The organism is Thalassobius sp. Cn5-15, from assembly GCF_022347685.1.
In the GTDB taxonomy this organism is placed as follows: Bacteria; Pseudomonadota; Alphaproteobacteria; order Rhodobacterales; family Rhodobacteraceae; genus Thalassobius.
On the sequence record NZ_JAKRGF010000001.1, the window covers coordinates 856,842 to 914,512 of the forward strand.

General features: G+C 57.8%; 48 protein-coding genes and 1 tRNA gene (2 of these 49 cut by a window edge). 22 read left to right on the forward strand and 27 right to left on the reverse strand.

What is annotated here, in order from left to right:
• From scpB to MHM86_RS04155, 7 genes are all read right to left on the reverse strand, one after another.
• On the reverse strand, positions 1-497 hold the 5' portion of the coding sequence (gene scpB, locus MHM86_RS04125; protein ID WP_239196139.1) for an SMC-Scp complex subunit ScpB. 187 nt of this gene lie to the left of the window's left edge; 497 of the gene's 684 nt are visible here — the first part of the coding sequence; the start codon lies at positions 495-497; its stop codon lies beyond the left edge, outside the window.
• Positions 494-1,375 (reverse strand): ScpA family protein, encoded by an 882-nt coding sequence (locus MHM86_RS04130; RefSeq protein WP_239196141.1) that lies wholly within the window; start codon positions 1,373-1,375, stop codon positions 494-496. The genes scpB and MHM86_RS04130 overlap by 4 nt, the downstream gene beginning before the upstream one ends.
• A 2-nt stretch (positions 1,376-1,377) precedes the next feature.
• Positions 1,378-2,373 (reverse strand): glycoside hydrolase family 3 N-terminal domain-containing protein, encoded by a 996-nt coding sequence (locus MHM86_RS04135; protein ID WP_239196143.1) that lies wholly within the window; start codon positions 2,371-2,373, stop codon positions 1,378-1,380.
• Positions 2,370-3,440, reverse strand: coding sequence for an SPOR domain-containing protein (locus tag MHM86_RS04140; protein WP_239196145.1), 1,071 nt, complete (start codon positions 3,438-3,440; stop codon positions 2,370-2,372). Before MHM86_RS04140 ends, MHM86_RS04135 begins: the two co-directional genes overlap by 4 nt.
• Positions 3,441-3,510: 70 nt before the next feature.
• A complete protein-coding gene (argS, locus tag MHM86_RS04145; RefSeq protein ID WP_239196147.1) occupies positions 3,511-5,256 on the reverse strand; it encodes an arginine--tRNA ligase in 1,746 nt (581 codons plus the stop codon).
• Between the two features lie 102 nt (positions 5,257-5,358).
• Positions 5,359-7,170, reverse strand: coding sequence for a sodium:proton antiporter (locus MHM86_RS04150; RefSeq protein WP_239196149.1), 1,812 nt, complete (start codon positions 7,168-7,170; stop codon positions 5,359-5,361).
• A gap of 22 nt (positions 7,171-7,192) precedes the next feature.
• The gene (locus MHM86_RS04155) at positions 7,193-8,380 is read right to left on the reverse strand and encodes a deoxyguanosinetriphosphate triphosphohydrolase (RefSeq protein WP_239196151.1); all 1,188 of its coding nucleotides are present in this window, start codon (positions 8,378-8,380) and stop codon (positions 7,193-7,195) included.
• 263 nt (positions 8,381-8,643) lie between these two features.
• On the opposite strand from MHM86_RS04155, the gene MHM86_RS04160 reads away from it, so the two are divergent.
• Positions 8,644-8,979 (forward strand): iron-sulfur cluster assembly accessory protein, encoded by a 336-nt coding sequence (locus tag MHM86_RS04160; RefSeq protein ID WP_239196153.1) that lies wholly within the window; start codon positions 8,644-8,646, stop codon positions 8,977-8,979.
• Between the two features lie 184 nt (positions 8,980-9,163).
• On the opposite strand, the gene MHM86_RS04165 is transcribed toward MHM86_RS04160, so the two are convergent.
• Positions 9,164-9,454 (reverse strand): hypothetical protein, encoded by a 291-nt coding sequence (locus MHM86_RS04165; RefSeq protein ID WP_239196155.1) that lies wholly within the window; start codon positions 9,452-9,454, stop codon positions 9,164-9,166.
• Between the two features lie 528 nt (positions 9,455-9,982).
• On the opposite strand from MHM86_RS04165, the gene xth reads away from it, so the two are divergent.
• A complete protein-coding gene (xth, locus tag MHM86_RS04170; protein ID WP_239196157.1) occupies positions 9,983-10,801 on the forward strand; it encodes an exodeoxyribonuclease III in 819 nt (272 codons plus the stop codon).
• 27 nt (positions 10,802-10,828) lie between these two features.
• Here xth and MHM86_RS04175 read toward each other — a convergent pair whose 3' ends face one another.
• Together MHM86_RS04175 and MHM86_RS04180 are read right to left on the reverse strand one after the other, a co-directional pair.
• Positions 10,829-11,500 carry a response regulator transcription factor gene (locus tag MHM86_RS04175; RefSeq protein WP_239196159.1) on the reverse strand — a complete coding sequence of 224 codons (672 nt, stop codon included), beginning with the start codon at positions 11,498-11,500 and terminating at the stop codon, positions 10,829-10,831.
• On the reverse strand, positions 11,497-12,960 hold the full coding sequence (locus tag MHM86_RS04180; RefSeq protein WP_239196170.1) for a cache domain-containing protein: 1,464 nt from the start codon (positions 12,958-12,960) through the stop codon (positions 11,497-11,499). Before MHM86_RS04180 ends, MHM86_RS04175 begins: the two co-directional genes overlap by 4 nt.
• Before the next feature lie 319 nt (positions 12,961-13,279).
• On the opposite strand from MHM86_RS04180, the gene MHM86_RS04185 reads away from it, so the two are divergent.
• The 3 genes from MHM86_RS04185 (at position 13,280) to MHM86_RS04195 (ending at position 17,779) form a co-directional block, all read left to right on the forward strand.
• Positions 13,280-14,365: a TRAP transporter substrate-binding protein gene (locus tag MHM86_RS04185; protein WP_239196172.1), complete on the forward strand. Its 1,086-nt coding sequence runs from the start codon at positions 13,280-13,282 to the stop codon at positions 14,363-14,365.
• A gap of 107 nt (positions 14,366-14,472) precedes the next feature.
• Positions 14,473-15,408, forward strand: coding sequence for a TRAP transporter small permease subunit (locus tag MHM86_RS04190; protein WP_239196174.1), 936 nt, complete (start codon positions 14,473-14,475; stop codon positions 15,406-15,408).
• Between the two features lie 16 nt (positions 15,409-15,424).
• The gene (locus MHM86_RS04195; protein ID WP_239196176.1) at positions 15,425-17,779 is read left to right on the forward strand and encodes a TRAP transporter large permease subunit; all 2,355 of its coding nucleotides are present in this window, start codon (positions 15,425-15,427) and stop codon (positions 17,777-17,779) included.
• A gap of 91 nt (positions 17,780-17,870) precedes the next feature.
• Here MHM86_RS04195 and gap read toward each other — a convergent pair whose 3' ends face one another.
• The 6 genes from gap to MHM86_RS04225 form a co-directional block, all read right to left on the reverse strand.
• Positions 17,871-18,884, reverse strand: a complete 1,014-nt coding sequence (gene gap, locus MHM86_RS04200) for a type I glyceraldehyde-3-phosphate dehydrogenase (protein ID WP_239196178.1) — start codon at positions 18,882-18,884, stop codon at positions 17,871-17,873.
• Positions 18,885-18,974: 90 nt separating this feature from the next.
• Entirely contained in the window at positions 18,975-19,895 is a 921-nt protein-coding gene (locus MHM86_RS04205) for a glucokinase (protein WP_239196180.1), read from the reverse strand.
• Between the two features lie 3 nt (positions 19,896-19,898).
• Entirely contained in the window at positions 19,899-20,996 is a 1,098-nt protein-coding gene (locus tag MHM86_RS04210; RefSeq protein WP_239196182.1) for an ABC transporter ATP-binding protein, read from the reverse strand.
• A gap of 4 nt (positions 20,997-21,000) precedes the next feature.
• Positions 21,001-21,894 carry a carbohydrate ABC transporter permease gene (locus MHM86_RS04215; protein WP_239196184.1) on the reverse strand — a complete coding sequence of 298 codons (894 nt, stop codon included), beginning with the start codon at positions 21,892-21,894 and terminating at the stop codon, positions 21,001-21,003.
• Positions 21,887-22,759: a carbohydrate ABC transporter permease gene (locus MHM86_RS04220; RefSeq protein ID WP_239196186.1), complete on the reverse strand. Its 873-nt coding sequence runs from the start codon at positions 22,757-22,759 to the stop codon at positions 21,887-21,889. The genes MHM86_RS04215 and MHM86_RS04220 overlap by 8 nt, the downstream gene beginning before the upstream one ends.
• A gap of 101 nt (positions 22,760-22,860) precedes the next feature.
• A complete protein-coding gene (locus MHM86_RS04225; RefSeq protein WP_239196188.1) occupies positions 22,861-24,105 on the reverse strand; it encodes an ABC transporter substrate-binding protein in 1,245 nt (414 codons plus the stop codon).
• Between the two features lie 237 nt (positions 24,106-24,342).
• Between MHM86_RS04225 and MHM86_RS04230 the strand changes: the two genes are divergently transcribed.
• Entirely contained in the window at positions 24,343-25,080 is a 738-nt protein-coding gene (locus MHM86_RS04230; protein WP_239196190.1) for a response regulator transcription factor, read from the forward strand.
• Positions 25,080-26,528, forward strand: a complete 1,449-nt coding sequence (locus tag MHM86_RS04235; protein ID WP_239196192.1) for a sensor histidine kinase KdpD — start codon at positions 25,080-25,082, stop codon at positions 26,526-26,528. Before MHM86_RS04230 ends, MHM86_RS04235 begins: the two co-directional genes overlap by 1 nt.
• A gap of 353 nt (positions 26,529-26,881) precedes the next feature.
• Here the strand turns inward: MHM86_RS04235 and MHM86_RS04240 are convergent, their stop codons facing one another.
• Positions 26,882-27,799: a LysR family transcriptional regulator gene (locus MHM86_RS04240; protein ID WP_239196194.1), complete on the reverse strand. Its 918-nt coding sequence runs from the start codon at positions 27,797-27,799 to the stop codon at positions 26,882-26,884.
• 138 nt (positions 27,800-27,937) lie between these two features.
• On the opposite strand from MHM86_RS04240, the gene MHM86_RS04245 reads away from it, so the two are divergent.
• From MHM86_RS04245 to MHM86_RS04275, 7 genes are read left to right on the forward strand one after another with little or no spacing between them, the layout of a single operon-like run.
• Positions 27,938-29,521 (forward strand): ABC transporter substrate-binding protein, encoded by a 1,584-nt coding sequence (locus tag MHM86_RS04245; RefSeq protein ID WP_239196196.1) that lies wholly within the window; start codon positions 27,938-27,940, stop codon positions 29,519-29,521.
• Between the two features lie 55 nt (positions 29,522-29,576).
• The gene (locus tag MHM86_RS04250; RefSeq protein ID WP_239196198.1) at positions 29,577-30,554 is read left to right on the forward strand and encodes an ABC transporter permease; all 978 of its coding nucleotides are present in this window, start codon (positions 29,577-29,579) and stop codon (positions 30,552-30,554) included.
• Complete coding sequence (locus tag MHM86_RS04255) at positions 30,551-31,477, forward strand: ABC transporter permease (RefSeq protein WP_239196200.1); 927 nt, start codon at positions 30,551-30,553, stop codon at positions 31,475-31,477. Before MHM86_RS04250 ends, MHM86_RS04255 begins: the two co-directional genes overlap by 4 nt.
• A complete protein-coding gene (locus MHM86_RS04260) occupies positions 31,474-32,439 on the forward strand; it encodes an ABC transporter ATP-binding protein (RefSeq protein WP_239196202.1) in 966 nt (321 codons plus the stop codon). Before MHM86_RS04255 ends, MHM86_RS04260 begins: the two co-directional genes overlap by 4 nt.
• On the forward strand, positions 32,436-33,443 hold the full coding sequence (locus MHM86_RS04265; protein ID WP_239196204.1) for an ABC transporter ATP-binding protein: 1,008 nt from the start codon (positions 32,436-32,438) through the stop codon (positions 33,441-33,443). Before MHM86_RS04260 ends, MHM86_RS04265 begins: the two co-directional genes overlap by 4 nt.
• Positions 33,444-33,476: 33 nt before the next feature.
• Complete coding sequence (locus MHM86_RS04270; RefSeq protein WP_239196206.1) at positions 33,477-34,898, forward strand: M20 family metallopeptidase; 1,422 nt, start codon at positions 33,477-33,479, stop codon at positions 34,896-34,898.
• An 8-nt stretch (positions 34,899-34,906) separates the two neighbouring features.
• A complete protein-coding gene (locus MHM86_RS04275) occupies positions 34,907-36,451 on the forward strand; it encodes a M81 family metallopeptidase (RefSeq protein WP_239196208.1) in 1,545 nt (514 codons plus the stop codon).
• A gap of 36 nt (positions 36,452-36,487) precedes the next feature.
• On the opposite strand, the gene MHM86_RS04280 is transcribed toward MHM86_RS04275, so the two are convergent.
• The 3 genes from MHM86_RS04280 to MHM86_RS04290 all read right to left on the reverse strand — a co-directional run bounded on the left by MHM86_RS04280 (position 36,488) and on the right by MHM86_RS04290 (position 40,896).
• Positions 36,488-37,936 carry an amidohydrolase family protein gene (locus tag MHM86_RS04280; protein WP_239196210.1) on the reverse strand — a complete coding sequence of 483 codons (1,449 nt, stop codon included), beginning with the start codon at positions 37,934-37,936 and terminating at the stop codon, positions 36,488-36,490.
• A complete protein-coding gene (locus MHM86_RS04285; RefSeq protein WP_239196212.1) occupies positions 37,929-39,812 on the reverse strand; it encodes a TRAP transporter fused permease subunit in 1,884 nt (627 codons plus the stop codon). Before MHM86_RS04285 ends, MHM86_RS04280 begins: the two co-directional genes overlap by 8 nt.
• Before the next feature lie 97 nt (positions 39,813-39,909).
• On the reverse strand, positions 39,910-40,896 hold the full coding sequence (locus MHM86_RS04290) for a TAXI family TRAP transporter solute-binding subunit (protein ID WP_239196214.1): 987 nt from the start codon (positions 40,894-40,896) through the stop codon (positions 39,910-39,912).
• Positions 40,897-41,018: 122 nt separating this feature from the next.
• On the opposite strand from MHM86_RS04290, the gene MHM86_RS04295 reads away from it, so the two are divergent.
• Positions 41,019-41,909 carry a LysR family transcriptional regulator gene (locus tag MHM86_RS04295; protein ID WP_239196216.1) on the forward strand — a complete coding sequence of 297 codons (891 nt, stop codon included), beginning with the start codon at positions 41,019-41,021 and terminating at the stop codon, positions 41,907-41,909.
• 339 nt (positions 41,910-42,248) lie between these two features.
• Here MHM86_RS04295 and MHM86_RS04300 read toward each other — a convergent pair.
• Positions 42,249-42,323 (reverse strand) — tRNA-Asn (locus MHM86_RS04300).
• 120 nt (positions 42,324-42,443) lie between these two features.
• A complete protein-coding gene (locus tag MHM86_RS04305) occupies positions 42,444-43,355 on the reverse strand; it encodes an MBL fold metallo-hydrolase (protein ID WP_239196218.1) in 912 nt (303 codons plus the stop codon).
• A 52-nt stretch (positions 43,356-43,407) separates the two neighbouring features.
• Between MHM86_RS04305 and MHM86_RS04310 the strand changes: the two genes are divergently transcribed.
• Positions 43,408-44,706 (forward strand): ATP-binding protein, encoded by a 1,299-nt coding sequence (locus tag MHM86_RS04310; protein WP_239196220.1) that lies wholly within the window; start codon positions 43,408-43,410, stop codon positions 44,704-44,706.
• A gap of 435 nt (positions 44,707-45,141) precedes the next feature.
• Here MHM86_RS04310 and MHM86_RS04315 read toward each other — a convergent pair whose 3' ends face one another.
• Positions 45,142-47,925, reverse strand: coding sequence for a response regulator (locus MHM86_RS04315; RefSeq protein ID WP_239196222.1), 2,784 nt, complete (start codon positions 47,923-47,925; stop codon positions 45,142-45,144).
• A 495-nt stretch (positions 47,926-48,420) separates the two neighbouring features.
• On the opposite strand from MHM86_RS04315, the gene MHM86_RS04320 reads away from it, so the two are divergent.
• Positions 48,421-49,053 carry a response regulator transcription factor gene (locus MHM86_RS04320; protein WP_239196224.1) on the forward strand — a complete coding sequence of 211 codons (633 nt, stop codon included), beginning with the start codon at positions 48,421-48,423 and terminating at the stop codon, positions 49,051-49,053.
• A 170-nt stretch (positions 49,054-49,223) separates the two neighbouring features.
• Here MHM86_RS04320 and MHM86_RS04325 read toward each other — a convergent pair whose 3' ends face one another.
• The 3 genes from MHM86_RS04325 to flhA are packed head-to-tail and all read right to left on the reverse strand — an operon-like array spanning position 49,224 to position 53,670.
• Positions 49,224-49,937 carry a sigma-70 family RNA polymerase sigma factor gene (locus MHM86_RS04325; RefSeq protein WP_239196226.1) on the reverse strand — a complete coding sequence of 238 codons (714 nt, stop codon included), beginning with the start codon at positions 49,935-49,937 and terminating at the stop codon, positions 49,224-49,226.
• Between the two features lie 20 nt (positions 49,938-49,957).
• The gene (locus MHM86_RS04330; protein WP_239196228.1) at positions 49,958-51,523 is read right to left on the reverse strand and encodes a hypothetical protein; all 1,566 of its coding nucleotides are present in this window, start codon (positions 51,521-51,523) and stop codon (positions 49,958-49,960) included.
• 11 nt (positions 51,524-51,534) lie between these two features.
• Positions 51,535-53,670, reverse strand: coding sequence for a flagellar biosynthesis protein FlhA (flhA, locus tag MHM86_RS04335; RefSeq protein WP_239196230.1), 2,136 nt, complete (start codon positions 53,668-53,670; stop codon positions 51,535-51,537).
• A gap of 253 nt (positions 53,671-53,923) precedes the next feature.
• Between flhA and MHM86_RS04340 the strand changes: the two genes are divergently transcribed.
• From MHM86_RS04340 to MHM86_RS04360, 5 genes are all read left to right on the forward strand, one after another.
• Positions 53,924-54,490, forward strand: a complete 567-nt coding sequence (locus MHM86_RS04340) for an LPP20 family lipoprotein (protein WP_239196232.1) — start codon at positions 53,924-53,926, stop codon at positions 54,488-54,490.
• Positions 54,491-54,535: 45 nt separating this feature from the next.
• Positions 54,536-55,690, forward strand: coding sequence for a hypothetical protein (locus MHM86_RS04345; RefSeq protein ID WP_239196234.1), 1,155 nt, complete (start codon positions 54,536-54,538; stop codon positions 55,688-55,690).
• A 107-nt stretch (positions 55,691-55,797) separates the two neighbouring features.
• A complete protein-coding gene (gene flgA, locus MHM86_RS04350) occupies positions 55,798-56,424 on the forward strand; it encodes a flagellar basal body P-ring formation chaperone FlgA (RefSeq protein WP_239196236.1) in 627 nt (208 codons plus the stop codon).
• 57 nt (positions 56,425-56,481) lie between these two features.
• On the forward strand, positions 56,482-56,787 hold the full coding sequence (flgM, locus tag MHM86_RS04355; RefSeq protein ID WP_239196238.1) for a flagellar biosynthesis anti-sigma factor FlgM: 306 nt from the start codon (positions 56,482-56,484) through the stop codon (positions 56,785-56,787).
• A 19-nt stretch (positions 56,788-56,806) separates the two neighbouring features.
• Positions 56,807-57,172: a hypothetical protein gene (locus MHM86_RS04360; protein WP_239196240.1), complete on the forward strand. Its 366-nt coding sequence runs from the start codon at positions 56,807-56,809 to the stop codon at positions 57,170-57,172.
• 165 nt (positions 57,173-57,337) lie between these two features.
• Here the strand turns inward: MHM86_RS04360 and MHM86_RS04365 are convergent, their stop codons facing one another.
• Positions 57,338-57,671, reverse strand: partial view of a nuclear transport factor 2 family protein gene (locus tag MHM86_RS04365; protein ID WP_239196242.1) — the 3' end only. Its footprint extends 443 nt past the window's final position; 334 of the gene's 777 nt are visible here — the last part of the coding sequence; its start codon lies off the right edge, out of view; its stop codon occupies positions 57,338-57,340.

A 57,671-nucleotide genomic window follows, 5' to 3' on the forward strand; every position in this document is an offset into this window, starting at 1 on the left:
ACGAAGGTCACAGGCCGTCCCGGCGTCATCCGGCGGCGACCGAAACGGATCCACTCCAGCTCTAGCAGCTGATCCACCGTACCACGACTGACCGAGACACCACGGATTTCCTCAATCTCTGCCCGCGTCACCGGCTGGTGGTAAGCGACAATCGCCAAGGTCTCGATCGCCGCACGGCTGAGCTTGCGTGTTTCCACGGTTTCCTTCTGCATCAGAAACCCAAGGTCCGGCGCGGTGCGAATGGCCCAGGCATCGCCCACCTTTTTCAGCTCAACCCCGCGCCCTTCATAGCGGCGCTGCAGGTTGATCAACGCCTGACTGACCGTTGATCCATGTGGCAGGCGGGCCGCCAGATCCTTCACCGTCACTGGTTCGGCCGAAGCAAAGAGGATCGCCTCCACCATACGTTCCTGTTCCGCAATGGGCGGGGCCTCAAACAGACTTTCTTCTTGCGGGCGCTGGCGCAGCTCTGTCGCCTCGATTTGCTCGTCGCTCATTCAGCGTCTCCTTGCGGATCTGTTGTGTCCTCACGCACCACCGTATCAGCAACCGTGTGCGGCCCACGGCTGCGCAGTTGGATCGGCTCAAACGTACCGCCTTGGCGCAGTTCCACCTTGCCCTCTTTGGCCAGTTGCAATGTCGCCGCAAAGGTCGCGGCGGTGGCGGATCGTTTGCGCATCACGTCACCATCCCAGCCGATGGGGAAATAGCTGATCAGATCCGTCCAGCTGCCGGAAAATCCGATCAGGCCGCGCATACGTTCCAATGCCTGTTCCATTGTAAAAACGGAATCGCGATCCATGACAAAGGGGCGGAACTCATCTTTGGTACGCATACGGGCATAGGCCTGCATCAGGTCCATCAGACTGGCGGTATAGGTCACACGGCGCACCCGCGTCATGGTTTCCGGCACACCACGCACAAAGAAATCACGCCCCCTCTGATCGCGTGCCATCAATTTGGCCGCGTGATCGCGCATCGCTGCCAACCGCTCCAACTGAAACGCCAGATGAGCAGCCAGCTCTTCGCCGGACGGGCCTTCTTCGGTGGGATCAGGCGGCAACAACAGGCGCGACTTCAGGAACGCCAGCCATGCCGCCATCACCAGATAATCTGCAGCCAACTCAATCCGAAGCTCCTTGGCGCGTTCGACAAATTCCAAGTATTGCTCAGACAGCTGCAGGATAGAGATCTTCCGCAAATCGACCTTCTGCGTACGCCCAAGGGTGAGCAACAGGTCAAGCGGCCCTTCAAAGCCGTCCACATCTACGATCAACGCCTCGGCCGCCAGCCGTTCGGCGACGCTCTGCCCATTGGGCTCAGCACTCCCGTCATCGCGGGGCGGATGATCTAGATCGAATTCCTGATCGGCCATTGTTACGCCCTGTTCAGTAGCGCGTTATGTTTGGCCTTCAACTCAGCTATGTCAACGTTTTCAGGCGTGATCCGCGCAGCAATCGCCATTTCGGCGCGGGCCTGTGCGGCTTCAGACATCTGACCTGCGGCCTCTGCCACCTTCACCTTATCCGCAAGTGCCCCATTGCAGTAAAGGACCGCATCCACACCGGCAGCAATGGCACGTTCCGCCACATCGGCCCGACTGCCGGGCAATGCCTGCATTGAACAGTCATCTGTCATAATCAGCCCGTCAAAGCCGATGTCGTTGCGAATATATTCCATCGCCGCCGCCGAAAGCGTCGCTGGCTGATCATCCAGCGCGTCCATCTGCACATGCGCCGTCATACCCATTGGCACATCATTGAGCGCCCGAAACGGAGCAAAGTCTTGCTGCAGTTCCGGCAGTGACGCCCGCACGCGCGGCGTTTCAAAATGGCTGTCGCTGATGGCGCGGCCGTGCCCGGGCATATGTTTCAACACGGGCACAACCCCGCCAGCCAGCAAACCATTCACCACCGCACGGGAAACATTCGTGACCGTCTGCTCCTCCATGCCGTAGCAGCGGTTTTGTAAAAACGGGTGGGTTTCAGGGCCCGCCACATCCGCACAAGGGGCGCAGTTGCTGTCGATTCCGTAGCTGCGCAGTTCATGCGCAATGATCCGGTAACGCAGCAGCATCGCGGAGGTCGCGTGTTCACCGGCCTGCACCACTTCCTCCAGCGGCGGCAGGAATTGCGTCGCCATCGGCGGTACCAGACGCTGCACGCGCCCGCCCTCTTGATCGATGGTGATCAGTGCCTCACGCCCCACCGCCTCACGCAGATCACCGCAGAGGCGGCGCAATTGTTCGCCGTGCTCAATGTGACGCGCAAACAGAATAAAGGCGAAAGGATCCGAATCGCGAAAAAACGCCTTTTCCTCGGCGCTTAGGACAGGTCCAACGGGGTCAAGAACGGTGGCGCCGTAACGGCTCATTTATGGCTGACCGATATGCATTCGGCCCCTTCTGCCTGCAACGCGGCACAGAAGCGTCGGGCGTCGCTCATATCCTCAAAACCATGCACACGCAGGCGGTAGAAAGTGCTGCCTGCGCTCTGCGCTTTCTGGATCACACGCTGTTTGCCATCCATGAAATCACTGAAACGACGGGCCATACGATCCCATTCCTTGCGCGCGATGGCTTGACTTTCATAGGCACCAAGCTGCGCCAGACGGGTGCCAACGGCCAGGTCTTCGGCACGCAGATCAAGTGGACCCGCTGCCGCAGGTGTCAGCGAGGCGACGCGCTGCCCTTTTGCGGGACGCAGCCGCGGACGCAGGGATTTGCCCATGCCCCCCTGCACCGCCTCTGCAATTGCGGCCGCGACGGCCTGATCTACATCCAAATCTGTCGCAGGGGCGGCGTCACGCGACGCGGCATCTTCCTGAGTAAGGGAGGCTGGTTGAATAACCTCTTCACTGCTGAGGGTGCCGATTGGTTCGGCCCCTGCCATCAGTTCGTTTACCAGCGCTTCGACCGATTTCCCATTGCCATCGCCCACAGGCGTTGCTGGATCGGCGGCCAGTGTCGGCATCTGGTCGCCCGCGTCCAGATCCAAGGGTTGCGGGGCAAGGATCACCTGATCCGCCGGACCTTCGGCGGTGCCGGAAGCGGCAACAGCGTTCACAGCCAGACCTTGGTTTCTTGCCAATTCCCCACCCGGATCATCAGGCAGGGCGCGCATTGGACCTTCGGCGGCACGCACAACAGGAACGCCACTAACGTCGCGCACCACCAGTTTGTAGCCCCAGACCCCAACGCCGATCAGCAACGCGACCGAGGTGACAGCGCCCGCGATACTCACAATCGCGCTCATCGGATTGCCCTTCACCGCAGAAAACGTATCTGCGCCATCACCGGCATAGGCCGTGGTGTGATCTGGCTGCATGCCACCAGACTGAATCGCGCCAGCCTGTGCATAATAGCCTTGGGATTGATATCCGCCCTGATATCCGTCAGAGCCGGGCGCGCCATAGCGCCCGTTGTCCTGCATCTCAGCCATTTTCGCCTCTTTCCGCGCCGACGGGTCGCCCCGTCGGTGTCTACTCACGGTCCGGCGTTTAATGGCCGCTTTAGCGCAGCTCTTCCGCCGGTTTCACGCCCAGAATACCAAGACCTGCAGAAATAACAACGGCCACGGCACGCGCCAGGGCGATTTTCGCCTGTGATGTGGCTGCATCCCCCTCTTGCAGGAAGCGCAGCGATATGTCGTCGTTGCCACGGTTCCAGAGCGAGTGGAAATCACTTGCCAGTTCGTAGAGATAGAAGGCCACGCGGTGCGGTTCATTGTTGCGACCCGCGATCTCAACCAGACGCGGCCATTCGGCCAGCTTCTTGGCCACTGCCATCTCTGCCTCATGACCCAGCGCAGTGAGGTCCGCGGCCGCCAACGTGGCGTCATCATGGGCAATACCCGCCTCTGCCGCCTTGCGCACGACAGAACACACACGCGCATGGGCATATTGCACGTAGAAGACAGGGTTGTCCTTGGACTGTTCCAGCACTTTGTCAAAGTCGAAGTCCAGAGGCGCGTCATTCTTGCGAGTCAGCATATGGAAGCGGGTCACATCAGCGCCCACCTGTTCCACCACATCGCGCAGGGTCACAAAGGTGCCCGCCCGTTTCGACATTTTGAACGGCTCGCCGTTTTTGAACAGCTTGACCAACTGGATCAACTTGATGTCCAGCGGCACCTTATTTTCGCTGAGCGCCGCCACGGCAGCCTTCATCCGTTTGACATAGCCACCGTGATCGGCGCCGAACACGTCAATCAGCATGTCAAAGCCACGCTCTACCTTGGTGAAGTGATAGGCGATATCGGGCGCGAAATAGGTCCATGCGCCATCGGATTTCTTCACCGGACGATCCACGTCATCGCCGTATTCAGTCGATTTGAACAGGGTCTGCTCGCGCTCTTCCCAATCCTCGGGCAATTTGCCTTTCGGCGGTTCCAGCACGCCTTCGTAGATCAGGCCGAGGGTTTCCAGACGCTCCAGCGCCGCCTCAATCTGGCCGGTGCCATAGAGGGATTTTTCCGAATAAAAATTGTCCATGACAACGCCCAGCGCCGCCAGATCGCCACGGATCATTTCCATCATCGCCTCAGTTGCGAATTCACGGATATCCAGCAGCCATTCAGTTTCAGGCTTATCCAGCAGGCTGTCGCCATACTTTTCCTTCAGCGCCTCACCGACGGGGATCAGATAGTCACCGGGGTACAGACCTTCGGCAATCTCCGGTTCTTGGCCATTGGCTTCGCGGTAACGCTCATAGGCGGAACGAGCCAGCACATCGACCTGCGCGCCGCCGTCGTTGATGTAGTATTCACGGGTCACATCATAACCGACGTAATCCAGCAGAGAGGCCAGCGCATCGCCGAACACCGCACCACGGGTATGACCGACGTGCATCGGGCCAGTGGGGTTGGCGGAGACGTATTCCACGTTCACCTTCTTGCCCGCCCCAAGGGTGGACCGGCCATAGGCGGTCCCCTCGTTCAGTGCAGCCTTGACGATCCCCTGCCACAGGACCGCATCCAAACGCATGTTGAGGAAGCCGGGGCCTGCCACCTCTGCCGAGGTGATGCGCGCATCATCGGCCAGCTTAGCAGCCAGCTTGTCGGCAATGTCGCGCGGTTTCATCTTGGCCGGTTTGGCCAGTACCATCGCGGCGTTGGTCGCCATGTCGCCATGCAGCGCATCACGGGGCGGCTCTACCGCCACATTATCAAATGTCAGCCCCTCGGGCAGGTCACCAGCAGCAACCATCTGCTCCAGCAGTTCCAGCACCAGCCCACGCACTTCGGCAAAAAGGTTCATCGCAGCATATCCTTTGTCTCTTGATCGCGGGTTTATCACGCCGCCCATAAAGGTCAACGTGTGGCACGGGGTTTTCGGAATAGAGAGGCGTCGCCGAAGACCTTAACTGACCGACGTTTCCGGCGGCTCCATCCAGATCAGCTGCCAGTCGGCGCGGGCAGTAATGTCTTGATCCGCTGCCGCCACATGCGGCGTGCCTTTGAGATCCAGCGCCAGCAACACTTGCGCATCCTGTGCCTCTGCCTGCCAATCGGCAAGAGTGAACGCCTCGCTTAGGCGGGTCAGACGCAGGCGATGACCACGCCGCATCGCCCGCTCCAGTTCCGCATGGCTCTGCCCCGCGGCAAAGCTACGCCCGCCGAGTGTGCTGGGCAAATCATGGCGCGCCTGCCCTTCTCTGTCGCGCACCAACTGAAAGACGTTGCTACGGCCAAACTCTGGCGCCAAATCAGTGGTGACCAATGTGTTGTAGGCGTCATTGTCTGTGAGTGCATAGATCTGGTCGAACTGCTGCATCTCCAACGCCTCTTCCGCGCCTTGGGACAGGATGTCCCCATAGTAGGTGCTCACCCCTGCCTGCCGCGCCCCGCGCAACCGACTGCGGTTTGGATCGGCGATCAGCACCGGCACCTCTGCCTTACCCAGTGTTTCAGCCAAAGCCTGCGAAAACAGCGATCCACCGACCAACAACACGCCCGGACGACGCCCGCCCGAAAGGCCAAGTCGCCCCGCCACAGGACCAAGGGTGAAACCATGTAGCACAACCGTCGCCACAACCAGCACAAAAGCCAAAGGCGCCACCAACGCGCCATCTGGCACGCCAAGCGCCGCCAGACGTTCACCGAACAGCCCAGCGACCGCCACCAGCACCACGCCCCGCGGGCCGGTCAGCGCCACCAGCAGCCGTTCGCGCCACGACAGATCGGTACCGATGAGCGAGATAAGGACCGTCAAAGGACGGGCCAGCAGGATAACAAGCGCCACAAACAGCCCCGCCCGCCAGTTAAGCTGCGCCAGTGTGGACAGGTCCAGCGACGCTGCCAGCAGGATAAACACGCCTGAGACCAGCAGGACGGTTGCGTGTTCCTTAAACCGTCGCAACTCCGCGTAGGAGGGCAGATCAGCATTGGCAATCACCATCCCCATAATCGTCACCGCCAACAGCCCGCTTTCATGCAGGACCGTATCGCTGGCAGCAAAAACGGCAATCAAAACAACGAAGAGGACAGGAACCTTCATGTATTCCGGCACCAGACCACGGCGGAAGGCACGGGCAATCCCCTGCCCGCCGATCCAGCCCAGCACCGTCGCCACCGCCACGCCGATCAACAACGTCTGCGTGGCATGGGCAATGGTTTCAGCAGTGTTCAGAACAACCACCACTTCAAACGCCAGTACCGCTGCCAGCGCGCCTATAGGATCGTTGACGATCGCCTCCCACTGCAACAGGGCCGCGGGGCGACGCGCCAGTTTAGCCTGCCGCAACAAAGGCGCGATGACCGTGGGGCCGGTGACGATCATAATCCCGCCGAACACCGCCGCCACCTGCCAGCCGACGCCCGCACCATAATGCAGCGCCAACGTGGAGCTGAGCCAGCCGAGCGGCGCACCTATGACCACCAGACGCTTCACACCTTGGGTCGCGTCACTAAGGTGATGCAGATTGAGCGTCATGCCGCCCTCAAACAGGATAATCGCAACCGCAACAGATACCATCGGCCCCACCAATGGCCCAATGTCACGCGCCGGATCCAGAATGCCAAAAACCGGCCCGACCAGAACGCCCGCCAGCAACATCAAGACGATGCCCGGCAGTTGCAGGCGCCACGCGAGCCACTGCGCCCCAACGCCAAGGGCGCCCACCAGTGCGATGGCGTTTATGGGGCTAAGACCGAGTGTGTCGGGGCTGGCCATGGTAGCGGTCCTTCTTGCGGGATCAATCGTGATGCTGGATCGGCGTAGCGCGGCGACCCGCGGGGATCGGCTTGCGCCCTGTCAGGTGTTCCGCTTCTTGCAGGGCGAAACGGTCGGTCATGCCAGCGATATAGTCTGACACGATACGGGCCAATTCCACGTCACTGCTGACCTCTGCCACATCCTTGCGCCATTGTTTGGGCAACAATTCAGGGCGCTGCATGAAAATCGGGAACAGATCCTTCACCGCATCGGTCACATATTGACGAATCTCCACCACCTCTGGGGCGCGGTACATCCGGTGGAAGAGGAACTGTCGGATCTGTTTCAGATCCGACCACAGCCCCGGCGAGAACTGCACCATCATCCGCCCGGCATCACGCACATCCTGTGCGGTTTGCGGACCCACCTCTGCCAGATTGGCGCGGGTGACGGCGATCACATCCTCGACCAGCACACCAAAGAACCGGCGCAGCGCCTCATGGCGACGACGATAGTAGTTCAGGCCGGGATATTTGCGATCTACCTCGCCAAAACAATCCTGCAGGATCGGCATCTGCGCCAACTCGTCGGTCGAAAACAACTCTGCCCGCAGCCCGTCGTGCAGATCGTGGTTGTTATAGGCAATATCATCAGACAGGGCGGCCACCTGCGCCTCTGTGCTGGCGTGGGTGTGCAGCTCCAGATCATGCTGCGCATTATAGCCCTCCAGCGCCCACGGCACGTCGCCCACAACAGGCCCGTTGTGCTTGGCGATCCCTTCCAGCGTTTCCCACGTCAGGTTCAGCCCGTCCCATTCGGCATAATGCCGTTCCAGATCGGTGACGATGCGAATGGCCTGCGCGTTGTGGTCAAAGCCGCCGTAAGGCTCCATCAATTCCGCCAGCGCATCCTCACCAGTATGACCAAAGGGCGTATGGCCCAGATCATGGGCCAGTGCCACAGCCTCTGCCAATTCCTGGTTCAGGCCAAGCGTGCCCGAAATCGTCCGCGCCACCTGCGCCACCTCAATCGAGTGGGTCAGGCGAGTGCGGAAATAGTCGCCTTCGTGTTCGATAAACACCTGCGTCTTATGCTTCAGCCGCCGAAAGCTGCTGGCGTGGATGATCCGGTCACGGTCGCGCTGGAAACAAGAGCGAAAGGCACTCTCTTCTTCGGGGTGCAGTCGTCCACGGCTGTCACCGGGGCGGGATGCAAAAATCGCGTTCATATCAATTGGCCTTTGCCTGTTAATGCCTCATTCATGCTCTCTTGCGGGCATGTTCTTGTGCAGGAACTCTAGCGGTTCCTTTCATAATTTGGACCAAATACAGCGTGCGGTGGTGCTTTTCCACATCCTTAACCGCTGCACTGCCCCTTATCGTTACGCAGGCGCATTCTGACGGCACCTCTCTTGTCGTTGGTCGATGGCCCACATATATTCTATCTGATACTATTTGCGAAACATATTGCACCTGAGCCGGAGCGACGACCATGCAATTGCCCCCCAATGTGACCGACCGTGCCTTTGCCCGCCTTGCCGAAATTGGCGCAAACGCCCAAGGTCAAGCGTTGCGCGTCGCTGTTGAGGGCGGCGGTTGTTCAGGTTTTCAGTATGAAATCAAGCTGGACGAACCCACCGATGACGATCTGGTTCTAGAAGGCAGCGGCGAGGGTGCGGGCGAAAAGGTAATTGTGGACACCGTATCCCTGCCGTTCCTGACCGGAGCGACCATTGACTTCACTGAGGAGTTGATCGGGGCGCGATTTGTCATCGACAACCCCAATGCGTCGTCCTCCTGCGGCTGCGGCACTTCGTTTTCGATGTGACAGGTCGCGGCAACCAAAGGGCTGTGCCAACTGAGGCACAGTTTATAGATTAAGTGTTTGCCAAACGCATAGTCACAAAGCGATTGTAGATTTATAAAATGCCTTTGATCGTATTTGGGCGCGTCAATTATGCGCCACACGTCTATGCGCCACGCGTCGGATTTTTCATGTCCGGCTAAAATTTTCACCAGCGGGCTTCATCTGCACCCACGAAAAAACCTTCCAGTGCATGCATCCAGACATGCCCCCAAATAATACCCGTTCCCTGCGTCGAAAACACCAAGCGACTTTCAGGTTCATCAGTGATGTTCACGCTGTACTCATGCACCGGATATTCAGCATTGGGATCCGCTGCCGCAAATGTAAGCACACCGTGCTTCTTACCTTTCGCCAACAAATCCAGCTCAACATTGGCACCGCAGACATCTCTTGGAAAGCCATTCCCCTGAAAGGCCCGTGGAGTCGTCACTTTCATGACAAAATGCTCCGGACTGTCGCCATTCATAAAAAATACTCGGTACGTGCGGCTAACTGCCAGAAACGCAGCCTGCTCAGAAAAAGTTAGCTCTCGCCCAAGAGTACACGCCGTCGTTAGCGTTTCCGAAGCAGCAGTGCTTTCACGTGCAAGGCTTACTCCAATGACCAACGGCGCTACTATGACCATACCACATTTAAACATTGTTAAACTCTCAGAACTTCAGGCCAAAATGCAAGTCAAGCATAGTTTGGCTGTTCCGATTCGTGACTGGAAAATTGCAGACATTGGATTGAATTATCACGGTCATCGCCTTGACACTCTGAAGGGTAATTCACGAACGCCGTGATATACGGCCGGCACAAGCCCAATACTGTACATGCCAGAAGCATCACCGAATAACGTCTTGCCTTCTGTCGCCCTCCGCTGCTGCGTTTTTTCAGCGCTCCCCCCACCGTCCTGCGGAACCTGCTTGCGCGCCTCCCTCTGCCTCAGGCATAGACGGGAGGCAGCAGGAGGGCCAAGCGCATGAAAATCGCCACGTTCAACATCAACGGCATCAAGGCGCGGATCAATGCGCTCAGCGACTGGTTGGATGAAGCGCAGCCCGATGTCGCCCTGTTGCAGGAGATCAAATCCGTTGATGAGGCCTTCCCAACCGAAGCATTTGAGGAAAAGGGCTATAATGTCGTCACCCATGGCCAGAAAAGTTTCAACGGCGTTGCGATCCTGTCGAAACTGCCGCTGGAAGATGTGACGCGCGGTCTGCCCATTCTGGCCGATAGCGATGAGGCCGACGAACAGGCCCGATGGATTGAGGCCACGGTTGTGGGCAAACAGGCGGTGCGTCTGTGCAATCTCTACCTGCCGAACGGCAACCCTGTGGAACTGACCGAGGAGGGCCAGCCAGTGCCAGGCGGAAAATACGCCTACAAACTGCGCTGGATGGAGCGTATGCATGCCCGTGCCGAACAATTGCTGGCCGAGGAGGCCCCGTTCCTGATGGCGGGTGATTACAACATCATTCCACAGGCAGAAGATGCCAAGCGCCCCCAGGCATGGGAAGGTGACGCGGCTTATCGCCCTGAAAGCCACGCGATGTGGCGCAAACTGTTGAACCTCGGTTTTACCGAGGCCTTCCGCAGCCGCACCTTTGGCGCGGGGCACTACAGTTTCTGGGATTATCAGGCAGGCGCTTGGAACCGTGACGATGGCATCCGCATCGACCACTTCCTGCTGAGCCCACAATGCGCCGATCTGCTGCTGGACTGCCAGATCGACAAGGAAGTGCGCGGCCGTGAAAAACCCTCCGATCACGTGCCGGTCTGGGTGGAACTCGACCTCTAAGCGGCGCGGTTAACAGCTAGGTGGCGCTTACAGGCTGACGCCTGTGCCCTGCAGCACGCCATGTTCCAAGGCATAGCGAGTCAGACCCGCAGTAGAAGAAATGCCCAGCTTGCGCTTGATGTTCTTGCGGTGGGTTTCCACCGTGCGCACCGATATTTCCAGCGCCTGAGCCACCTCTTTGTTGGATTTCCCCTGTGCCAATTGCAACAGGATGGTCTGTTCACGCCCCGTAAGCGCGTCGCGACTCTTGCCCTCACTGGGGTCGAGCGCGCCCTGCGCACCTGTACAAAGGTAGCGATCGCCACCCATCACCGTGTCCACAGCGGTCTTGATTTCTTCTGTCGGAACATCTTTCAACACATAGCCCATCGCGCCATGCGCCAGCGCGGTAGAAATATATTCGCGTGAATCATGCATGCTGAGGATCAGAATGCGTGTGTCAGGGCTGCGTTCCAGAATGATCTCTGTCGCGGACAAGCCGCCCACGTCGGGCATATTCAGATCCATCAGGATAACATCGGGCTGCAACTCCTCTACCGCATCAATGATCGCACGGCCACTTTGGAAGGTGCCCAGAACCTCGATATCATCATAGCTTTCGAGGATGGATTGAATGCCTTCTGCCACCATCGGGTGATCATCGACGATGACCAGTTTCACCGGGCTCTCATTGCCTGTGTCTTGGGTTTGGTCGGTCATGAAGATGCTCCCGTTTTAGGGGTGTCAAAGAGGTGCGACGCGGCGCTGGCGGCGGGATCATTAGGCTCTTCTGGCGGCAACAGATGGCTGAGCGGCAACTCTGCCTCAATCAATGTGCCGTCGCGGCTAGACATGATTTTAAGATTTCCGTCAAGTTGTTCAATACGCTCCTGCATATTTCGCAAACCCAGACCACCGGGACGGTCACGACGCCCGATATCCTGCGGCATGCCAACGCCATTGTCCTTGATCGCCATAGTGGCACCATTGCGGTGGCCGCGAATATCGACGCTGACACAGGTGGCATTTGCATGCCGTTCGATGTTGGTCAGCGCCTCTTGGGCGATGCGGTAGAGGGCGATTTTACTGTCCTGATCCAGACGGTTACGGAACACAACTGTATTAAATTCTGTGTCAATACCGGTGCGGACGGCAAAGTCTTCGGTCAACGCTTTCAACGCCGGACCAAGGCCCAGATCATCCAGCGCTGCCGGACGCAGGTCGCGGCTGATGCGACGCACCTCTTGGATCGCGCCAAGAAGGTTGCCTATGCCTTTGTCCAGCGTGTCCCCTGCCCGATCATCGCCCTGCCGCAGCCGCCGTTTGGCGGTGTCCAGCGCATAGCGCACGCCAACAAGGATCTGGCTGATCCCATCATGCAACTCGCGGGCAACGCGGCCGCGCTCTTCTTCTTGTGCATCGAAAACACGCTGGTTCAGTTCTTTCAGCTTCACATCCGCCAGCCGCCGTTCCCGAATATTGAGGAACATACCGGTGGAGAACACCAACAGAACTGCCGTCAGGGTAATGCCGCCAATATAGAGGAAAGTACGACGCACCCGCGCCTCTACATCCGCACGCGCAGCGGCAGAGCTTTCCAGCACATCGTCGATAAACACGCCCGTCCCCACAGCCCAGCCCCAACTGGGGAAAGAGGTGACATAGGTGATCATTCGTGCCTCTTCACCACTTGAGGGTTTGGGCCACAAATAGCTATGATAGCCTGCCCCCTGACGGGCAATCGCCAGCAATTGATCCACCACCGGCGTGCCTTCACTGTCGGTGAGGCCCAGCCAGTTTTTGTTGATCAAGTCCGTTTGACGCGGGCTGACCAGATTGTTGCCATCGTAGTCATAAACGAAAAACGCCCCCTCCTCGCCATAGATCATCGCTGACAGGATCTGCATCACCTGCTCCTTGGCCAGATCATCATCGGGCGCGGCACTGCCATAGATGAAATAAAACCCGTTGCGCGCCTGTGTGACGTAGTTTTTCAGTTCGGCTTTCTTTGCTTCGATCAGCTGCTGCTCCATCGCCTTAATCTCTCGCTCCGCCATCAAACGGGATTGATGCGCCACAAGCAAAGAGATCGCTGCCACCGCCAGAATTAGCGGCAGCGTCGCCAGCAGTGTCAGCTTTTGGCCGTAGGTCGGGCGGAGCGGGAATCTAAATAGAGCCATAGTCGATTCGTTACGAAATTTCGCCCAAGAAGGCAAAACACACCCCAGATACTGGGTATAAATCCGGTTCATGCGCCAACGCGGACTGCGTCAACTTTTTTGCTGAACTGACGTAGCGTAGACTCAAATTGTCTTAAAAATAAGCGGTTTTGAGGGTTTTATGACGAATTAAGGGGCATTCTACGTAGTAGTAGGTATTCCCATAGAGACATGTGTTGGTAGGTTTGGCGCACTGAAAACGATCCGCCCGCTGTTACTGTGACGCCTTTGGCAGGCACGCGATAACAAACGGGCTGTGACCAATGGGAGGACCAATTATATGGATCGTCGTTCTTTTCTGAAAACTTCCGCACTTGGTGGTTCAGCCGCTGCGGCCTCCACTCTGGCGGCCCCGGCTTACGCTCAAGGCAAGCGCTCGCTGACCATGGTAACCTCCTGGCCGCGCGGCTTTGCGGTTCTGGATGATGCTGCCAGCTACATGGAGAAAATGGTTGGTGAGATGTCCGGCGGCAGCCTGACCATCGACAAGAAAGCCCCAGGCGAACTGGTGGGCGCGCTGGAAGTGTTCGACGCTGTGTCCTCAGGCCAGGCGGACATGTACCACTCCGCTGACTACTACTACATCAACCAGCACCCCGGCTATGCCTACTTCACCGCAGTTCCCTTCGGCGGCACCGCGCAGGAAGTATCGAACTGGTACTACCACGGTGGTGGTGAGGCGCTGCACGACGAGCTGGGCGAAATCTTCAACCTGAAAGGCCTGCTGGCAGGTAACTCCGGCTCGCAGTCCGGTGGCTGGTTCCGCAAGGAAATCAACTCCGCTGATGACTTCAACGGCCTGAAGTTCCGTATGCCCGGTCTGGGTGGCAAGGTTCTGGGTAAACTGGGCGCTTCCGTTCAGAACATCCCTGGCGGCGAACTGTACCAAGCCCTGTCGTCCGGCGCGCTGGACGGTCTGGAGTGGGTTGGCCCGATGGCTGACGAACGCGCCGGCTTCCAGGAAGTTGCCAAAGTATACTACACCGCAGGCTTCCACGAGCCGGGTTCGGCACTGGCTGCATCCGTGAACCTCGACGTTTGGAACGAACTGTCGGATCAGCACAAAGCGATCCTGCGTTACGCCTCCATGGCTGTGACCCAGTACCAGCTGGCAGAAACCCTGGCCAACAACGGTGCCGCACTGGCCCGTCTGCAGAGCCAAGGCGTGAAAACCCTGCAGTTTTCGGACGACGTATGGGACGCGTTCGGCAAAGCCTCCGCAGAGGTGATGGACGAAAACATGGGCGACGAGCTGTTCGCGAAGATCCGCAACTCGTTCGAATCCTCGCTGGCCACCTCGGCTTCGTGGATCAACAAATCGGATGGCTACTACGTCCAGCAGCGCGTTCGCGTTCTGGGCGGCTAAGCCGACATCTGACCAATAGTGATCGGGCCCCGGACTTCCGGGGCCCGTTCCGGTCCAGCCGCAACCCCGCGAAGCTGTGACCAAGATTAGGGGAAATGGGGGATATCATGCAGGAATCCAGTGCTGCCGGCTTCGGGCAGATTCTGGCGTCCATTGGCGAATTGTTTGTCTGGGTTGCCCAGAACATCGCCCTGGCGTTCTATAACTTCGGCTACGCTGTCACCAATCCCAGCCTGTGGCTGGACTGGTCCGACAAGCAGGCCATCATGCGCTTTGTCTACTACGGTGGCTCGGTAGAGTTCTTCTTTGTCGTCTTTACCACCTTCCTGATCGTCACAGCGATCGGCATGTGGAAGCGTAACTTCATGTGGGCGATCGTGCGCGGGCTGGAAGGCTTTGCCAACACGACCGGCCGTTTCTTTGCCTGGGCAGGTCTATTGATGGTGCTGCAACAGGTGATCATCGTTTTCATGCAGCGGATCTTTACCCGACCTGACATCGTGTTCGGTTTCGGCGTGCCGCTGCAGTTTGACATCAGCTGGTACGCAGAAGAGCTTAAGTTCTACAACGCGCTCGTTGTGGCGCTCTGTGCATCTTACACATTTGTGCAGGGCGGCCACGTGCGTGTGGATCTGGTCTATGCGGGCGTAAAATATCGCACCAAGAAGATGATCGACATGATCGGTTCGCTGATCTTCATGCTGCCTGCCGCAACGCTGATCTGGCTTTATGGCTGGTTCTTCATGTGGCGCCACCTGATTGTCCCGAAGCCCTCGGCCTCGGACAAACTGGAACGATTGATCGCAAAATCGCGCGCTCTGCGCTGGAACGTGGAAACCATCGGCTTCTCGCCCAACGGCTTCTCCGGCTACTTCCTGTTCAAGATCCTGCTTGTGGCGTTTGCCGGCATGATCTTCCTGCACGGGATCGCCTTCTTCTACCGCTCGTACCTCGAGTGGAAAGAAGGCCCGGAAAGCGAAGGCAAATACCTCGACAAGGATACGCTTGGCGAAGGTGAAGAAGCCTATGAAGGCACGCACTAAGGCTGAGGACTAACTAATGCTTTTTGGACTTGATGGGGTCGAAATCGGCCTGCTTATCGTCTTCCTCTGCCTGTTCGGCTCGATCCTATCGGGCTTCCCGGTGGCCTTCGCCATCGGCGGTGCAGGGGTTATCTCCTTCGGGATCATCGCCGCGCTGGACAGCGCAGGCCTGCTCATTCACCAGGCCATCGACACCGGATCAGACGCCTATGCGGCGCTGGTTGCTTCCGGTGTGAAAGAGGAAATCATATCCGTTTTCCGCTATCCGGATTTGCCACGCCTTGAGGAACCAGTGTTCCCCAAGGGTTGGGAAGACGCGATGAACCGCAACATTTCGTTCATCGTGAACCGTATGAACGAACGTGTTCTGGCTGGTCAGTCGATCGAAACGCTGCTGGCGGTTCTGATGTTCGTGCTGATGGGTATCACGCTGGAACGCTCCAAGATCGCGAACGATCTGTTGACCACTATGGCGCGCGTCTTTGGCCCGCTGCCCGGCGGTCTGGCGGTATCGGTTGTGGTTGTGGGCGCGTTTCTGGCGGCATCGACCGGCATCGTGGGTGCAACGGTTGTGACCATGGGCCTTTTGTCGCTGCCAACCATGCTGCGCAACGGCTATAGCCCTGAACTGTCGACCGGTGTGATTGCTGCATCCGGCACATTGGGACAGATTATTCCGCCGTCGATCGTAATCGTTCTGTTGGGCACACTGGCTGGCGATCTCTACTCCGCCGCGCAGGAAGCGCGCGCGGTTGAGGCAGGCTGTACTGACGCACTGACCTATCTGGGTGAGCCGGCGGTTCTGTCTGTGGGCACCCTGTTCCAGGCGGCGCTGCTGCCCGGTGTCATGCTGGCGCTGCTTTATGCGCTCTACGCCTTTGGCTACGCGCTGCTCAACCCATCCAAGGCCCCTGCGGTCCAGATGGAACCCTCCAACCATGAAACCATCACCCGTGGGGAAGGCCTGACTTGGTTCATCTTTGTTCCGGTTGGTCTGATCGCCGCTGTGATGCTGGCGGGCAATCTGGGTCTGGTGGGGTCGCAGGACCTGACCGTTGACAGCTACACCGACGTTGGTGAAGGCGCTTCGCTGCGCACCAATGTGGGCGAACAGTGTAAAGCGTCGATGATCGACCTGCACGGCCAAGAGGCCTGGGACACCGCTGTTGCCGAACAGGCCGCACTGGATGCCGCAGGCAACTCGAACGAGGCCGTGAAGCTGACCGAGGATGAGATCACCGCCGCCCGCGCGGCCAAGGAAGAGGTCGCCGCGCCGATCGGCACCGGCATCTCGATCCTGATCATCGCACTGGGTCTGGTTCTGGCCTTTGGTCGCGGCGTAGCGCCCTCCAAGGATGCAAAACCGCTGATCCTTGGTGCGATGGGTCTGGTGCTACTGGCGCTGGTCGACATCCTGTTGATTGCGCCCTCCACCAGCGCAGGTGGCACCGTGGTGCTGATGGCCCTGCCAACCCTGCTGGCGCTTTATGGCTGTAAAGAAGCCGTGCTGCGCTGCACCAAAAACGAACTGATCCGCGTGGTGTTCCCACCACTGGTTCTGATCGTTGCGGTGCTGGGGTCGATCCTGGGTGGCATCACCAACCCGACGCCCGCTGCGGCGCTGGGGGCGGCTGGTGCAATCATGCTGGCAGCTTACCGCAAACTGCAGGATGAGGACGCGTCCGGTAAGGTCATCATCAACTCCACCTTTGCGGTGGCGATCATGATCCTTCTGGGCATGAACTTTGACCTGCGCATCAACACCAAAGAGGTGTCGGCAGAAACATGGATCGCGTTCTTCGCAGCCTACTCGGCCTATCTGTATGCAGCCTTCGGCCTGCTTTACAGCTGCTGGGTTCTGTTCCGCTCGGGCGTGCTTAGCCCGGTGGTGCGCGAAACGGCCAAAGTGACCTCGATGGTGTTCACCATCCTGATCGGGTCGCAGCTGCTGAACCTTGTTGTGATCTCCTTCGGCGGGGAGCACTACATCCAGCAATTCCTCAAGAGCTTTGACAATGAGCTGACGGTCTTCCTGATCGTGATGCTGGTGCTCTTCGTGCTGGGCTTCGTGCTCGACTTCCTGGAAATCATCTACATCGTGATCCCAATCGTCGGACCTGTCATCTATGGCGGCACGTTTGACCCGAAATGGGTGACGATCATGGTGGCGGTGAACCTGCAGACCTCGTTCCTGACCCCGCCGTTCGGCTTCGCGCTGTTCTATCTGCGCGGCGTTGCTCCGCCGAGTGTCACGACAGGTCACATCTACCGCGGGATCATTCCGTTCGTTTTGATCCAGGTTGCGGGGCTTGCCCTCTTGTGGGCTGTGCCCTCGATCGTGACGATCGTGCCGGACCTGATCCCGAACTGATCATCTGACCGAATGTATAAAACACAGAAAGCCCCGCCAAACTGGCGGGGCTTTTACATTAACGCACAGGTTAACTCGCGGGCAGACAGGCCTAGAGCAACGCCCCCATCGCAGCGGCGGTGTCCAGCATCCGGTTAGAAAAGCCCCATTCGTTGTCATACCAGCTAACCACACGTATCATCCCCCCCTCTGTCACAGTGGTCTGGCCAGCGGCAAAGCAGGAGGAATGCGGATCGTGATTGAAATCAATCGACACAAGCGGGTCCGCCTCATAGGACAGCACCCCCGCCAGTGCGCCCGCAGCCGCCTCGCGCAGCGCGCTGTTCACCGTCGCGACCGTTGCGGGACGCTCTGACATGAAACACAGATCCACCATCGACACGTTGGGCGTCGGCACCCGAACCGCTGATCCCTCTAACCGGCCCGCCAGTTGTGGCAAGACCTGCGAAATTGCCCGCGCCGCCCCGGTAGAGGTCGGCACCATAGACACAGAGGCCGCCCGCGCGCGGTAAAGATCGCTGTGGTCACGATCATGACTGGGCTGGTCGCCGGTGAAAGCGTGCACCGTGGTCATGTAACCGGTGCGAATGCCAAAGGCACGGTCCAGCACCAGTGCCACCGGCGCGAGACAGTTGGTGGTGCAGGAAGCGTTGGAAACGATCCGATCCTGCCCCGTCAGATCCCGATGATTGACGCCAAAAACCACCGTGCGATCCGCATTTGCACCGGGCGCCGAAATCAGCACCCGCCGCGATCCATTCTGCAAATGCAGCGCCGCCTGATCGCGGGCGGTGAAAAACCCCGTGCATTCCATAGCAATATCCACATCCTGCCATGGCAGTTCTGCCGGATTACGGATCGCAGTCAGCCGGATCCGCCGCGATCCGACGTGCAATGTATCCCCGTCGACCATAACCGGCACATTGAGGCGGCCATGTACGCTGTCATATTTTAGCAAATGAGCAATGTGTTCCGGCTGGGCGAGGTCGTTGATCGCGACAACCTCAACGTCGCCACCGCCCGCTTGCGCTTCGCGCTCGACGAACGCTCTTAGAACGTTGCGGCCGATACGGCCGAACCCGTTTATTGCGATCTTAAGTGTCATGGTCTGTTGTCCTCTTTCCTGTTCAAGGCACATCTTGGCCGCCTCTAACAAGCAGCCGATATCGCTAACATTTCTGTTTGAAAAAAACCATCACACCTCGACCGACGCGCAGCCAAGAAGCGCTGCGGTATCATCGGCAATGATCGCAATCGGCGGGGTGATCTTGACCACCGCGTTTTCGCGCAATGCCGCCTCAGCGCAGAGTTTCTGACGTCCGCCCGTCAGCGAACTGCGCATCACGCCGCCTGCCAGAAACAAGCCATCGTTCGGCAGATGGGCCACCTTCAGCTCCGCCAGTAGCATGCCGATCAAAACCGCATAATGATCCAACGCAACATCAAAGGCTGCGTTATCCGCCTGGCCCTGACGCGCGATATAAGGCGTGGCGCTGTCAACTGTCTGCCCAGTGAGGTGCGATAGGAACAACCGCCTGCCCCGCCCTGAAAATAAAGCCTCTGTCGTTGGGAAAGCCTGCGAAAGCTGAGGCTGCAAACGCTCCAGCTGCGCCGCGATTGACGTGTAAAGCGTTGTGTGCCCCGCCTCTACTGCAGGGCAGATGGTGGTCTCTCCAACCTTGATCGCGGGACTAACGTTGAAGCCGGTACCGATGCCAACAACCAAGGCCTGCTTTTGACTGGCTGGTGCGACCGGATGGTCACGCAGCGGTATCAACTGCCCAGCCGTCAGGCGCAGCGCTGCGTAGCCCAAGGCGGTCAGATCATTGATCACCCGCACTGCCGCGCCACAATATCGCGCCGCCAACGCTTCACCGTCAATGACCCAATCCAGATTGGTCAATCGCCCCCGGTTGCTCGTCACTGGCCCCGCCATCGCCACAACCAGCTGGCTGGGCGAGAGGCCTGTTGGCAGAAAGGCCGTGACCACATCTTCAAACCGGTCGAAATCGGCATTGCGATAGCTTTGCACCCGTCCGATCGTAACACCTTCAAGATCCGCTGTGACCAGCGCCAGACGACTGTTCGTGCCACCAATATCTGCAACCAGCCGCATCGGTTAGTTCAACCGCTGACCGGTGGCGGGCTCAAAGTATGACACTTTGCCCAGATCAAAGCTCAGCCGCTGCACATGCCCCGGCGCTGCAGTGGTTTCGGCATGTAGCCGGGCGGTGACCTGTTTGCCGCCCAATTGCATCACCACAAAAGTGTCCGCGCCTGCAGGTTCCACGATATCGACCATACAGTCGGCATGCTGGGCATCCTGACTGGTACGGAAATCCGGTTCGGCTATGTCCTCGGGGCGCACGCCGATGATCACATCCTTTGGCAGGTCACGGTTTTTTTCATCAGTCAGCACAATCGGCGCTGCGTCTTTACGATCAATCTCGATCCGTGTGCCAGTGCCATTGGTGCGCGCGCGGGCGGGGATCAGGTTCATCGCCGGATTGCCCATGAAATCCGCCACAAACAGATTGGCAGGACGGTTGTAGATCTCGGCCGGCGTGCCGATCTGTTGGATCACGCCACCTTTCATCACCACAATCTTGGTTGCCAGTGTCATCGCCTCAATCTGATCGTGGGTCACGTAAACCATCGAGGCACCAAGACGCTGGTGCAACTCCTTGATCTCTGTGCGCATCTCCACCCGCAGTTTGGCATCCAGATTGGACAGCGGTTCGTCAAAGAGAAACAGCTTGGGATCGCGCACCAAGGCACGGCCCATCGCCACACGCTGACGTTGACCACCGGACAGCTGGCCGGGGCGGCGCGACAGCAGCGCCTCGATCTGCAGTTGTTTGGCCACCTCCTGCAATTTAAGCGCTTGCGTGGCCTGATCCACTCCGCGCACTTTCATGCCGAATGTGATATTTTTCGCCACCGTCATTGTCGGGTAAAGAGCATAGGACTGAAACACCATTGCGATATCGCGATCCTTGGGACTGACATCAGTCATGTTCTGCCCGCCGATATGCAATGTGCCACTGGTGATCGGCTCCAATCCTGCGATGCAGTTCAGCAATGTGGACTTGCCACAGCCCGACGGGCCGACGAGAACCAGAAAATCGCCTTGTTCGATAGAGACGTTGATGTCTTTCAAGATCTCCTGCGCACCGTAGTTTTTATAGAGGTTTTTGATGTCCAGAATGGAGGCCATTGGATTATCCTTTCACGGAACCAGCGGTCAGGCCGCGGATGAAATACTTACCGGCGATGACGTAAACGAGGAGTGTGGGCAGCGCCGCAATGATCGCGGTGGCCATGTCGACGTTGTACTCTTTCACCCCGGTGGTGGAGTTGACGATGTTGTTGAGCGCAACAGTGATCGGCTGGGTTCCCGCCTGACTGAAGGACACCCCAAACAGGAAGTCGTTCCAGATCTGAGTGAACTGCCAGATCACTGTGACAACGATGATCGGAAGGCTAAGGGGCAGGAAAATGGACCAGAAAATTCGCAGGAAACCAGCGCCGTCAATCTTAGCCGCTTTGGTCAGTTCCGACGGAATCGACACGTAGTAGTTGCGGAAAAACAGCGTGGTGAAGCCAAGGCCATAGATCACGTGTACAAAGATCAGACCCGGAATGGTGCCCGCAATGCCCATCAGCCCCAGCAGCCGCGCCATTGGCAGAAGCACGACCTGAAACGGGATGAAACAACCAAACAACATCGCGGCAAAGAACAGGTTCGCACCGCGAAAGCGCCATTGTGCCACCACATAGCCATTGAGTGCACCAATGAGGGTAGAGATCAGTACCGCAGGCACCGCAATCATCACGGAGTTCCAGAAAAACGGCCGCACCCCTTCGCAGCGGATGCCGGTGCAGGCACTGGACCATGCGGTAATCCAGGCGTCAAACGTCACCTCACGCGGCAGCGACACCAGATCTCCCGTTCTAATTTCTTCTAGGCTTTTCAGCGAAGTAGAGACCATAACGAAGAGCGGCATCAGGTAGAAGATCACAAAGATGCCAAGGATCAGATACAAAATCCAGCGCAGGACAATCTTGCTTGTGCGGTTCTGATTGCGGGCGGGGGAGATGGCGAGATCAGTCATTTTTCACCCTCAGTTCGGAATAGAGGTAAGGCACAACAATGGTGAAGACGACCGCCATCATGATCATCGCAGAACTGGCCGCCTGCCCGATGTCACCGCGCGAAAACGCCATTGCGTACATGTAGGTTGCCGGCAGATCCGAAGCGAAACCGGGCCCGCCCCCCGTAAGCGCAATGACCAGATCGAAGCTCTTGATGGCCAGATGCGACAGCACAATGAACGCGGACAGAAAGATCGGCGCCATCGACGGGATGATAATCGCGGTATAGACCCGCCATGTGGGGATGCCATCAACCTGCGCAGCGCGGATAATTTCGGTATCGACGGAACGCAGACCGGCTAGGAACAGCGCCATGACGAAACCAGAACTTTGCCAGATCGCGGCAATGACAATCGTGTAGATGGCCATATCAGGGTTCACCAGCCAGTCGAATTTAAAATTCTCGAACCCCCAGCCCCTGACCGTGGCCTCAATCCCCAGACCGGGGTTCAAGATCCACTTCCACGCGGTGCCGGTGACGATCATCGACAGCGCCATTGGGTAAAGGTAAATGGTGCGGATTGCGCCTTCGGTGCGGATATTCTGATCCAGCAGGATCGCCAATATCAGCCCCAGCACCATCGAAATAACGATAAACAGCGTACCGAACAGGAACAGGTTGTTCATCGCTACATCCCAGCGCAGCGAGGCGAAGAGGCGATCGTATTGGATAAACCCGTGGATGTCGTACTTTGGCAAAAGGCGCGAGCGTGTCAGCGACACCCAGGCCGTCCAAGCGATGAAGCCATAAACGAATATGAGCACCGCGATAAAAGAGGGTGCCAAAACGAGTTTTGGCAGGTGATGTTCAAGCCACTTTGTCATGTGATGCTCCGTGGTTGCTGCCGCGCCCCTGGGGTACCCAGATCGGGGAGGAGACCCGAAAGGGTCACCCAATAGAGGCGCGGACAGCAGGTGGTCAGGGATCAGAGGCTATTGGCAATGGCTGCGGCCAGTTGCTGCACTGCATCCGCAGACGACATGTCGGAATTGAAATGCGCCGTTACCACATCGGTAATCGCACCGGCTTGCGCACCGCGCAGGGCCATGCCGTGGGCATAGCTGGGCAGAAGCGATCCATTGTCGGCACTGGCCGCCATATCCTTGGCCCCCAGATGCGCACAGCTGTCAAAGTCATCCAGCGCGACATCGACCCGCGCAGGGATAGAGCCCTTGTTCAGGTTAAACACGGTTTGGAAGCTTTCGCCAACGATCAGCTTGGCCAGCAGTTCCTGACCGGCTTGATTATCCTCGCCGTCCACATCGAACATCGCAAAGCTGTCCACGTTGTAGAGGAAGCCATCGCCCGGCACCGACGCACATAGGAAATCTTCACCCGGTTTAGCACCTGCTGCGAGGAATTCACCCTTGGCCCAGTCGCCCATGATCTGGAACGCTGCTTCGCCATTCATCACCATTGCGGTGGCAAGGTTCCAGTCCCGGCCGGGGAAGTTCGGATCAACAAAGCCGCGCATGGTGCGCATCTGATCAAACACTGCCACCATCGCATCCGACGTCAGCGTTGCCTCATCCAGCTCAACAAAGGCCTTGCGGAACCCCTCAGCGCCCAGAATGCCCAGCGCCACAGCCTCAAACACCGTGGCATCCTGCCAGGCCTGACCGCCGTGGGCCAATGGGATCACACCCGCAGCCTGCAGTTTTGCGGCGGCGGCGTTGAACTCATCCCATGTTGTGGGCATGGTGATCCCGTTTGCCTCCAGCACATCGGCATTAGCCCAGATCCAGTCAACGCGGTGCACATTGACCGGCGCGGCGCACCAGCTGCCCTCACATTTCATGTGACCGGCAATGGAGGCAGGCAGAACATCGCCCCATCCCTCTGCCTCAGCAACTGAGGAGATATCAGCCAGAACACCCTCTTCGTACCATTCCTGAATGGCGGGGCCTTTCAGTTGCACCGCTGTAGGGGCATTGCCGGACAAAACGCGAGCGCGCAGGGCGCTCATCGCGGCATCACCGCCGCCGCCGGCAACCGGCATATCAGTCCATGTGCCGCCATTCTCGGCGAACTCTTTCTGAAGCACGGCCACCGATTTTGCTTCGCTGCCGGATGTCCACCAGTGCAGCACTTCTGCTTTAGGTTCCGCAGTTGCCATACCCGCCGTAACGAGTGCGATCGCAGACACGGCACCAAGTTCTAGCTTCTTCATCGTTCATTCCTCCCATAGTGTTTGAGACAGGGCCAACGCATGACCTTGCAGCTCAAGTTACAGTCTGACCTATTGGCAGGGCGCTATGCAATTTGCGCAATGCAGTTATACTGGTAGCGGAAACAAAAAATCGTTAGACACGTTACCTGCTGTTACATGAACCATGTTTCTGTTGCAGTCTGTTACACGCCAACAGGCCGCAGCCCGAATAAACAGGCGAACCGCAAGAGGTTGAGAGTGACGATTCCACGTATTCTGGTGGTCGATGACGACGCCGAGCTACGGCAGATGCTAACACAGTTTCTACAACAAAACGGCTGTATCGCCCTGCCCGCCACCAATGAGGCCGATATTACCAAACAGCTGGCCTCAGGTCGGATCGACCTGATCCTGCTGGATGTTATGCTGGGTGATGAAAGCGGCGTGGAGATTTGCGCGCGACTACGCGACGAACAAGCGGTGCCGATCATTATGGTGTCAGCCCTGTCAACCGACAGCGACCGGATGGCAGGATATGCGGTGGGGGCGGATGACTATATCGCCAAACCGTTCAACACCGACCTGCTGCTGGCGCGCATCCGTGCGGTTCTGGCGCGCACGCGGCGTGCCTCTTCGCTGACACACCGGCGGCGGCGCACCACATTTCGCTTCAACGGCTGGAGGTATGACGCCAAACGTGACGAGGTCCTGTCGCCGGAGGGATATCAGGTGTCTCTATCGCGGCGCGAAACAATGCTGTTGCAATCGCTCTTGGCCAATCCACGCATCCCCCTCACCCGCCAAGAAATCGCCATCGCGCTGGATATCACCGGCGAGAAAGAAACAACGTCGGACGCAGAAGGCCGCGCCATCGACGTGCTGGTCGGTCGTCTGCGGGCCAAGATCGAACAGGATCCCAAAGCGCCGGAGATGCTGCGCACCGAACGCGGCGTCGGCTATGTCTTTGCGGTGGATGTCACCGCCGAGGAGGTGTGATGCCCGCGCTGCGCAGCCTGCGGATCGGAGGCATGGTACTGGTGCTCACCGCGTTCGGGCTGGGGTTTCTGGCTGCTGCGCTTTGGGTGCAATCAAACGCCCGCTGGGCGGCGCATCTGGACCGCGCCCGTTTCACTGGTGCGGTGCTCTACGACAGTCTGCTGTCAGGGCGCGCGCCGCCTGTTGGGGTCAGTGCCCACCGCCTGACGCCGCAGGATCAGGCCAGCGCGATGCGCGGCCGGTTTGAGGTGATCACCGGTGCCCCCCACCCTGCCCTGATCACCAATCTGTCGATCCGGCCCACCCCGTCGGTCGACCGCACTGCAGCACCGCTCACTCTGGCCATTCTGTCGTCAGATCTGCGCTATCCTCTGGCAAATCTGCCCTCACGCCCAAATCAGCCCCCCACTGAAACGCTGGGCGCGCTGACTGCACTCTTGGCGAGTTACTGCACAGAACCCGTGGTTTTCGCCAAACCCGCAGACAAGCCTTGGGTGCGCGTCGATGCAGCAGAGGTCTGGGGCTGTGCCGCCGCGCCGCAGGACAATCGGCTGTGGACGATTGCGCTGGCCTGTCTGTCCGTCGGGATGATCGTGACGCTGGTTCTCAACAGCGCCGCACAATTTGCCGGCTTTGCCCAGATGCTGCGCAATCGTCACCGTCTGGGCGGCCCTGCCTCCTATGACACCGCAGGGCCGGAAGAACTGCGCGATATCGTCGCCGCCGTAAACGGTTATCTAGAGGTGGAGCGTGACAAACTGGCCGAACGTGCGGCCGTTCTTTCGGGCGTAACCCATGATCTGGGCACACCTGCAACACGGTTGAAACTGCGCAGCGCCCTGATCGACGACACAAAGCTGCGCAGCAAGCTGGAGGCCGACATCGACCAGATGACCGGTATCATCGAAAGCGTGCTGACATACACCCGCGCCGAATTAGACGCAGAGGTGCCGCGCCCCGTCTCCCTCACCTCTCTGATAGAGGCGATTGTCGCCGACTATCAGGATGTCGGCAGCCCCGTAGTGTTTGCCATTCCTCAAGAGGTCCCCGTCCCCGGTGGTACATCCCTGTTCATGTCACGCCGTGGCACCGCCGCCCTGCCCCCCGATGACAAAGTCATCGTTATGGCCCGCCCCGTCGCCATAGGGCGGGCGCTGTCAAACCTGATTGACAATGCATTGAAATACGGACGTCGCGCCCGTGTCCATCTGGCCCGCGATGCCGACACCGCAGTGATCACTGTCGAGGATGAGGGCGCCGACACCACCGCCGCCGACATCGAGGCGCTGATGGCCCCGTTCAAACGCGGCAACAACACCCGCATGATCAGCGGTTACGGGCTTGGCCTGACCATCGTGTCGACCATCGCCAACATGCACGGCGGCACCCTGACCTTCGCACCCGGCACGAACGGCCTGCAGGCCAAAATCACCATAGCCCGCCGCTAGATCACATCTGAGGACCAGATGGGCACAGCGAATTCAATACCATGCAGAGCGCTAAGACAACTGGTGCACAGTAGGTCAGCACACTTCCGCGCTGCTTTGCGCCACCAGAAAATCGATCATCGCACGGGTCGAGGCGGCAAGGTGCCCACAGCTGGCTGCAGATAACATGGCCCTGTCACGGATTTGTTCCGGTCCTCTCACCTGCCATGTTGCCGAGCAAGCGACCAAAGGCTGATGACATCAAACAAGATGTCATAAGGCCCAAAACAGAAGCAGATCGGTGAGCTGTGAAGCGAAACAACCTCAACCTAAAACGCGCCCACGCGAGCCAAGAAGAATTGTGCACCAAGACGTTAAGGCTCTATTTTTTGATGCAAAATTTCGTTTGGCATATTGATACGCACAAACCGCATAAACCGCCGCGCAGTTGACGAGAGTGGCTGGTTTGCGGTTGTCAGAAAGCTGGTGACCCTTGAAATAGAGGGATCGAACGGTCGAACCGCAACCTGAGAATCCGGTGTGAGCGCCAGAGGGAACGGATTTACAAGCGCCAGCCCCAGGCCTGCCCCCACGAAATGCCAAATGGATACCGCAGTTGCCGTTTCAATAACGAAATGCGGCTCTAGCCCGGCTTTTGCAAAGGTTCTTTCCGTCAGGGTGCGCGTAATCTGCCGTCGAGGTAACCCAATTAACGGCAGCCCAGCCAGATCATCCGCCTGGATGACTGATTTGGCCGTCAAAGCATGATCCGCAGGCATCGCGCACACCAAATTCGTTGTGCACAAAGGATGATGCGTGACACCCGAATACTCGGCATATGCATCTGTCAGGCCCAGATCGAACTGCCCGTCTGCAACTCCTGTCACAAGGTTATTGGATGCGGTTACCTCGAAAGAAATTTTTGCCGATGGCTGCTGTCTGACGAATTGAACAACCTGATCCTGCAGAAACCGATGCGCAATAGCCGGCGGTGCGGCCAGCCTTAGCGGCGGAGTAATCTCCTCCACAAAGTTCGATTCATGAATGCGCATCAGGCTTTCAAACAACGGATCCAGCGCCTTGTCGAGCACCAGCGCTTCTTCCGTCGCAACCAATCGGTTGCCGGACCGCTCAAACAGGATTTTGCCCAATCGGTTCTCAAGATTACTGATAGACCGGCTGACAACCGATTGAGACACCTTAAGGCGTTGTGCCGCCGCGCTTGTGGTACCCGTGGTGAGAAGCAGCCGAAAGGCCTCAAACTCGCGAAAGCTATATGATCTGGAAAGCATGGTCAGGCCCGTTGTTGATCGTGAGACAGATGGTATCGCAATTTAGTATTGGTTTATGACTTTTTTGCATAATATATTTTATATACTAGTCGTTTTTTGACTACTAACGTTACCTCCACAACAGATCCGGAGGAAAAAATGAACAGAACCGTAAAGACACGCGCACTGGCCACGGTCGCAGTTGTCGCTCTATCAACTCCCCTTCTTGCAGAAGATTTGACCATCGGTTTGGCATCAGAACCCACATCGATGGACCCTCATTTTCACAATCTGACACCCAACAACGCCATGAGCCGGCACATCTATGACACGCTGATCCGTCAGGATGAGACTCAGGGGCTGAACCCCGGGCTTGCCGTGGAATGGAAGCCGGTTGATGAACTAACCTGGGAATTCAAGCTGCGTGAAGGCGTCACCTATCACGACGGTTCCGCCTTTGATGCAGATGACGTTTTGTGCTCGTTTGTTCGGGCGCCAGATGTCCCGAATTCGCCGTCCTCGTTTGCCTCGATGACCAAAGGCAAAACACTTAAGAAGATCGATGACTTTACGATCCACATCACGACCGAAGCACCGTATCCGCTGATGGCCAATGATGTCTCTAACGTTCCGATCGTATCGTCCGAAAGCGGCTGCGATGCGACAACCGCCGCTTATAACAGCGGCGAAGCGAGCGTTGGCACAGGCCCGTTCACTTTTGTCAGCTATAAGCCAGGCGACTCCATCGTTCTGGCGTCCAACCCAAACTATTGGGGCGATGTGTCTCCATGGTCCACTGTGACATTCAAACCCATTAAATCTGGCCCGGCACGCGTTGCGGCACTGCTGGCAGGTGATGTGGATGTGATTAATAGCGTGCCGACGACGGATATCGCCACACTGGAAGGTCGCGAGGACGTCGGTCTGAGTCAGGGAACATCGAACAGGGTCATCTACCTGCACCTTGACCACGGGCGCGCTGACAGCCCCTTTGTCAAAGCCAATGGCGGCGGCGACATCGACAACCCGCTGCGCAAACTCGAAGTGCGCACGGCCATTTCCAAAGCAATCCATCGCGACGCCATTGTAGAACGCGTAATGGAAGGCGTTGCGATCAAAGCCGGACAATTGCTGCCAAACGGTTTCTTTGGCGTGTCAGACCAGCTGCAACCCGTCGAATACGATCCAAATGGCGCGAAAGAACTGCTGGCGGCGGCCGGTGTGCCGGATGGATTTGAACTGACAATCCACGGCCCGAACGACCGCTACATCAACGATGCCAAGATCGCCGAGGCCATTGGTCAGATGCTGACGCGCGTGGGCATCAAAACCAGCGTCGAAACCATGCCCCGTTCAGTCTATTTCCAGCGCGCGTCACGCGGTGGTCCTGAAGGCGGTCCTGAATTCAGCTTTATCCTTGTTGGCTGGGGGTCAGGCACTGGCGAAGCTTCCTCTCCATTGCGCTCGCTGATCGGTACACACGACCCGGACAAGGGCTGGGGGGCTTCCAACCGCGGACGCTATTCCAACCCGGAAGTGGACGCCCTGATCGCAGAAGCCTTGCAGACAGTTGATAGCGCAGCACGCGAAAAACTGCTGGCTCAGGCGACCGAGCTTGCCATCGCGGACGCTGCAATCATCCCACTGCACTATCAGGTCAACACCTGGGGTGTGCGCAAAGGCTTTGCCTACGCGCCCCGCACGGACGAGTACACGCTCGCTACGGGTGTCACCAAAGAATGATCACATTTACGGGCGGGCTTTCAAAGCCTGCCCGCATCTACAGCCAGGAGCTCTCATGACCGTCTTCATCATACGACGGTTGATGCAAGCAATGATCGTCGTGTTCCTGATGTCGCTGATCGTCTTTTTTGGCGTGAACGTCATTGGTAACCCTGTTGACATGCTCATCAACCCTGAGGCCGACCAAGCCGAAATCGAAAGAACAATTCGCGCGCTTGGCCTCGATAAACCCATTGCCGAACAATACCTGTTTTTCCTAAAGGGCATTGCCCAGGGAGATTTTGGCAAATCATTCATTTTCGGGGAACCCGCGCTGAAGCTTATCCTGCAGCATTTGCCGGCCACTATCGAACTGGCACTCGTTTCGCTGCTCATGGCCGTTGTTCTGGGTATTCCGCTTGGTCTTTATGCCGGTCTGTTTCCCGAGCAGGGTATATCACGGACCATCATGGCAAGCTCTATTCTCGGCTTTTCCCTCCCGACGTTCTGGGTGGGGCTGATGCTGATCATGGGCTTCTCGGTATATCTCGGGTGGCTGCCATCCACCGGGCGCGGTGAGACAGCCGTGTTTCTGGGCATCGAGTCGAGCCTGTGGACGTGGAACGGACTCTCGCACCTGTTGCTGCCCGCCCTGAACCTTGCGCTGACCAATATCGGTCTTGTCATTCGACTGTCACGTGCCGGAGTTCGGGAGGCGATGCATCAGGAATACATCAAGTTTGCACGCGCCAAAGGCCTGCCGACACACCGCATTATCGGCGTGCATCTGATGAAAAACATCATGATCCCGATTGTCACCGTGCTTGGGCTGGAGTTCGGCAACCTGCTGGCCTTTTCCGTTGTGACCGAAACAATCTTCGCGTGGCCGGGTATGGGCAAACTTTTGATCGACTCTCTTCTGCAGCTCGATCGCCCGGTGGTCGTGGCTTACCTGATGATCATCGTACTCCTCTTCGTGGCCATCAATCTGCTGGTCGATATCGTCTATTCCATTCTCGATCCGAGAGTGCGGCTAAGGGATCAGGGCGCATGACAGATCAATCTCTCAATCCAGAAGACAATACCGCAGCCCAGGCCGTGCTCGTCGAGACACCCTTTCAAAGATTTGTCTCAGAGTACGCGGACAACAAGATCGCAGTGGTGTCATTGGTGGTACTGGTTGCCATTGTGGTGCTTGCCATCCTTGCGCCGTGGATCACGCCGCAAAACCCGTATGACCTTGCTCAGGTCAGCATCATGGACGCCGCCCAGCCGCCCGGAACCGAAGCATTTGACGGCTACACAATGTGGCTGGGATCAGACGGCGCAGGGCGTGATCTCTACTCGGCCATCCTTTACGGTATCCGCATTTCCCTGATGGTCGGTCTGGCCTCCGGGTTGATCGCGCTGATCATCGGCACTGCAATCGGTCTGGTTGCGGCCTACGCTGGTGGACGTGTCGATACACTCATCATGCGGGCCGTGGACCTTCAGCTGTCCTTCCCCGCCGCGTTGATTGCGCTGATGCTGGTGGCCGCTCTGGGGCGCGGGATCGACAAGATCATTATCGCCTTGGTTGTCGCACAATGGGCCTATTATGCGCGAACGGTTCGAGCAACAGCCCTGGTCGAGAGCGCCAAGGAATATGTCGAGGCGGCGCGCTGTCTTGGCCTGTCCCACGGGCGCGTCATCTTCAAGCATGTTCTGCCGAACTGCCTTGCTCCTTTGATCGTGATTGGCACCGTGCAGACCGCGTCAGCAATCGCACTGGAATCGACGCTGTCTTTCCTGGGTGTTGGTCTTCGGCAGACCGAACCAAGTTTGGGCGTGCTGATTTCCAGTGGCCGAGAATACATCATCTCTGGTCGCTACTGGATCTCGATCTTCCCAGGGATCGCGCTGCTGCTCACCATTGTGTCGATCAATTTGGTGGGAGACCAGTTGCGCGACGTTCTTAATCCGAGGTTGAAGAAATGACGGTTCTATCTGTTGAAAACCTGCAAACTCACTTCTTTACCCGGGCTGGAGTGATCAAAGCCGTCGATGGCGTCGATTTCAAGCTTGACCGGGGCGAGGTCATGGGACTGGTCGGTGAATCCGGCTCAGGCAAATCAGTAACCGGTTTCTCGATCTTGGGCCTTGTCGATCAGCCCGGCCGCGTCGCCGGTGGGTCCATCCGCTTTCACGGGGAAGATCTTGTTGGCAAATCCGAGGAACAGCTGCGCAAGCTGCGAGGCGGCAAGATTGCCATGATCTTCCAGGACCCGATGATGACGCTCAATCCGGTTCTGCGCATTGACACGCAGATGATCGAAGCGATCAAAGCCCATGAAAACGTCAGTAAGCGCGAAGCGTGGGAACGGGCCCGGGACGGATTGGGGGCGGTTGGCATTCCATCGCCAGAGGAACGGTTGCGTGCCTACCCGCACCAGCTGTCAGGCGGCATGCGACAGCGCGTTGCCATTGCAATCGCCTTTCTCAACAATCCCGATCTGATCGTCGCGGATGAGCCGACAACTGCTCTGGATGTGACCATCCAGGCACAGATCATTCACGTCGCCCAAAAGATGTGCCATGAGCGAGGGGCCGCGATGATCTGGATCACCCATGACCTGGCGGTTGTCGCTGGTTTGGCGAACCGGATCTCGGTGATGTATGCCGGGCGCGTGGTCGAACAGGGTGATACGGATGACGTGATCGATAACCCGCGCCATCCTTATACCGTTGGCCTGTTGGGATCGGTCCCCTCAGCCAATCGGCGCGGTGAACCTTTGATGCAGATTCCCGGCATGACACCGAACATGCTGAACCTGCCGACAGGATGTGCGTTTCAGGCGCGGTGTTCACGCGCGAGTGACGCCTGCAAGCAAGCTCCGGTACCAAGTGGCGAGGGCCATCTGGTTCGGTGTTTCCACCCGTATGAGAGGGTTTCAGCATGACCAAGCCAATCTTGGAAATCAAAGACGTCTCCAAGCGTTTCGTGAAGGGGTTAGACGTTGCTGGCAAGATCGCGCAGCGACTTGGATCCAGCATAAGTGAAGAAGTTGTTCACGCGGTGGACAGTGTCAACTTTACGGTGCAACCCGGAGAGGTCGTTGGACTGGTCGGGGAATCCGGTTGCGGCAAGTCGACTTTGGGTCGGGTTGTAGCGGGCATTCACGCAGCCAGCGAGGGGGGGGTGCTCTTCGAAGGCAAGGATCTGTCGTCCATGACGCCGGAAGAGCGGCGCGCAGCGGGTCTTGCCATTCAGATGATCTTTCAGGATCCCTTCGCTTCGCTGAATCCGCGGATGCGTGTAGAACAGATCATCGGTGAGGCACCTCTGGTGCACGGGTTATGTACCCGGGCCAACCAAAGTGAGTATGTCGACAACATCATGACCCGCGTGGGTCTTGATCCGACACTGAAACGCCGATATCCGCACCAGTTTTCTGGCGGTCAAAGGCAAAGGATCGGCATCGCTCGGGCGCTTGCTGTGAAGCCACGCTTTCTGGTCTGCGACGAATCCATTGCCGCCCTCGACGTGTCGATACAGGCGCAGGTCTTGAACCTGTTCATGGAACTGCGGGAAGAGTTCGATCTGACCTATCTGTTCATCTCACATGACCTCAGCGTCGTCGAACACATCGCAGACAGGGTTGTGATCATGTATCTGGGCCGGGTTGTCGAAAGTGCACCAACGGAAGAGCTTTTTGCAAATCCGCGGCATCCCTATACCCGCGCACTGCTGTCCGAGGTCCCGAGACTGGATCAGCGCAGGCGGTCCTTTACCCCCATTGAAGGCGAAATACCGTCGCCTTTGTCTCCTCCAGCAGGCTGTCACTTCCACCCGCGATGCGCATTGGCCACCGACCTGTGCAAAAGCGCAGCGCCAGACCTTCTGGAGCCAGTGCAGGGCCACCAGCTGAGTTGTCATCACGATCTGGGACGTCAAAGCGCATAGGCGCTGGCCCACACGTTAGAACTGGAAAAAACAATGCAAAATACAGATACCATCTGGGATATCGTCGACACCCATCGTGACGCGTTTGTCGGAATGTCAGACCGTGTCTTTGACACACCAGAAACCCTTTATGGCGAATTTGATTCCGTCGCCGAACATATCGCAATGCTGGAAGAGCAAGGCTTCAAGATCACCAAAAACGTGGCTGGAATGCCCACTGCCGTCATCGGAGAAGCCGGCGACGAAGGCCCGGTCATCGCCATTCTGGGCGAGTTCGACGCGCTGCCCTACCTCAGTCAGGAATCCGGCGTCACCGAACCCAAACCCATTACCGAAGGGGCCAATGGCCATGGCTGCGGGCATAACCTGCTGGGATCGGCAGCGATGCTGGCGGCAACAGCCGTGAAAGACTGGCTGGCGGAAAGCGGCATCAAGGCGCGTGTTCGATACTATGGATGCCCGGCCGAAGAAGGCGGTGCGGCGAAGACCTATATGGTGCGCGACGGATATTTCGATGACGTGGATTTTGCCATCTCGTGGCATCCCGGCAGCTATACCGCCGTCTTCCCGGCCCGATCCCTCGCCAATACCAGAATTGACTTCACTTTTCACGGAAAAGCGTCACACGCGGCGGGTGCCCCTGAACTCGGGCGCAGCGCGCTGGACGCGGTGGAATTGATGAATGTCGGCGTGAATTACCTGCGGGAACACATGCCGGACGACGCGCGCGTGCATTACGCCTATATCGATGCGGGCGGTGTGGCACCAAACGTGGTGCAGCATCGCGCGACCATACGCCAGCTGATCCGTTCACGCGATCTTGCGGGTCTGCGCGATCTGGTCGCACGGGTCAGAAAGATTGCTGAAGGCGCGGCCCTGATGACCGAAACCAGTGTCGAAACGCAGGTCTTCTCTGCAGTGTCCAACCTACTTGGGAACCGTCCACTGGAAGAGGCGATGCAAGCCGAAATGGACCGGCTTGGCCCCGTGGACTTTGATCAGTCGGATCGCGCATTTGCAAAACAAATACAGGAGTCGCTGACAGAGGCCGACAAGCAACACACCTTCCGCCGCGTCGGGCGCGAGTATGATCCAGACATGGCACTTTGCGATTTCGTTGCACCTCTGGACAATACGGGCCAAGGTGGCGACGGCTCAACCGATGTAGGGGATGCAAGCTGGGCGGTTCCGACCGTTCAGGCACGGATTGCCACATGCGCTGTAGGCACACCGCTGCACACCTGGCAAATGGTAGCTCATGGCAAAACGCCCATTGCGCATAAAGGTATGGTCCACGCCGCCAAAGTGATGGCCGCAACAGCACGACGCATCATCGAAGACCCGGCGCTGATGCAGGCTGCGAAAGACGAACATCAATCGCATCTGCGCAAGACACCATATCAGTGCCCGATGCCGGACGATGTGAATCCGCCGATTATTCAGCCTGCCGGTTAATGTGACCAATGAGAAAGCCGCGCGTCGCCCTTCTGGGTATGATCCTGGAGTCAAACCGTTTCGCCAGACCGGCAAATCTGTCTGACTTCAAAAACCTCAACTGGCTGGAAGGTGACGCGCTGCTGGTCGACGCCCGCAGCAAGACGCCTGCGCTCGCACAAGAATTCGCATCCTTTGTGCAAGCAATGGACGCAACAGGTCCCTGGCAACCAGTGCCTGTGATTTTGGCCGCTTGCCATCCGCAAGGGCCGGTCGAAGAAGAGGTGTTCGAGACCTATGCCCAAAAAGCGCTGGCGGGTCTGGATCACACATTGGATGCGGTTTACCTGTGCCATCACGGTGCCATGGCCGCCACCCACCTTGATGATCCTGACGGTGAACTGGCGGCCCGCATCCGCACAAAGGTTGGGCCGGATGTTCCCATTGTTCAGACATTAGATCTGCATGCCAATATTTCGGATCAGATGTGTGATGCGGTAGATCTGATTTGCGGCTATCGCACCAATCCTCATGTTGACATGATTGAACGCGGAGAAGAGACAGCGTTTGCGCTGCGCCGTATCCTTTCGGGACACATTTCGCCTCAGGTGGCGCATGTCAAACTGCCACTGGTCCCGGCATCAGTGTCGCTTCTGACACCTTCTGGACCCTATGGGGAATTGATCGATTATGGCCAGCGGCGTCAGGCCGAGTTGGCAGGTGCGATACTGAATGTTTCGATCTTTGGCAATTTTGTGTTTTCTGACGTGCCCGAAAACGGGGTTTCAGTGGTGGTGACCGCACGCGATGATCTTATCGAGGCGGAGCGTCTCGCAACCGAGATCGCTGATCGGGCCTGGAACATCCGTCACCAGTTTATCCGCCAGATGACGAGTATATCGGACGCGGTCGAGCTTGCGCGTTTCGAACAACCTGAACCCGTGATTTTATCTGAAACCGGTGACAATCCGGGCGGTGGTGGCTCAGGGCGCACAACGGCACTGTTGGCGGCGCTCATTGAGGCCCGCGCGCAGGGGGTTCTATACGGCTCGTTCTACGACCCCGCGCTGGCTGCCGAAGCAAATCGGTTGGGTGTAGGCGCCCGCTTTGACGCGCGCTTCAACAGATCGCGTGGTGATGCCCCGTGGGAGCAGTGGGATACGCCGCTAGAGGTCACGGCAGAGGTCGCGGCGCTGCATGATGGCACTGTAACCGGTCGATTGGGGCTGACAGCCGGACGCCGCATGAAATTGGGTCCTTCAGCGCTGCTGAACATTGGTGGCATATCGGTTGTGGTCATCTCTGACCGCACCCAGACCGCAGACCCGGTGTTCTTTGAGATGTTCGGATTGGATATAGCCGATGCGCAGACCGTTTGCGTGAAATCCCGTGGGCATTTCCGCGCCGGGTTTGCCCCGTGGTTTACGCCGGAACAGGTCTATGAGGTTGATACAGCCGGATTGACGTCGCCGGTTCTGGAAAACTGGCCCTTTACGCGCCTGCCCCGGCCCAGCTTTCCGTTGGACCCCGAAACCGTGTGGTCGCAGGGGCAGGCTACATCGTTTTCCACATAAGGCCTTTTTCCGGCCACTCGCTGATATGTGCCGTTATCAAACGGGATTATCACTCCCTGCGCACGGCAGCACGTGACGCGATTCCAGAGATTTGCCCTGATGTTCCGAGGGCGGTTTTCCAGCGACAAACACGGCGGCAATGCCCTTGGATGTTTTCTTTGGCTGATCTGCTGTGGCCTGATCCGCAACTTCGGTCTCAGAGAACAGCACCATGTCCGCAAAGTTCCCTTCTGCTATCACACCTCTGTTTTTTAGACCGAAGACCTTTGACGGCAAACCAGTCATCCGATGAACTGCCTCTTCCAGTGAATAGACCGGAATGTCGCGCACATAGCGCGACAAGACCCGGGGAAACGTACCCCAGAGGCGCGGATGCGGTTTCTCATCAAAAGGAAGACCGTCTGAACCGATCATTGTCATCGGATATTTCATCACCCGCTGAACATCGTCTTCTGACATCAGGTAGTATAAGGCCCCTGCCGGTGCGAGTTGATCAACGGCATCTGCCTCGGAACAGTTCAAAAGCTCCGCCACTTCACAAAGGCTTTTCCCGACCATCTGTGGCATCGGATCCGAGCGCGCAATTACAATATGTCCGCCACGCAAAGCGCGTTCCCGTGTCAGAGAGGTGGAGGAATAACAATATGGATACACGTCAAGCGCAAGGGTTTGCTCGGCGGCGGCTGCGTCGATGAGCTTGAGAGAGTGTTTGGTCGTGCCGTGATTATGATCGCACATCGCCTTGTGGTGCGAAAAAATGACCGGTACGTCTGCGTCCCGACCGATTTTCAATGCTTCTTTGACGCCATCAATCATACCGTCCGCTTCATTGCGGATATGGGTGACGTAAAAACCATTGCGGTCAGACATGGCCTTGCAAAGTTCAATCAGTTCACGCGTATCGGACTTCTGTGCCATGGAATAGGCCAATCCAGAGCTTAGGCCGATCGCGCCTGCGTTCATGCTGTCGACAAGCAGATCCGCCATCTTCGCGATTTCCCGATCCGTCGCTGGGCGGTTCACATCATCCATGACCGACAAGCGCAGCGTTGAATGTCCAACGAGGCCCAGATAATTCACGGATGGTTTCGCTTGTTTCACCGCCTCAAGGTAGTCCGCGAACCGCTCAAATCGCTGAGAGTGTGATTGCAGCAAAATATCATACTCAGCCGGAATATCCGCGTTCGGTGAAAAAGGGGCCGGGCTGTATCCACATAGACCGACAATGACGGTTGTAATACCCTGACTGGTCTTGCAGACCATGTCCGGGTTTGCGATCAGCGCAATATCGTCATGTGTGTGAACATCGATGAAACCAGGCGCCAGTATCAGACCTTGAGCATCCACATCTGATTGACTGGGGAATGCTCCACCACCGCGTTCAATGCGGACAATTTTTTCGTCTTTGATACAAACCGTCGCCAGATAGCGCTCGCCGCCTGTGCCATCAACCACGGTCGCATTTGAAATAGTCAGATCATACATTAGATGGCGTCTCTCCGGATTGGGGTTTCGTCTTACGGGAAAGGACTTCGGCAAGGACGATCAGTGCGAATGTAGCCGCAGCGAACAGGTTTGCAGTGCCTCTGTCGAGTAGAAAGCACCCTACCGATGTCACAAACAGAGCCGCGGCAAGAATACCGGGTATGGACCCGGAAACCGTGTGTTTTGACAGGGAATACGCTAGGCCAGTCAACCCAATCAAGGCAGCGCCGAAGGCGACGAAAGCGGCAACTGCACCATTCTGGAACAGGATATCCCCCGACAGAAAAAGTAGTGGAATGGCATAGAGACCCTTGGACAATTTCCATGACACAATACTGGTCGCAAAAGGCTTGGCCCCCGCTATTCCTGCAGCCGCGAAGGCAGACAGCGCAATCGGCGGTGTGACGGTGCTGTCCTGACTGTACCAATAGATCATCAGGTGGATCGCCAGAACCGTGAATCCGAACTCCTCAAAGCCGGTGCCCACAACCGCAGCAACAATGACGTAACTGGCCGTGATAGGCAGCCCCATGCCCAGGATCAGCGAAATGAGAATGACTGCGATCACCATCAGATAGACATTGCCTTGCGCAACATCAAAGATCATCGCGGAAAATGTGATGGCCTTGCCGGTCATCGTCAGCACACCAACAACGACGTTGGCAGCTGCCAACATCAAAGCGGTGATTGAAGCCGTTTTGGCGGTATCAAGGAAAACATCCGCCATGCGTGCAAACGTAATTTTGTTGTTTTTTGTGACCCAGCTTGCCGCAACGACAACACCAATTGCGGCGCAACAGGAATAGATAGGGGTGTAGCCCAGTATGAGACCGCCGATGAAGGCCGAAATGCCGGTCAGGAAAGGTATTCCGTCGCGCCATTCAATCGGCGTCTTCTCAATCTTGAGTTCGAAACCAGCCCGGTTAGTGTAACACGCCACGCCAATGAAGACCGAGTAGAAATACAGAATTGCCGGAAGGATCGACAAGGTTACGACCGTACCATACCCCACTTGTGTCCAGGCCGACAGGATGAATGCCCCAGCGCCCATCACCGGCGGTGCGATCTGTCCGATGTTCGACGCACTTGCTTCAACTCCAGCGGCAAACTTGGGCGAATACCCTGCCCGTTTCATCATGGGGATCGTCACAGATCCGGTTGCCATGACATTGCCGATCGAAGTGCCGCTTACAGACCCCATCAGCGCACTTGCGATGACTGCTGCCTGTGCTGGCCCACCGTGCATGCGTGACCCAAGTGCCAAAGCCAGGCGCATCAGAAAATCTCCGCTGCCCGCCGCCAGTAGGACCGAACCGAAGAGAATAAACAGGTAGACGAACGTTGCAGATATCGAGGCCAGAAAACCGAAATACCCCTCGCCACCCCAGAAGATGCGATAGGCGAAAGTCTCGTAGGAAATACCGCGAAACCCGAGGTTGCCCGGCAGCACTGCCCCGAAATAAATCGCGTAAGCCACGCAGAGCGTAGCCAGGATCGACAACACCCATCCACCACCGACGCCTGCCGCGACGACCACCAGAAACATCCCCAGCGCTGCCATGTACAGGTCCGCAGAAATCAGTTCGTCCCCCCTTTGAAACAATGACTCCTCCATGCTCAGCACATAGATTGGCAAGGTCAGAGATAAGGCCGCGAACACAAAAAGGATGTTTCGGTTCTGAACAGAAGCGCTGCGCATCGCTGCAAAGGCGAACAGGAACATCATCGCCCCACCCACATGGATGCTGTTGCGCCAGCTTTCAGAGATTGTCGCCAGCGTCGAAAAGTAGAGATGAAAGAGGCCAAACGCTGTGGCGAGGACAAGCAATGCTGTGTTCAGCACTGCCCAGTCAGTCTGTTTGTGTGGGTCATCCATGGAACTCTCCTAATAGAAACGGCGGTGATCAGCAGGGAGTCACCGCCGTTTCGTGCAGCCTTGCAGGTCACGAAAAGCGCACCACAAGCCGTGGGGATTAAGGGCGCAGGTGATCTGGGATGGTCAGGCCATTTTCTTCATAGAACCGGACCGCGCCTGGATGCAGCGGGGCGCTCAGCCCAGACAGAGCAGTGTCAAGCTTAATGGCCTGGGCGGACGGGTGGATCGCGTGCACGTCTTCAAGGTTATCGAAGACAGCCTTTACAAATTGGTAGACCACCTCGTCCGACACATTTTCATCAACCACCATCAGGTTGGCATATTCCGCGCTGGCAACAGCGTCGGTCTGGCCGGGATAGGTGTTGGCCGGAATTTCCTTTCGGTAATACAGGCCGGGGAATGCGTCATTCAGTTTGTTAAGCTGTTCATCCGAAAAGGACAGGATGGTCACATCATCTGCGCCAACTGTCGCATAGAGTTCGGTCACAGCAGCGACCGGCATGCCAGCCCCCAGATTGGCGGCCGAAATTCGGCGGTCCTGAAGTGCCCGGGCGGATTCTGAGTATTTCGCAAGAAACTCCATATTCATGTTTTCGACATCGTTGCCAATCGCGCCCAGCATCAGCGACGCTGCGGTGCGCGCACCACTTTTACGTCCACCGATGTTGTACTTCCCGGATAGTGTCGCAAGGTCGGCAACAGTCCCGGTTTTGACTTCGCTCGTCAGGGCCACCTGATGTTCGGTGTTTCCCCAGAGAGAGAACAGTGCCCGCAAGTTGGATTGCGGCTTTCCGTCAAAAACACCTGTCCCACTTGTGGCAAGTGCGCCCACCACACCGTTGGTAATACCGAGATCGATTTCTTTTTTGCCAATCAGGCGGACGTTTTCGGTACTACCGCCCGAAGACACAGCATCCACTGACAAATCGGAAACGGCATCAGAAACGATTTTGGCAATGCCCACCCCCACCGGGTAATAAGTGCCGCCGGTGCCGCCGGTCCCAATCACCAGCTGATCCGCAGCGATGGCCTGAGTTGAGAATGAAAAACTTGCTGCAATGGCAGCCGCAATAATCTTATTCATAGGTCTCCTCCGGTATTCATCCGGGCATGTCGCCGGATGTACCTGAAACGCTAGTCAGGTCTTCGCATATCGTCTAATAGTGAATCGCAAGCTATGCATAATGCCATCTAATAGGACGACACGTGCAACTCAGACAGATAGAAGTCTTTCACGCCTATATGATCACCGGCTCGACCGTTGCCGCGGCGGAAATGCTATCGGTAACCCAGCCCGCCATCAGCACAACGCTGAAACGCATGCAGGACGAACTCAATCTGCAACTATTTCGATCCGTGAAAGGTCGCCTTCAGCCCACCGCAGAGGCCCATCTGTTGTTTCGGCAGGTACGTGCCATTCAAGAGGACCTCAATCAGCTCGCGCAATTGTCCAAAGCCCTTGCAGAGGGAAAGTCGGGCAACATTCGGGTTGGTGTTGTGCCTGCGCTCGGGGAAAATATCGCAGCGCAGGCCATTGCCGACGTAACACAAGGCAGTTCTGAATTGAATGTGGCCGTCGAGGTTCTGAACTCCCACGAGTTGATGCATCTTGTTCAAGCTGGCCGGCTCGATTTCGCGTGCATTTTCGGCAAAGCGCACGATCTTCCTGTCGAAACGATCTTCGAGACCAGTATTCAAGTGAACTGTGTTCTACCATCCGGTTATCTGAACGGCTGTGACAACATAACACTGGAAGAATATGTCCGACTTCCTTTGTCCTTGATGCGTCCTACAGACCCGATCGGACGTTTAATTCTAGAAGCCTGTTCTGCGAAGAACCTGCATCCAAATTCGATGATAGAATTGCGCAATTGCAGGGCTTCCATAGCGTTCGCCGAAAAAGGGGTGGCTGTTGGGGTGGCCGATGACATCACACTTTCTGGCGCTATGCTTGCACAGTCCAGAGCGGTGCCGTTCAATCCACCACTCAATATCGAGGTTACACTCGTACGCAAAGCCGGGCACTTGGCCTCAATTGCAGAGGATCAGTTGGTCGAAGCATTTCGGAACGCATTGGTGAATATGTATGCTGCATAACCCAAGGCGGACGTTGCATATTTAATGCCGCCATCGAACAACGTCTTTTCGATAGCCCTTTGAACAAACGATATCGTTGCGTTGTGTTCAACCTGTTGAAACTGCTGCGAGGTTTTCAGTGTATCTTAGCCGCGATCATTCTCAACCCGGCTCAGTCGACCATTCCTGACCAGTTTTGATGATGAATACGGTTGCGAGAGTGACGCACCTTTAGCCGCCGTACACTGCTGCCCCCTAAACCGTCTGCTTCCAATCCATCTGCCCCCCCTAAAGGCGGATGTTGCCCCAGGGCGCAAAACCAAAAAAGCCCTCAAGTCTCTGCGACTTAAGGGCTTTTTATGGCTCCGGCGGTAGGGATCGAACCTACGACCAATTGATTAACAGTCAACTGCTCTACCGCTGAGCTACGCCGGAACACTGTGTTGATGCCGTTCAGCATCTTGTGTGAGGGGGTGTATAGCTATAGCGATTTCGGGCCGCAAGAGGGATTTGTCACATTTTTCCAAAAAAATTCACCTGCCCATGAACGCGCGGTCAGCGCAAATCGAAATGGGTCTTAAAAGACAGGGGATCAGAACAGATGACGATGTTTTTTACATATAGATCAACTAGATGCGCAAAGACATTCCGCTCTGCGGCTGGGATGAGCGCAGGGGGCACTTCGGTATAAATGACTTGTGTCAGCGCGGATACCGTGCCGCCTTTTTGCGATAATGCCTCAAGGATCTGCGTCTCACGCTGGCGACGGTGAGCAATCAGCCAGTCTAACCGCTCTGCCGGTGCATCAACCGGTGCACCATGGCCCGCATGGAAGCGGCGGGCGGGACGGTTCTGCAGCATTTCGCAGGAACGCATGAAATCGGTCAGATCGCCATCGGGCGGCGACACCAATGAAGAGGCCCAGCCCATCACCAGATCACCGGTCAAGATCACATCATCCTTGGCGAAACTCAGGTGATTGCCGAAATGGCCAGGGGTCCAGAGCGCCTCCAGAGACCAGCCATCGCCTTTGATCACCTCGCCGTCGGCGACGGTTTGATCTGGGGTGAAGCGATTGTCCACCCCCTCCCCGCCGCCAGCAAGACCAGCAGCAGCCAGCTCCGCCATCACCGCCGATTGACCAGCGCGATAGTCGCCATAAGCCAGCACCGGCGCATCAGTGATTTGCCCGAGACGCCGCGCAAGGGGCGAGTGATCCAGATGTGCGTGGGTCACAAGGATATGGGAAATGCGCTGATCGGGGTGCAGCGCGGCAAGGATGGCCTGCAAATGCGCCTCACTGTCGGGTCCGGGGTCAACAACGGCCAGATCGCGGTCGCCGATCAGATAGGTGTTGGTACCACGATAAGTCATCGGCGAAGGGTTCGGCGCAAGAATGCGGCGCAGACCGTCGTCCAGCTGTTCAGCCACGCCCACGGGGGCGTTAAAATCATCCGGTGCCTGCATCACTTTGGTTCCTGCTCTTCCTTCTGTGGCTGCGACTGGTTAGGGTCGGGCCATGAACTTTCAGTGGATGAAACGCTACGTGCCGCGCGGCCTCTATTCAAGGGCGGCGTTGATCTTGATCCTGCCGGTGCTGACGGTGTTGCTGGTGGTTACCGTCGTCTTTGTGCAGCGTCATTTTGCCGGTGTGACCGAACAGATGACCCGCACCACCGCACGAGAGGTAACCGCCCTGCGCACCTTGCCGGAGGTGCAGCGCTCTGCATTGGCGGAATTACTGGACATTACCGTCACCTCCCTGCCCGCTGGCAGCGATATACCCCAGTCCGAGCGACGCTGGTATGACCTGACTGGTCTGGTGGTCATCGCAACCTTTGAGGACCGGCTGCAGGGGATCGAGGCGATCGTGCTGCCGAGCCGGACGAAAGTGGCGATCGTGCTGCGCGATGATGCAACGCTGACCCAGTTTGTGTTTGCCCGCAACCGCGTGTCGCCGCCGAACACTCACCAACTGTTTGTGAACATGGTATTTTTCGGCGGATTGATGACAGTGATCTCTTTCATATACCTGCGCAATCAGTTGCGCCCGATCACCCGTTTAGCGCAAGCGGCAGAGGCCTTCGGCCGTGGCCGGTCCATCCCTTACAGCCCCGGCGGCGCCCAAGAGGTTCGGGCGGCAGGCCATGCCTTCGTTGATATGCGCGCACGGATTGAGCGACATATTCAGCAGCGCACCATGATGCTGTCTGGGGTCAGTCATGACCTGCGCACCCCGTTGACGCGGTTGCGGTTGGGGCTGGCGCTGCTCGATGATGCCGACCGCAAACCGATGGAGCGGGACGTAGAAGACATGCAGAAAATGCTGGATGGTTTCCTGTCGTTCAGCCAGGGTACGGGCGATGCCCCGATGGAACATGTCGCCCCCCTGCCCTTGGTGAGAGAGATCGTCTCAGACGCCCAACGCGGCGCCCGTCCTGTCGAACTGACCCAGACCGAAGGCGACCCGTCGAAAACTATGCCCCTACGCACCATGGCGCTGAAACGGGCCGTCAGTAACCTGATCGAAAACGCCACCCGCTATGGCAGCCGCGCAGAGGTGTCTGTGCGCCTCAGCGAGCGGTCCCTGCGCATCCGTGTTGAGGATGACGGCCCCGGCATTGCGCCCGAACAGCGTGAAGATGCGATGCGCCCCTTCTCGCGGCTGGATGCCGCACGCAATCAGGATCTGGGCGGTGGAGTCGGACTGGGACTGGCGATTGCCAATGACACGGCACGGGCCCATGGCGGCACCCTGCGCCTATCGCAGAGCGGGCATCTGGGCGGGCTGTGCGCGGATATTGTGATCGCTCGTTGAGACCTGCCTCTTTCCCAAAAGGAACGACCACATCGGATCACCCGATGTGGTCGTCCTGCGTGAGTGGCGGTATCACGAGGGCAGCGCCCCTGCGGGGGCTGCAATACGGGGGGATGAATACGGGGGGATACAATAGTGCGTCCACCTGTCAGGTCTTCCTTGTCGCCGTATCACGGGGCGGCTTGCCCAAATAAACGCTAACACGGCGCCCCCACCTGCCCCCATTGTGCACAAGGTGAGGTCGCATAATCATTGGTATAGTTGTGCGTCTATCTGCTTTGGGTCGCAAAACAGCATTGCAAAGCCCGCCCCAGAAACGACAAAGCCCCCGCCAAGACGAGGGGCTTCATCACACAACCTGTCCCAAAATTTGGGTCGCATGCGCAGCCCTGTGGGCACCAGCACATAGCAAAATTCAAGTCTAGCGCCGCACTATCAGCCGATGACACCGCGCATTTCAGTCATGGTGCGGCGGGTCAGATCCAGCAGGCTGGCCGACATCTGGTTACAGCTGGCAGCGTCACCGTCATCGGCAGAATGGGTCATGCCCTGCAACACCTCATGCACACGCCCCGCGCCGATCACAGCTGCACCGCCAGCGCAACGGTGTGCCTCTGCCCGTGCCGTGGCAAAATCAGAGCTGGCGATGGCGGCGTCATATTTCGGCAGCATTTCAACCGCGTCATTTTCAAACTGTGCCAGATAGCCGACGACCGACTCGCCCCCCAGCATGTCGATCAGACCGTCAAACACTTCCTTATCAATCAGTTGTTCTGTCATGGTCTCTTCTTCTGTTGTCGTTTCTTCACTCTCTTCGATCACACCCAGCACAGCGACATCCGCAAATGCATCCTCCGCTTGTGATGCTGCGACGACGGGTTCAACCGCCTCGACTGGCGCCTCCGCGGCCACATTCTGCCCCTTCTCAATTGACACGATCGCGGGCGTTTCGACCTTCGTCGCCATTCCCTCACAGGCGGATGCTGACGCCTTCGGAGCCATGCCCAAGTCCTCAAACAATGCGTCCAGTGTCGCCATGCGCAGTGGCTTGGTCAGTACACGGTCCATACCAGCGGCCAGAAACTCGCGCATGTGTTCGGGTTGCGAATGGGCGGTGACAGCAACAATCGGAGCCTCTCGACTTTCGCCCATATGGCGTAACATGCGCGTGGCGCCGACACCGTCCAGTTTCGGCATCGAAATATCCATCAGGATCAGATCAAACGCCTGATCACGCCCGGCGGCGACCCCCTCCAGACCATCAACGGCCTGCACCACACGGTGGCCTTTCGTTTTCAGCATCTCCACCAGCATCTGGCGATTAATCTCATTGTCTTCGACAACCAGCACATCCAGCCCGCCATCGCTATCCTGTTGCAGCGCGTGACCGGTCAGCGGGGGGCTAGCGACATCCTCTGCCACCTTGTTCCAGCGCACGACCAGTGAGAAGCTGCTGCCCTGCCCCGGATGGCTTTCCACCTCGATCGAGGCGTTCAGCAAATCGGCAGAGTGTTTGGCGATCGACAAACCCAGACCGCTGCCAGAACTGAAGTGTGAATAGGAATCGCGAATGGTTTCAAAGTTGCGGAAGATTCTGTCCAAATCGACGGTTTCGATGCCAATGCCCGTATCCTCGACAACTGCGGTAAATTCAAACGCTTCGCCCATATCCAACGCCGAAAGCCGCGCCACAACACGCCCTTCGGAGGTAAATTTAACCGCATTGGATAGGAAGTTGTGCATGATCTGGCGGAACAGGATCGCCGAGCCGACAACCTGCAGCGTTTCCGGCAGCTGAGTTTCTAGCTGCAGCTCGTTTTTGTTCTGCACAGCGCGCGGGCGTGCGGCCTCAACAATTTTGTGCAACTCCGCCACGGGGCAGAAGGGCGCAACTGCAATGGCCGTATTGGCCAAGGTATCAAGGCGCGTCAGCTCCAGAACGTTGTCCACCTGTTCTAGCGCATCATCGCCACTGCGTTCGATGATCGACACCAGTTCGCACTGACGGTCGTCCAAACGGGTGGTTTCACGCAGAAGATCAAGCGAGGCCAGAACACCATTCAACGGCGTGCGCATCTCATGGCTCATCGAGGCGAGGAAGCGCGACTTTGCCCGTTCTGCCTGCAACGCCTCGTTGCGGGCCTGCATCAGGCTCAGTTCACGTTCGATCTGTTCCGTCATGTCTGACACAGCAATGATATAGGCGATATCGTCGCTGCCCCCCTCGGACGCAGCAAAACTGGTGTTGGCAGCAAAGACGGTGCCGTCGCGGCGGCGCGCGTTCAGCTCGATGCTGAAATCGGCCAGCGGGTCATCGCGGCCCGCCTTAAGGCTGCTGACAAACTCTTCAAACTCAGTCCGGTCATTGGCAAAAAAATCCAACAACGACCGGCCTAGCGTTTCCTCTTCGCTATATCCAAACAGCGCTTCACCGGCGCGCCCCATGCCCACGACGGTCAGGTCTTTCTGCACCAGAAAGATCGCGTCGCGCGATGCCTGCACGATTGACCGCATGTTGGCCACAGACTGTTTCAGCGCCTGACGCCGTTTGCGCAATGTCACCGCCATCAGCACGTTCACTGCCATCAAACCGGCAAAGAACAGCAACACCGCCATCCCGCTGCGATACATAGCCTGCAAACCCGATTGCAACGTCGCCTCGCGGTCCTCAAACGATTGCACTTCGCTGCGCATCACCCCCTGTGCCAAGGCCTGACGCTGCTGCACCAGCGCGCTGACATCGCTGTGCAGCTGCTGCAGCTCTGCCGGTTGCAAATCCCTCTGCTGTTTCAGGCGAGCTGCGTAAGTGCTTACAAAAATCTTCTGGGCGCTCAGCAAAGCCGCCAGATCGCCCGACATATCAGCATCCGAAAACGCTGCTTGTGACAGCACTTCGGCACCGGCTACAACGTCAGAGAGATGTGCAAAGACGATCGCCTGAGCAGCGGCATCACCAGCACCATGCGCGCCCAGTTGTTCCGATACCTGGGCGTTGCCCACAGCGACCAGCAGGCCTGCATAATCCAGATCCAATTGATCGGTCACCCAATGATCGTAAACCTGACGCTGCTGACCTTCCCATAGGGTCTGACGCACTGCGCCGAGAAAGTTGTTAAACAGAAGGACTGAAACCAACATCGCGACAATCAGCCCGAACCAAATCGCCCAAAGCCCTCTTTGGCGCAGAGTGTCCAAACCGTCGTCTGTTTGTTTCAGCATTATGGCCTTCCGGCGTTCAACTACTACTTTACCCGTGGCCCGATTGGCGCACGGTCGGGCCTCTTCGATATAGCCGCACTGCCCGCGCGCGGTCATTCCTGCTCTGCACGGTCCAAGCCGTACGCCCGAGCCATATCCATGGCCGAGTACTTTGCAACTTCCAAGCCCGAAGTCGCAAGAACACAAAGTGTTCAACGCAACTAAGCCGGGCGTCTCGGCCCAGCCTCCTCGATAGTCCTGGCGGACAAATCACCGCCACCGGCCTGAACGTCACGACCAAGTCTGTACATAAGGGGTATCGCCCACCAATGCCGCTCACAATCCGCCCTTCCGTCTAGGCCTACATACTTTAGTATGGGGTTTTGCAGCTTGTTGCTTGTCTAAGGCGCGTCTTGTTGGTCTAATCGAAATTAAGGCTTAAGAAATATCTCCTTTGGTCGTCTTAAAAGCTGAGTAACCAGTAAACAGACATCCGAAGGTAAAAGAGGGACCAACATGACCGACACTAGCGGCAAGATCCGCGTTCTGATCGCGGATGACCATGGAATGATCCTGGACGTTCTGTCCATGTTCCTGGGCACACAGCCCGATATGCATGTCACCACCACAACTGATCTGGACGGGGCTCTGTCAGCGATTACCAGCAATGGTGGTTATGATGTGGTACTGCTTGATTACAACATGCCCGGCATGAACGGCACACAGGGTCTGACCCGCGCTATTCAGCTGAACAAGAAAAACCCGGTCGCCATCCTGACCGGCACACCAACCAAACGTATTCTGGATGAATCGCTGGCCAAAGGGGCCGCAGGTCTGGTGCCCAAAACCATGCCAGCAAAGAGCCTCGCCATCGCGATCCGTTTTATGCATGTGGGTGAGACCTATGTACCTCTCGACCTGATGCGCGAGGAAGCGGCAGAAGCCGGTGAAGGCGTCGGCAAGCTGAGTGCACGCGAAAAGACCGTTCTGGAATGTCTGGGTGAAGGCAAACAGAACAAGGAAATCGCCAACTCGCTGCAGTTGTCGGAGGCGACGATTAAAATGCACGTAAAATCCATCTGTAAAAAGCTGGGCGCCAACAACCGCACCCATGCGGTGATCACCGCCCGCGATCAGGGCCTGCTGTAAGCGTCCCTTTACCATCGGATTTCTAAAGGCCGCGTTTCCATAGGAGCGCGGCTTTTTTGTGGCTGTAGCTTCTGCGCACCTCAAACATGCCCACTTCATACAAAGTCCGCCTCATACAAAGGAAAACGGCCCCAGAAGGGACCGCACACTCATTACTGCACACCGTACCGTTAGAACGACCCCTTCATGCGATCGCGCAACCGGCCGATGGCGGCCTTTTTGATCTGCGACACACGTCCGGTGGTCACGCCGATGATTGCAGCCACCTCATAGATGTTCAGCTCTTCGACATAGTAAAGCTGCAGCACCAATGCCTCACGCTCTGGCAGTTCTGACACCGCTTGCCGCATGATCGCACGGATCTGCTGGTGTTGCGTCGCATCTTCTGGGCTGACGGTATTGTCCTCAAACAGCGCGGAGTGGTCGGAATAAATCTCATCCAGCGATTGCGTCTTGTTGGCCTGAAACCGTGCCACCCAGGATTGGTAATCCTCCAGCGTCATGCCCAGCTCGGCTGACATCTCTTCAGGCGTAGGATCGCGTTGCAGACGCTGGGCCAGCTCACGCTCTGCAGCGCGGGCCTTTTGCTGCATCGAGATTGTACTACGACAGAGGTTCGAGTTCCGCCTGAGCAAATCGACAATCGCCCCTCGTACCCTGATCGCAGCATAGGCCGAGAAACTGACGCCCTCCTGCGGTGTATAGCGACGCGCTGCATCAATCAGGCCCAGATAGCCCGCCTGAAGAAGGTCGTCGATTTCAGCAAATTGTCCAACCCGCCCCATGAAGTGCCAGGCCAGCTTGCGAACGAGCGGCATATGCTCTTTCACCAGCGTGTCCGGGTCCTTCTTGGGCTGGGGGGCGTAACCCTTTTGCGCAATCATTACCGTTCCTCACTCAACTCTTACTGCAGGGGCAGCGCAGCGCTGCCCTGCATGTCTGCTGCTTTGGCGGCAAAAGCCGCCTCGGCAGGGGTGACGGGTTGCGCATCCATCTGCTCGCGCACCCAAGCGCGCATCCAGTCGGACACAATCACCTCATCCGCCTGCGTCAGATTGTCGAGGACATCCTCGCCCTCGCTGGCCCAGGCCACTTGTTTATTAAATTGCAAAAGACATGCCAGCAGCGGGGCAGAGACCGGCGCGTATGGGTTCGCGGCCATGAAAACCTGCACGTCGCAGTCTTGCCAGGGTGTCAGCATGTTCGCCGCCAGATCACGACTGAATACACTGGGCAGCACAAACAGGCCCTGCCCGCCCGTTGCCATAAATTCATCAGCATACCCCCTTGCGATACCTGGATTATCCGGCAGAATAACGATCTGTGCACCGTCGCCCGCTTCCGGCAGAAGGCGGCCCACCTTTTCGTCCACCAACATCACGTTGAGGCCCAGTAGCTCTGCCTTAGAGGCCAGAAAGGCCGCATCGGCACGGGCCTCTTGGCCCATCACATAAAATGACGGCTTCGCCTCCCCCGCATCCAGTTTACGGATCGCAACCCGCATGGCGACCAGCGCTTTCTGACGCATGTCGGGACCGGCGACGAAGAAACGGCTAACGCCCAGCGGATCCGTGACGCGTTCCGGCAACAGGCTCGACACAATCGCCTGGGTCAGGCCGATCAAATGCCCGGTGCGATCATAGTGGCGTAAATCCTCACAAAGGGCGTTGGCTACGTTTTGCGGCAGAACCGGCGTCGGAATATCAAAGCCGCCCAAACCCGCAACGCGCGGTGCATATTCGATGCCGTCATCAGGCAGCGGCGCGGCAGAAACTGGCGCAGCCTTTGCAGCTTCGGCCGCGACGGTGCCAGCTAGACGCGGTTGCGGCGATGCTTTGACATCCTGACTGGTGTCGCGTTTCGCATCGGTTTTCGCCTGCTGTTGCAGCGGCACCTTCTTGACCTCGGATTTCGCGGCAGCCTTTTGCACTGCTTCCTGCTTGGCCTGCTCCAGACGCTCAGCGGCGCTAGGAGCTTTCGTGGCGGATTTTACCTGAGATGTTGCAAGCGCTTTGTCTTCTGCTTTCTTTGCAGCAGCACGATCACTGATTCCCTTTACCGCCGCCGCATCAGGGGACAATTCCGTGGCCACACCGTCCTCTTCCAAACGACGCTTCAGCAAAGCCTCAAACGTCGCGGTAGATGTCATCCCAACGGGAGAGTTTGCAGCTACATCCGCTGGCTTGCGGGCGACCGCTTCTTTTGTCGCGACGGCCTCTTTCTCTTCAGCAGGTGCGTTGCCCTGTGCCACTGCGAAGGGCGATGCCTTCAACGCTTTTTTCAGGCGATCAGCCAGCGCGGGCTTGTCCGCCTCTGCCACCTCAGGCTCGCCTTCGACCATGGCGATGATTTCAAACTGACCGTCTTTGCGTGACGAAGACAGGATCAGTGCATCTGGACCCAATCGGCGGGCAACCTCATCCATGGCTTGGGCACTGTCTGCGGCGCGAATGGTGATGGATTTGCTCATGCGATCTACTCCTACTGATCCATGTTCGGTACGGCGTCATGGCCACCAATGGTGCTGACAACCTCGATGCGGCGGCCCTCGGGCAGCTCGTCCAGACCCAGCACAACAGTGTCGAGTCCGTGCATACGGATGAAACCTGCCAGGGCACGGCGCAGGCCCGTGGCGACGATAATGATGGGGTGGCGGCCTTCGCCGGTCAGCTGTTCGCCAACCTCTGTCAGGCCGTTCACGATTTTTTCCGCCAGTGCGTTGTCCAGCATCAGGGCTGTGCCACCCTGCGGGATCGACCGCACCAGCATCTGTTCCAGATCGGGGCTGAGCGTGATCAGCGGCAAAGGCTGGCTCAGCGGCACAATCTGTTGCAGCATCTGCGGCACCAGCGACGGACGCAGGCGTTCGGCCATATCCATCGGCGCCAGACCAAGGGCCGAGATATCGGCCATGCCTTCCAGAATGCGGCGCAGATCGCCAACCGGAATGCGTTCCATCAACAGGAAGCGCAGAACCGATGTCAGCACATGCAGCGGCACCAGTTTCGGCACAACGGTTTCCACCAGGGTTGGGCTGGACTGCTGCAGAATGTTCAACAGTGTCTGCACATCATCGGGGCCGATCAGCTTGTCTGCGTGAGAATACAGCAACTGGCTGAGGTGGGTGGCAATCACCGCTTCAGGTTCGACCACGACGTAATCATCTGCCTCAGCTTCGGCCTGCTGGTGGGGCTGGATCCAAACCGCATCCATACCAAAGCTGGGATCGGTACATTCAATGCCTTTCAGCTTGCGGCGCGACATGCCACCGGGCAGCGCCAGCTTGCGATCGGGATACACCGCATCCTCACCCACAATCGCCTGACCAATGCGCAGACGGTATTGGTTTGCCTCAAGATTCAGGTCATCGCGAATACGTACGCCCGGCACCACAAAGCCCATGGCGCGCGATGCATCCCGGCGCACACCGGTCACGGAAGAGACCAGCGGACTGGCTTCACCACCGTCAATCAGCGGGATCAGGCCATAGCCGATCTGGATCGACACGGGCGCATAGTCGGTGATGTCATCGGCGGTGATGGTGGCCGACGGCTTGTCTGACTCTTCCTTCTGCTTCTGCTGCGCCTGCTGCTCCTCCACCTCGGCAGTTTCCGCCTGACGTTCATCGCGCACCTTGGAGAAGTAGGCCGCCCCACCCGCAGCCGCCGCTGCCAGCAGGAAAATCAGGTTCGGCATGCCCGGCACCAGACCAAGGATCGCCATAACAGCCGCCACAGGGATCCAAGCGCGGCTGATGTTCATCTGTTCACCAATGTGCGCGGCCATGTCTTGGGTCGAGCTTACACGGGTCACGATGATCGCAGTCGCAATGGACAACAGCAGCGACGGGATCTGTGCAACCAGACCATCACCGATGGAAAGCAGCACATAAGCCTCTGTCGCGGCCCCAACCGCCATGCCGTATTGCGCCACGCCAATAACGATACCGCCAATGATGTTGGCGGCCAGAATAAGGATACCGGCAACCGCGTCGCCTTTTACGAATTTCGACGCACCATCCATGGCACCGTAGAAATCCGCCTCGGACGCCACTTCGGCGCGGCGGTCGCGGGCTTCATCGTTTGTTAGGATACCGGCGTTAAGGTCAGCGTCGATCGCCATTTGTTTGCCGGGCAATGCGTCTAGTGTAAAACGCGCCGACACTTCAGACACGCGGCCTGCACCTTTGGTGATCACCACAAGGTTGATGATCATCAGGATGGCGAAAACCACGATCCCCACGGCAAAGTTGCCGCCAATGACGAAGTTACCAAAGGCCTCAATCACCTTACCGGCGGCACCGGCCCCATTGTGGCCTTCGGTCAGCACGATACGGGTGGAGGCCACGTTCAGCGCCAACCGCAGAACGGTGGCAATCAGCAACACACTGGGGAAGGACGAAAAATCCATCGGGCGATAGCTGTGCAGCGACACCATCAGCACCAGAAGGGCCAGAAGAATGTTAAACACAAAGAAGATATCAAGCAGCGCCACCGGCAACGGCAGCACCATCATGGCCACAACAGCCAGAATACCAAAAGGCAGCGTCATGCCACCCAATTGCCCCATAAACTGCTGTGGGCCACTTGATCCAGAGTTGGCGTTGGTCACTGCCATCTTACTTTGACACCCTGTTTCTACACTGCATTTGTCGCGGTTGGCCTCGCTTTGGCGCGGGACCATTCGGAACAATTCACTGCAAAGCGCGTGCCAGATCGTGGGGGTCGCAGGAAATATTTGCCCTCACCCACGCGCAACGTCAGGCCTCCGCGGCATCAGGCGCGATCACAGACACGGTCAGCAGTTGGCACGGGGGTTGCACAGTCTGGGGCGAAACCATTTGTGAACCACCCCTGACGGAGACGACGCAATGACGCGCTATAAGAAGTCCCTCCCCATCGTCGGCACTGCCCTGACGCTCAGCATGGTCCTGTCGGCCTGTGTGAAAATGCCGATGCGAGCCGTGGCCGCCCTGCCCTCCAGCCCCACGCAGGAAACCGCAGCGCTGGCAGTCACCAAGGACAATCTGGACGTGCTGTCCGGTGACAAACAGGCCCCTGCCACCGCGATGGCCAAGGCCAAGATGCTGGGCGTGACGCCGGACCCGGTGCAGATCACCGGTGTTGGCTATAGTCAGATCGGTGCCCAGCCGGGTAAAACGCTGAACGAACGCCGTCTGATGGCGATGCGCGCGGCACGAATGGAGGCGATGCGCGATCTGACGGAGCAGATCCACGGGCTGCAGCTGACCAGTGACACCACACTGCGCGACAATGTGATCCGTTCAGACAATCTGCGCGGCATGGTCGAGGGTGAGATCCGCGGTGCCAAAACCCTGCGCATCATTCCCAAAGGCAATGACAGCTATCAGGTCATTCTGGCGCTGGATCCCTCCACCGTCGCCTATATCCTGCGCTCTGCCCGCGGTCAGGCCTGAAAACCAGACCTAACCCGCTGACTTTCGACCTTAAAGGAAGCCCCCATGCCCTGTGACCGTCTTGCACGCCCTGCCCGTTCTGCCCTCTGCGCTTTGGCCCTTGGTGTCGCGACACTTGTCGCGCCCTTGTCCCTGGCGTCCACAGCACTTGCAGACAGCGCAGAGACAGAGCAGGCGATCTGGGTCGATGTGATCGGCCATGCGGTTTCCAATGGCTCCAAGGACAAGCCTGCCGCCCGTCGCCGCGCCCTTGCGGATGCGCTGATCGCAGCGGGTATGGCAGGCGGGGTGGAAATGAAAGGCCACACTGTGATGGACAAGGGCGTCGTGGTGCGTGATCTGGCGATGATGCGATCCGCCGGCCGGGTGCTGCGCTATGACAATCGAGGCGAACGCTGGTCCGGCAATTCGGTAGAAGTGCACCTGCGCGCGCTGGTTGCGCCGCTGCAAGGCCCCGCCTGCGGTCATCGCCGCAATGTGGTTCTGGTGGCTCTGGCGCCAGAGATTTACACATCCCCCTCCGCGCCCGCGTGGTCCACGCAGCTCGGCGCTGAGCTTTACAATGATGCGATACGTCGGGTCGAACACACCCAAAACGTTACCGTGAAACACGTGATGGGCATGGGGCAATCGCCCGTATCACCGAAAAAAATCACTTCTTTCGACTATACCGCGTTGACCCGTGGCCACATCCATACCCACCCTGGTGACACCCAGCTGTCCACCCGTTTCGAGGTTGATACAGCGATGGGACATGCCGGCGAAAAACTGGTGTTGCGCGCCAGTCTGCAACTGACCGAGGGCACCGGTCAACGTACTGAATATGTGATGGAAAACAGCGTCCGCCTGCCCGGCACAGGCCCGTTCACATCGCTGGTGGATCGCAAACGTGACCGGCTGCAGGGCAAACTGTCCAAAGGTTTTCCCGACTTGCTGCAACAGGTGCTGGATATGGCGACATGTTCGCCTGTCGCGGCCCATGTCAGCCGCTCTGGCCGCACGCTGTCTGTGTCAGTGGGCCGCAAACACGGGCTAAGCCGCGCGGCGCTGGCCTTTACCGAAAATCCGGCCTCTGATTTTGAAGTGCTGGAGATTGTGAAACTGCACAACAACCGCGCCACCCTGCGCCCTGTTGACCCCTCCACTCCTTTGTCAGTGTTCGAAGGCCGCATTGTGCGATTTGTGGATGCCGGCGCATGATGACACGCCGTCACCACCTGCCGATCCTGGTCTTGACTGCCCTCCTTGGCAGTGGCGCCTTTGCCGCGCAGGATCCGGTTTATCGTGATGGCGTCAGCGGTGCAGAAATGCAGGCGCTGGCACAAAATGCGATGGCGGCGGCGAATGTGGCTGGCAAACTCTCCATCTCTACCAGCCGCGGCTATCCACCCTGCGCCACTGCGCCGCTGATCAGTCCTCACAAAGGCAAATGGTCAATGTTGATCGCGCAATGTAACGGAAAAAGCGGCTGGAGCCGGCACATCCGCACCTCGATCAAGCCCGGTCGTGCGATTTTTTCACGTAGCCTGAGGCCTCAGCCAGATGGCCCTATGGTGGCCGTTCTGACCAAGAGTCTGAAGCGCGATAGCGTGATCACCGCAGCAGATATTGAAATGCGCCCTATCCCCCGTGCTACCGGCGCGGGTGCCTTCAGCGATCCCCGCCATGTCATTGGCCAGCGGGTGACCAAAAATTTAGCAGAAGGACGCGCCATTCAGGCACGGCACTTGCAAAAAAACTGGATGATAGGACGCGACATGCCGGTCGCCATTGAGTTCGCCGGCAAAGGCATGTCCATTTCCGCCCCTGGTTTATCGTTGGAAAACGGTGAGTTAGGGGAATACATCGAGGTTAGAAACCTCTCCAGCGGGACCGTGTTGAAAGGACGCGTTTCAGGACCGCAGAAAATCACCGTTCGGGCTAAAACTCGCTGAGCAATCGTCGTTAATAATATCGTGAAATGATACGTTTCAGATAGGAGAGAGAGAGCTATGGTCGATCCGATCAAAATATCGTCCAATGCCTCAGCAACACGTTCCGTGACGACGGGTACATCTTCGGCCCGGTCGCAAACTGCTGCGCCGGCGAAAGCCGGAGCTGTTACGGGTGCAAAGACCGACGCCGTATCGCTGAGTGCAACAGCCAGCCAGATGCCGGAAGAGCTGAAGGCAGGCCCGCCGTTTGACACGGCAGCGGTGAACAACATCAAGAACAAACTGGCCGAAGGGAACTATCCCGTCGACGTCAATAAGATCACCGATAGCCTGTTCCAGGGTTACATGGAACTGGCCGGATAAAGTAACTAGGGGCTGACGTATGACCACCGTCGAAATGATCCATCTTGCTGCAAGCGTATTGTTTATGGGAGGCGCGGCTACCTTGCTGTTTCAACGCAAGAAGCTGCGCAGCCTGTTTTCCCGTCGCCAGCAAGACGCCACCACGATCCTCTCTTCGCTTGAGGACCGACTTGAGGCGCAGTTCAAGGCGCAGACCGCGCTGCTGAACGAGCAGAACAAGAAAATGGCCAAGATCGCAAACCAGGTCTCGACCCTGGCGGATGAACGGTTGGTAGAACAAGCGATTTCCGTCGCGCGTATGGGCGGCAATCCCGAACATATCAGCACCGCTGTTGGCCTGACACTGGATGAGGCCCGCACCCTGCATCGTTATCGCAAAAACTGATTGCAGGTTTAATGATTGGCCCCTCGGGGTATGTTGAACAAAGGTCGGCCTCGCCGGCCTTTTGTTTTGCGGCGTCACACTCAAACGCAAACGGGCCAGCAGGTGCTGGCCCGTTGGTGCACTGGTAGCTCTAGCGCCACCAGCGCGGGTTCCGAAGGGGGGACCTCAGAACTTGCCGTTACCATGCGCCATTTCAGTGGGCGTCTGCGATACCACGTCCCAATGTTCAACGATTTTGCCCTCTTCAACGCGCCACAGATCAAAGAAGGCCCAAGGTTGACCGCTGACCACGGCATCCGAAGCAACAAAGACAAAGTTACCTTCGGCCACCACGATCTGCGGATCAAATTTGGTGATGACGAAGCCCTGATCGGCCCATGCCTTAGTGCCTGCGATCAGCCCGTCGATCCCGTCGGCCAAATTGGGGTTATGCTGCATGTAAACCTCTGAATACATGGGGGCCTTTTCCGGTGCCACGCCACCCAGCACATCACGGACA

Excerpts from the sequence above, each read along its gene's own strand:
- MHM86_RS04280 (WP_239196210.1), bottom strand. The coding sequence starts at position 37,936 with ATGTATGATCTGACTATTTCAAATGCGACCGTGGTTGATGGCACAGGC.
- MHM86_RS04215 (WP_239196184.1), bottom strand. The coding sequence starts at position 21,894 with ATGACTGATCTCGCCATCTCCCCCGCCCGCAATCAGAACCGCACAAGC.
- MHM86_RS04310 (WP_239196220.1), top strand. The coding sequence starts at position 43,408 with ATGAACTTTCAGTGGATGAAACGCTACGTGCCGCGCGGCCTCTATTCA.
- MHM86_RS04250 (WP_239196198.1), top strand. The coding sequence starts at position 29,577 with ATGACCGTCTTCATCATACGACGGTTGATGCAAGCAATGATCGTCGTG.
- flhA (WP_239196230.1), bottom strand. The coding sequence starts at position 53,670 with ATGGCAGTGACCAACGCCAACTCTGGATCAAGTGGCCCACAGCAGTTT.
- MHM86_RS04340 (WP_239196232.1), top strand. The coding sequence starts at position 53,924 with ATGACGCGCTATAAGAAGTCCCTCCCCATCGTCGGCACTGCCCTGACG.
- MHM86_RS04320 (WP_239196224.1), top strand. The coding sequence starts at position 48,421 with ATGACCGACACTAGCGGCAAGATCCGCGTTCTGATCGCGGATGACCAT.
- MHM86_RS04360 (WP_239196240.1), top strand. The coding sequence starts at position 56,807 with ATGACCACCGTCGAAATGATCCATCTTGCTGCAAGCGTATTGTTTATG.
- MHM86_RS04140 (WP_239196145.1), bottom strand. The coding sequence starts at position 3,440 with ATGGCTGAGATGCAGGACAACGGGCGCTATGGCGCGCCCGGCTCTGAC.
- MHM86_RS04150 (WP_239196149.1), bottom strand. The coding sequence starts at position 7,170 with ATGGCCAGCCCCGACACACTCGGTCTTAGCCCCATAAACGCCATCGCA.
- MHM86_RS04165 (WP_239196155.1), bottom strand. The coding sequence starts at position 9,454 with ATGAAAGTGACGACTCCACGGGCCTTTCAGGGGAATGGCTTTCCAAGA.
- MHM86_RS04130 (WP_239196141.1), bottom strand. The coding sequence starts at position 1,375 with ATGGCCGATCAGGAATTCGATCTAGATCATCCGCCCCGCGATGACGGG.
- MHM86_RS04290 (WP_239196214.1), bottom strand. The coding sequence starts at position 40,896 with ATGAATAAGATTATTGCGGCTGCCATTGCAGCAAGTTTTTCATTCTCA.
- argS (WP_239196147.1), bottom strand. The coding sequence starts at position 5,256 with ATGAACCTTTTTGCCGAAGTGCGTGGGCTGGTGCTGGAACTGCTGGAG.
- MHM86_RS04260 (WP_239196202.1), top strand. The coding sequence starts at position 31,474 with ATGACGGTTCTATCTGTTGAAAACCTGCAAACTCACTTCTTTACCCGG.
- MHM86_RS04185 (WP_239196172.1), top strand. The coding sequence starts at position 13,280 with ATGGATCGTCGTTCTTTTCTGAAAACTTCCGCACTTGGTGGTTCAGCC.
- MHM86_RS04265 (WP_239196204.1), top strand. The coding sequence starts at position 32,436 with ATGACCAAGCCAATCTTGGAAATCAAAGACGTCTCCAAGCGTTTCGTG.
- MHM86_RS04275 (WP_239196208.1), top strand. The coding sequence starts at position 34,907 with ATGAGAAAGCCGCGCGTCGCCCTTCTGGGTATGATCCTGGAGTCAAAC.
- xth (WP_239196157.1), top strand. The coding sequence starts at position 9,983 with ATGAAAATCGCCACGTTCAACATCAACGGCATCAAGGCGCGGATCAAT.
- MHM86_RS04325 (WP_239196226.1), bottom strand. The coding sequence starts at position 49,937 with ATGATTGCGCAAAAGGGTTACGCCCCCCAGCCCAAGAAGGACCCGGAC.
- MHM86_RS04160 (WP_239196153.1), top strand. The coding sequence starts at position 8,644 with ATGCAATTGCCCCCCAATGTGACCGACCGTGCCTTTGCCCGCCTTGCC.
- MHM86_RS04225 (WP_239196188.1), bottom strand. The coding sequence starts at position 24,105 with ATGAAGAAGCTAGAACTTGGTGCCGTGTCTGCGATCGCACTCGTTACG.
- MHM86_RS04175 (WP_239196159.1), bottom strand. The coding sequence starts at position 11,500 with ATGACCGACCAAACCCAAGACACAGGCAATGAGAGCCCGGTGAAACTG.
- MHM86_RS04240 (WP_239196194.1), bottom strand. The coding sequence starts at position 27,799 with ATGCTTTCCAGATCATATAGCTTTCGCGAGTTTGAGGCCTTTCGGCTG.
- flgA (WP_239196236.1), top strand. The coding sequence starts at position 55,798 with ATGCAGGCGCTGGCACAAAATGCGATGGCGGCGGCGAATGTGGCTGGC.
- MHM86_RS04195 (WP_239196176.1), top strand. The coding sequence starts at position 15,425 with ATGCTTTTTGGACTTGATGGGGTCGAAATCGGCCTGCTTATCGTCTTC.
- MHM86_RS04180 (WP_239196170.1), bottom strand. The coding sequence starts at position 12,960 with ATGGCTCTATTTAGATTCCCGCTCCGCCCGACCTACGGCCAAAAGCTG.
- MHM86_RS04210 (WP_239196182.1), bottom strand. The coding sequence starts at position 20,996 with ATGGCCTCCATTCTGGACATCAAAAACCTCTATAAAAACTACGGTGCG.
- flgM (WP_239196238.1), top strand. The coding sequence starts at position 56,482 with ATGGTCGATCCGATCAAAATATCGTCCAATGCCTCAGCAACACGTTCC.
- MHM86_RS04190 (WP_239196174.1), top strand. The coding sequence starts at position 14,473 with ATGCAGGAATCCAGTGCTGCCGGCTTCGGGCAGATTCTGGCGTCCATT.
- MHM86_RS04255 (WP_239196200.1), top strand. The coding sequence starts at position 30,551 with ATGACAGATCAATCTCTCAATCCAGAAGACAATACCGCAGCCCAGGCC.
- gap (WP_239196178.1), bottom strand. The coding sequence starts at position 18,884 with ATGACACTTAAGATCGCAATAAACGGGTTCGGCCGTATCGGCCGCAAC.
- MHM86_RS04330 (WP_239196228.1), bottom strand. The coding sequence starts at position 51,523 with ATGAGCAAATCCATCACCATTCGCGCCGCAGACAGTGCCCAAGCCATG.
- MHM86_RS04285 (WP_239196212.1), bottom strand. The coding sequence starts at position 39,812 with ATGGATGACCCACACAAACAGACTGACTGGGCAGTGCTGAACACAGCA.
- MHM86_RS04245 (WP_239196196.1), top strand. The coding sequence starts at position 27,938 with ATGAACAGAACCGTAAAGACACGCGCACTGGCCACGGTCGCAGTTGTC.
- MHM86_RS04315 (WP_239196222.1), bottom strand. The coding sequence starts at position 47,925 with ATGCTGAAACAAACAGACGACGGTTTGGACACTCTGCGCCAAAGAGGG.
- MHM86_RS04345 (WP_239196234.1), top strand. The coding sequence starts at position 54,536 with ATGCCCTGTGACCGTCTTGCACGCCCTGCCCGTTCTGCCCTCTGCGCT.
- MHM86_RS04220 (WP_239196186.1), bottom strand. The coding sequence starts at position 22,759 with ATGACAAAGTGGCTTGAACATCACCTGCCAAAACTCGTTTTGGCACCC.
- MHM86_RS04270 (WP_239196206.1), top strand. The coding sequence starts at position 33,477 with ATGCAAAATACAGATACCATCTGGGATATCGTCGACACCCATCGTGAC.
- MHM86_RS04305 (WP_239196218.1), bottom strand. The coding sequence starts at position 43,355 with ATGCAGGCACCGGATGATTTTAACGCCCCCGTGGGCGTGGCTGAACAG.
- MHM86_RS04205 (WP_239196180.1), bottom strand. The coding sequence starts at position 19,895 with ATGCGGCTGGTTGCAGATATTGGTGGCACGAACAGTCGTCTGGCGCTG.
- MHM86_RS04235 (WP_239196192.1), top strand. The coding sequence starts at position 25,080 with ATGCCCGCGCTGCGCAGCCTGCGGATCGGAGGCATGGTACTGGTGCTC.
- MHM86_RS04155 (WP_239196151.1), bottom strand. The coding sequence starts at position 8,380 with ATGAACGCGATTTTTGCATCCCGCCCCGGTGACAGCCGTGGACGACTG.
- MHM86_RS04135 (WP_239196143.1), bottom strand. The coding sequence starts at position 2,373 with ATGAGCCGTTACGGCGCCACCGTTCTTGACCCCGTTGGACCTGTCCTA.